Source organism: Isoptericola sp. NPDC056618 (genome assembly GCF_042792715.1).
In the GTDB taxonomy this organism is placed as follows: domain Bacteria; phylum Actinomycetota; class Actinomycetes; order Actinomycetales; family Cellulomonadaceae; genus Isoptericola; species Isoptericola nanjingensis.
The window spans coordinates 402797-458650 of the sequence record NZ_JBHTVZ010000001.1 but is presented as its reverse complement, the minus strand read 5'-3'; the positions used below and the strand labels follow the sequence as shown (position 1 = coordinate 458650).

51 protein-coding genes, 1 tRNA gene and 1 riboswitch (1 of these 53 running past the window's edge) are annotated in these 55854 nt (G+C 74.0%); of the genes, 22 read left to right on the top strand and 30 right to left on the bottom strand.

From position 1 onward, the window contains the following. The first annotated feature begins 158 nt into the window (after positions 1-158). Positions 159-881 (top strand): PAS and ANTAR domain-containing protein, encoded by a 723-nt coding sequence (locus ACFQ8T_RS02140; RefSeq protein WP_430544910.1) that lies wholly within the window; start codon positions 159-161, stop codon positions 879-881. A gap of 10 nt (positions 882-891) precedes the next feature. On the opposite strand, the gene ACFQ8T_RS02135 is transcribed toward ACFQ8T_RS02140, so the two are convergent. After that, a complete protein-coding gene (locus ACFQ8T_RS02135; RefSeq protein WP_430544909.1) occupies positions 892-1833 on the bottom strand; it encodes a helix-turn-helix transcriptional regulator in 942 nt (313 codons plus the stop codon). A 152-nt stretch (positions 1834-1985) separates the two neighbouring features. Between ACFQ8T_RS02135 and ggt the strand changes: the two genes are divergently transcribed. Continuing rightward, positions 1986-3857: a gamma-glutamyltransferase gene (gene ggt / locus ACFQ8T_RS02130; protein WP_430544908.1), complete on the top strand. Its 1872-nt coding sequence runs from the start codon at positions 1986-1988 to the stop codon at positions 3855-3857. 25 nt (positions 3858-3882) lie between these two features. Here ggt and ACFQ8T_RS02125 read toward each other — a convergent pair whose 3' ends face one another. Then, positions 3883-4362: a hypothetical protein gene (locus ACFQ8T_RS02125; RefSeq protein ID WP_430544907.1), complete on the bottom strand. Its 480-nt coding sequence runs from the start codon at positions 4360-4362 to the stop codon at positions 3883-3885. Positions 4363-4404: 42 nt separating this feature from the next. Beyond that, positions 4405-4890, bottom strand: a complete 486-nt coding sequence (locus tag ACFQ8T_RS02120) for a MarR family winged helix-turn-helix transcriptional regulator (RefSeq protein ID WP_430544906.1) — start codon at positions 4888-4890, stop codon at positions 4405-4407. A 39-nt stretch (positions 4891-4929) separates the two neighbouring features. Between ACFQ8T_RS02120 and ACFQ8T_RS02115 the strand changes: the two genes are divergently transcribed. Beyond that, on the top strand, positions 4930-5895 hold the full coding sequence (locus tag ACFQ8T_RS02115) for a DMT family transporter (protein ID WP_430544905.1): 966 nt from the start codon (positions 4930-4932) through the stop codon (positions 5893-5895). Here ACFQ8T_RS02115 and ACFQ8T_RS02110 read toward each other — a convergent pair. Next, positions 5838-8726 carry an FAD-binding and (Fe-S)-binding domain-containing protein gene (locus ACFQ8T_RS02110; RefSeq protein WP_430544904.1) on the bottom strand — a complete coding sequence of 963 codons (2889 nt, stop codon included), beginning with the start codon at positions 8724-8726 and terminating at the stop codon, positions 5838-5840. The genes ACFQ8T_RS02115 and ACFQ8T_RS02110 overlap by 58 nt on opposite strands. Positions 8727-8808: 82 nt before the next feature. Between ACFQ8T_RS02110 and ACFQ8T_RS02105 the strand changes: the two genes are divergently transcribed. After that, positions 8809-9366 (top strand): AAA family ATPase, encoded by a 558-nt coding sequence (locus ACFQ8T_RS02105; RefSeq protein WP_430544903.1) that lies wholly within the window; start codon positions 8809-8811, stop codon positions 9364-9366. Here ACFQ8T_RS02105 and ACFQ8T_RS02100 read toward each other — a convergent pair. The 9 genes from ACFQ8T_RS02100 to ACFQ8T_RS02060 all read right to left on the bottom strand — a co-directional run bounded on the left by ACFQ8T_RS02100 (position 9363) and on the right by ACFQ8T_RS02060 (position 18370). Further along, the gene (locus ACFQ8T_RS02100; protein ID WP_430544902.1) at positions 9363-9848 is read right to left on the bottom strand and encodes a DUF1269 domain-containing protein; all 486 of its coding nucleotides are present in this window, start codon (positions 9846-9848) and stop codon (positions 9363-9365) included. The genes ACFQ8T_RS02105 and ACFQ8T_RS02100 overlap by 4 nt on opposite strands. A gap of 39 nt (positions 9849-9887) precedes the next feature. Further along, positions 9888-10559: a GAP family protein gene (locus ACFQ8T_RS02095; protein WP_430544901.1), complete on the bottom strand. Its 672-nt coding sequence runs from the start codon at positions 10557-10559 to the stop codon at positions 9888-9890. Positions 10560-10661: 102 nt separating this feature from the next. Beyond that, complete coding sequence (locus ACFQ8T_RS02090; protein ID WP_430544900.1) at positions 10662-11099, bottom strand: (deoxy)nucleoside triphosphate pyrophosphohydrolase; 438 nt, start codon at positions 11097-11099, stop codon at positions 10662-10664. Positions 11100-11217: 118 nt separating this feature from the next. Beyond that, the gene (locus ACFQ8T_RS02085; protein WP_429731230.1) at positions 11218-11448 is read right to left on the bottom strand and encodes a helix-turn-helix domain-containing protein; all 231 of its coding nucleotides are present in this window, start codon (positions 11446-11448) and stop codon (positions 11218-11220) included. Positions 11449-11698: 250 nt separating this feature from the next. Further along, positions 11699-12067, bottom strand: a complete 369-nt coding sequence (gene gcvH / locus ACFQ8T_RS02080; RefSeq protein WP_430544899.1) for a glycine cleavage system protein GcvH — start codon at positions 12065-12067, stop codon at positions 11699-11701. A gap of 69 nt (positions 12068-12136) precedes the next feature. Then, entirely contained in the window at positions 12137-13300 is a 1164-nt protein-coding gene (gene gcvT, locus ACFQ8T_RS02075) for a glycine cleavage system aminomethyltransferase GcvT (protein ID WP_430544898.1), read from the bottom strand. Between the two features lie 94 nt (positions 13301-13394). Further along, a complete protein-coding gene (gene gcvP / locus ACFQ8T_RS02070) occupies positions 13395-16400 on the bottom strand; it encodes an aminomethyl-transferring glycine dehydrogenase (RefSeq protein ID WP_430544897.1) in 3006 nt (1001 codons plus the stop codon). A gap of 149 nt (positions 16401-16549) precedes the next feature. Continuing rightward, a riboswitch (glycine riboswitch) is annotated at positions 16550-16657 on the bottom strand. Between the two features lie 77 nt (positions 16658-16734). Further along, the gene (locus ACFQ8T_RS02065) at positions 16735-17388 is read right to left on the bottom strand and encodes an HdeD family acid-resistance protein (RefSeq protein ID WP_430544896.1); all 654 of its coding nucleotides are present in this window, start codon (positions 17386-17388) and stop codon (positions 16735-16737) included. A gap of 73 nt (positions 17389-17461) precedes the next feature. Further along, entirely contained in the window at positions 17462-18370 is a 909-nt protein-coding gene (locus ACFQ8T_RS02060; RefSeq protein WP_430544895.1) for a LysR family transcriptional regulator, read from the bottom strand. Between the two features lie 185 nt (positions 18371-18555). Between ACFQ8T_RS02060 and ACFQ8T_RS02055 the strand changes: the two genes are divergently transcribed. Continuing rightward, a complete protein-coding gene (locus ACFQ8T_RS02055) occupies positions 18556-18999 on the top strand; it encodes a hypothetical protein (protein ID WP_430544894.1) in 444 nt (147 codons plus the stop codon). Between the two features lie 7 nt (positions 19000-19006). Here the strand turns inward: ACFQ8T_RS02055 and ACFQ8T_RS02050 are convergent, their stop codons facing one another. The 3 genes from ACFQ8T_RS02050 to ACFQ8T_RS02040 form a co-directional block, all read right to left on the bottom strand. Next, complete coding sequence (locus tag ACFQ8T_RS02050) at positions 19007-19504, bottom strand: DUF6328 family protein (protein ID WP_430544893.1); 498 nt, start codon at positions 19502-19504, stop codon at positions 19007-19009. After that, positions 19501-20280 (bottom strand): endonuclease/exonuclease/phosphatase family protein, encoded by a 780-nt coding sequence (locus tag ACFQ8T_RS02045; RefSeq protein WP_430544892.1) that lies wholly within the window; start codon positions 20278-20280, stop codon positions 19501-19503. Before ACFQ8T_RS02045 ends, ACFQ8T_RS02050 begins: the two co-directional genes overlap by 4 nt. Before the next feature lie 217 nt (positions 20281-20497). Further along, positions 20498-21679, bottom strand: a complete 1182-nt coding sequence (locus tag ACFQ8T_RS02040; RefSeq protein WP_430544891.1) for an aminotransferase class I/II-fold pyridoxal phosphate-dependent enzyme — start codon at positions 21677-21679, stop codon at positions 20498-20500. Between the two features lie 84 nt (positions 21680-21763). On the opposite strand from ACFQ8T_RS02040, the gene ACFQ8T_RS02035 reads away from it, so the two are divergent. From ACFQ8T_RS02035 to ACFQ8T_RS02020, 4 genes are read left to right on the top strand one after another with little or no spacing between them, the layout of a single operon-like run. Continuing rightward, entirely contained in the window at positions 21764-22312 is a 549-nt protein-coding gene (locus tag ACFQ8T_RS02035; protein ID WP_430544890.1) for a DUF1992 domain-containing protein, read from the top strand. Positions 22313-22318: 6 nt separating this feature from the next. Further along, positions 22319-22918 carry an AAA family ATPase gene (locus tag ACFQ8T_RS02030; RefSeq protein WP_430544889.1) on the top strand — a complete coding sequence of 200 codons (600 nt, stop codon included), beginning with the start codon at positions 22319-22321 and terminating at the stop codon, positions 22916-22918. Then, positions 22915-23697, top strand: a complete 783-nt coding sequence (locus ACFQ8T_RS02025; protein WP_430544888.1) for an HAD-IIA family hydrolase — start codon at positions 22915-22917, stop codon at positions 23695-23697. The genes ACFQ8T_RS02030 and ACFQ8T_RS02025 overlap by 4 nt, the downstream gene beginning before the upstream one ends. A 46-nt stretch (positions 23698-23743) precedes the next feature. Further along, entirely contained in the window at positions 23744-24592 is an 849-nt protein-coding gene (locus ACFQ8T_RS02020) for a Nif3-like dinuclear metal center hexameric protein (RefSeq protein ID WP_430544887.1), read from the top strand. On the opposite strand, the gene ACFQ8T_RS02015 is transcribed toward ACFQ8T_RS02020, so the two are convergent. Then, on the bottom strand, positions 24580-24996 hold the full coding sequence (locus ACFQ8T_RS02015) for a RidA family protein (RefSeq protein ID WP_430544886.1): 417 nt from the start codon (positions 24994-24996) through the stop codon (positions 24580-24582). The genes ACFQ8T_RS02020 and ACFQ8T_RS02015 overlap by 13 nt on opposite strands. A 107-nt stretch (positions 24997-25103) precedes the next feature. On the opposite strand from ACFQ8T_RS02015, the gene ACFQ8T_RS02010 reads away from it, so the two are divergent. From ACFQ8T_RS02010 to ACFQ8T_RS01995, 4 genes are read left to right on the top strand one after another with little or no spacing between them, the layout of a single operon-like run. After that, positions 25104-26447 carry an amino acid deaminase gene (locus ACFQ8T_RS02010; RefSeq protein WP_430544885.1) on the top strand — a complete coding sequence of 448 codons (1344 nt, stop codon included), beginning with the start codon at positions 25104-25106 and terminating at the stop codon, positions 26445-26447. 11 nt (positions 26448-26458) lie between these two features. After that, the gene (locus ACFQ8T_RS02005) at positions 26459-28075 is read left to right on the top strand and encodes an amidohydrolase family protein (protein ID WP_430544884.1); all 1617 of its coding nucleotides are present in this window, start codon (positions 26459-26461) and stop codon (positions 28073-28075) included. 15 nt (positions 28076-28090) lie between these two features. Next, a complete protein-coding gene (locus ACFQ8T_RS02000) occupies positions 28091-29521 on the top strand; it encodes a gluconate:H+ symporter (RefSeq protein ID WP_430544883.1) in 1431 nt (476 codons plus the stop codon). 57 nt (positions 29522-29578) lie between these two features. Further along, positions 29579-30727 carry an alpha/beta hydrolase gene (locus tag ACFQ8T_RS01995; RefSeq protein WP_430544882.1) on the top strand — a complete coding sequence of 383 codons (1149 nt, stop codon included), beginning with the start codon at positions 29579-29581 and terminating at the stop codon, positions 30725-30727. On the opposite strand, the gene ACFQ8T_RS01990 is transcribed toward ACFQ8T_RS01995, so the two are convergent. From ACFQ8T_RS01990 to ACFQ8T_RS01980, 3 genes are all read right to left on the bottom strand, one after another. Then, the gene (locus tag ACFQ8T_RS01990) at positions 30660-31205 is read right to left on the bottom strand and encodes a GNAT family N-acetyltransferase (protein ID WP_430544881.1); all 546 of its coding nucleotides are present in this window, start codon (positions 31203-31205) and stop codon (positions 30660-30662) included. The genes ACFQ8T_RS01995 and ACFQ8T_RS01990 overlap by 68 nt on opposite strands. A gap of 80 nt (positions 31206-31285) precedes the next feature. Then, on the bottom strand, positions 31286-31798 hold the full coding sequence (locus ACFQ8T_RS01985; RefSeq protein ID WP_430544880.1) for a nucleoside deaminase: 513 nt from the start codon (positions 31796-31798) through the stop codon (positions 31286-31288). After that, positions 31798-33237, bottom strand: coding sequence for a nucleobase:cation symporter-2 family protein (locus tag ACFQ8T_RS01980; RefSeq protein ID WP_430544879.1), 1440 nt, complete (start codon positions 33235-33237; stop codon positions 31798-31800). The genes ACFQ8T_RS01985 and ACFQ8T_RS01980 overlap by 1 nt, the downstream gene beginning before the upstream one ends. 136 nt (positions 33238-33373) lie before the next feature. Here ACFQ8T_RS01980 and ACFQ8T_RS01975 point away from each other — a divergent pair, with 136 nt between their 5' ends. Beyond that, positions 33374-34288: a LysR family transcriptional regulator gene (locus tag ACFQ8T_RS01975; protein WP_430544878.1), complete on the top strand. Its 915-nt coding sequence runs from the start codon at positions 33374-33376 to the stop codon at positions 34286-34288. Here ACFQ8T_RS01975 and ACFQ8T_RS01970 read toward each other — a convergent pair. Beyond that, positions 34248-34784 (bottom strand): low molecular weight protein-tyrosine-phosphatase, encoded by a 537-nt coding sequence (locus ACFQ8T_RS01970; RefSeq protein WP_430545088.1) that lies wholly within the window; start codon positions 34782-34784, stop codon positions 34248-34250. The genes ACFQ8T_RS01975 and ACFQ8T_RS01970 overlap by 41 nt on opposite strands. A gap of 80 nt (positions 34785-34864) precedes the next feature. On the opposite strand from ACFQ8T_RS01970, the gene ACFQ8T_RS01965 reads away from it, so the two are divergent. Next, a complete protein-coding gene (locus ACFQ8T_RS01965; protein WP_430544877.1) occupies positions 34865-35788 on the top strand; it encodes an SDR family oxidoreductase in 924 nt (307 codons plus the stop codon). A gap of 371 nt (positions 35789-36159) precedes the next feature. Here ACFQ8T_RS01965 and ACFQ8T_RS01960 read toward each other — a convergent pair whose 3' ends face one another. After that, positions 36160-37131, bottom strand: coding sequence for a diguanylate cyclase domain-containing protein (locus ACFQ8T_RS01960; protein ID WP_430544876.1), 972 nt, complete (start codon positions 37129-37131; stop codon positions 36160-36162). A 179-nt stretch (positions 37132-37310) separates the two neighbouring features. Here ACFQ8T_RS01960 and ACFQ8T_RS01955 point away from each other — a divergent pair, with 179 nt between their 5' ends. Together ACFQ8T_RS01955 and ACFQ8T_RS01950 are read left to right on the top strand one after the other, a co-directional pair. Next, positions 37311-40697, top strand: a complete 3387-nt coding sequence (locus tag ACFQ8T_RS01955) for a DUF5979 domain-containing protein (protein WP_430544875.1) — start codon at positions 37311-37313, stop codon at positions 40695-40697. A 35-nt stretch (positions 40698-40732) separates the two neighbouring features. Beyond that, the gene (locus ACFQ8T_RS01950) at positions 40733-41536 is read left to right on the top strand and encodes an alpha/beta hydrolase fold domain-containing protein (RefSeq protein WP_430544874.1); all 804 of its coding nucleotides are present in this window, start codon (positions 40733-40735) and stop codon (positions 41534-41536) included. Positions 41537-41551: 15 nt separating this feature from the next. On the opposite strand, the gene ACFQ8T_RS01945 is transcribed toward ACFQ8T_RS01950, so the two are convergent. From ACFQ8T_RS01945 to ACFQ8T_RS01925, 5 genes are all read right to left on the bottom strand, one after another. Then, complete coding sequence (locus ACFQ8T_RS01945) at positions 41552-42475, bottom strand: ornithine cyclodeaminase family protein (protein WP_430544873.1); 924 nt, start codon at positions 42473-42475, stop codon at positions 41552-41554. Next, positions 42472-43809, bottom strand: coding sequence for an MFS transporter (locus ACFQ8T_RS01940; RefSeq protein ID WP_430544872.1), 1338 nt, complete (start codon positions 43807-43809; stop codon positions 42472-42474). The genes ACFQ8T_RS01945 and ACFQ8T_RS01940 overlap by 4 nt, the downstream gene beginning before the upstream one ends. Before the next feature lie 113 nt (positions 43810-43922). Continuing rightward, positions 43923-44666, bottom strand: a complete 744-nt coding sequence (locus ACFQ8T_RS01935; protein WP_430544871.1) for a GntR family transcriptional regulator — start codon at positions 44664-44666, stop codon at positions 43923-43925. A 179-nt stretch (positions 44667-44845) separates the two neighbouring features. Beyond that, positions 44846-47536 (bottom strand): hypothetical protein, encoded by a 2691-nt coding sequence (locus ACFQ8T_RS01930; RefSeq protein ID WP_430544870.1) that lies wholly within the window; start codon positions 47534-47536, stop codon positions 44846-44848. A gap of 212 nt (positions 47537-47748) precedes the next feature. Beyond that, positions 47749-48603 carry a DUF3800 domain-containing protein gene (locus tag ACFQ8T_RS01925; protein WP_430544869.1) on the bottom strand — a complete coding sequence of 285 codons (855 nt, stop codon included), beginning with the start codon at positions 48601-48603 and terminating at the stop codon, positions 47749-47751. Positions 48604-48790: 187 nt separating this feature from the next. Between ACFQ8T_RS01925 and ACFQ8T_RS01920 the strand changes: the two genes are divergently transcribed. The 3 genes from ACFQ8T_RS01920 (at position 48791) to ACFQ8T_RS01910 (ending at position 51408) form a co-directional block, all read left to right on the top strand. Beyond that, complete coding sequence (locus ACFQ8T_RS01920; protein ID WP_430544868.1) at positions 48791-49348, top strand: small multidrug efflux protein; 558 nt, start codon at positions 48791-48793, stop codon at positions 49346-49348. 128 nt (positions 49349-49476) lie between these two features. Then, positions 49477-50604, top strand: coding sequence for a serine hydrolase domain-containing protein (locus ACFQ8T_RS01915; RefSeq protein ID WP_430544867.1), 1128 nt, complete (start codon positions 49477-49479; stop codon positions 50602-50604). Between the two features lie 27 nt (positions 50605-50631). Next, on the top strand, positions 50632-51408 hold the full coding sequence (locus tag ACFQ8T_RS01910; protein ID WP_430544866.1) for a MerR family transcriptional regulator: 777 nt from the start codon (positions 50632-50634) through the stop codon (positions 51406-51408). Positions 51409-51636: 228 nt separating this feature from the next. Here the strand turns inward: ACFQ8T_RS01910 and ACFQ8T_RS01905 are convergent, their stop codons facing one another. Together ACFQ8T_RS01905 and ACFQ8T_RS01900 are read right to left on the bottom strand one after the other, a co-directional pair. Beyond that, positions 51637-52413: a hypothetical protein gene (locus ACFQ8T_RS01905; RefSeq protein WP_430544865.1), complete on the bottom strand. Its 777-nt coding sequence runs from the start codon at positions 52411-52413 to the stop codon at positions 51637-51639. A 425-nt stretch (positions 52414-52838) separates the two neighbouring features. Then, positions 52839-53810, bottom strand: coding sequence for a helix-turn-helix transcriptional regulator (locus ACFQ8T_RS01900; protein WP_430544864.1), 972 nt, complete (start codon positions 53808-53810; stop codon positions 52839-52841). Between the two features lie 62 nt (positions 53811-53872). Between ACFQ8T_RS01900 and ACFQ8T_RS01895 the strand changes: the two genes are divergently transcribed. After that, a complete protein-coding gene (locus tag ACFQ8T_RS01895) occupies positions 53873-54985 on the top strand; it encodes an epoxide hydrolase family protein (RefSeq protein ID WP_430544863.1) in 1113 nt (370 codons plus the stop codon). A gap of 115 nt (positions 54986-55100) precedes the next feature. On the opposite strand, the gene ACFQ8T_RS01890 is transcribed toward ACFQ8T_RS01895, so the two are convergent. Beyond that, positions 55101-55184, bottom strand: a tRNA-Leu gene (locus ACFQ8T_RS01890). A gap of 254 nt (positions 55185-55438) precedes the next feature. Here ACFQ8T_RS01890 and ACFQ8T_RS01885 point away from each other — a divergent pair. After that, positions 55439-55854, top strand: partial view of an FhaA domain-containing protein gene (locus ACFQ8T_RS01885; RefSeq protein WP_429762788.1) — the 5' portion only. Its footprint extends 304 nt past the window's final position; 416 of the gene's 720 nt are visible here — the first part of the coding sequence; its start codon is at positions 55439-55441; the stop codon falls past the right edge of the window.

The following is a 55854-nucleotide window of genomic DNA, read 5'->3' as shown; positions in this document are numbered from 1 at the left end:
GCCCGGGCGGTCCTTCAGGCGCACACCGCCGTCCCGGACACGCAGATCGCCCGTGGACGGCCGGGCACCCGTGGTGTCCTGGTCAGCCGGCATCGAGAAGACGGTCCCGGAGCAGACCGCGTCCCGATCCGCGGAGCGCGCATGCCCAGGAGGTGCCTGTGGACCCCCGCCGCACGCCGGCCGACCCGCCCGACACCCCGTCGCCCCTCGCACCAGCGCAGGAGCGGTCCGCCCTGGAGCACGCCCTCGACATCCCGTCCGCGCCGCTCACCGGCTCGTATCGTTGCCTGCTCCCGGAGGAGACCTGGTGGTGGTCGGAGGGCACGTTCCTCGTCCACGGCCTCGAGCCGGGCGAGGTGGTGCCGTCCACCGCTCTCGTCCTGGCTCACAAGCATCCCGACGACCGCGAGCGCGTGCAGCGGCTGCTCGCCGCGGCCCGGCGCACCGGGGGCCCCTTCGCCAGCGTGCACCGCATCGTGGACGTGCGCGGGTACGAGCGCACCGTGGTGCTCACCGGCGAGGTCCAGCCCACCGAGGACGATCCCTCGACGACCGTGCTGCAGGGCTTCGTGACGGACGTGACGGCCACGATCCGCGAGGCTGCGTCCCGCATGGCCTCCCAGCAGGTGGCCGCGTCGGCGCAGAGCCGGTCAGCGATCGACCAGGCCAAGGGGGCGCTGATGGTGCTCTACGGCCTCACGGCAGACGACGCCTTCGCCGTGTTGCGCGGCGCCTCCAACACGCACAACGTCAAGGTGCGGGACCTCGCGACGGCGGTACTGGCCGCCGCGAGCACGCACGGGACGGCCGCCCGTCCCTTCGTCGAGCGTCTGCTGCGCCCCGCCGCTCTCGAGACCGGACGGCCCACCACCGCGGTCTGACGTCCGGAGCTCACCGGTGCAGGGTCTGCGACGGCAGCTCGTCGTGCGCTCGCCGGTAGGCCGCGGCGAAGTGGCCGAGGTGCAGGAACCCCCACCGCCGAGCCACGGCCGCGACGGTGGCGACCCCCGGGTCACCGTCCAGGAGCTCGCGGCGCGCGCCGTCCAGCCGGGCCCGCCGCAGCGCCTCCCCCGGGGTCGCGTCCAGCGAGCGGCGGAACGCCGCCTGCAGGCCGCGGGTGGAGACGTGCACCGCGGCGGCGACGTCGTCGACCGTGATCGCCTCGTGGGCGTGCTCGTCGATGAACTCCGACGCCCGCCGGACCACCGGTGGCAGGACGCGCTCGGCGGCCCGCCCCTCGTCGTCGAGGGCCACGTTGGGGAACGCGTGCAGCAGCGAGAGGGCGACGTGGTGCGCCAGCGAGCTCTGCAGCACCGGCGACGACAGCGCGTCGGCGTCGCGGGTCAACGACTGCGCGGCGTACCGCGCGGTCGCCTTCCAGGCACGCGCCTCCGCCGGCCCTCGCGGGGAGCCGGACCGGAACAGGTGGCTCGGCAGGTTGCGCCCGGTCAGCCGCGCGGCCGTCGCGCGCACGTACCCCCGGTCCAGGGTGAGGCCGCTGGTCCTGGCCGTGTCCCACGTGGCCGTGGCCTGATCCGGGGCGTCGAGCAGCACCGGTCCCGGACCGAAGGACTGTCCCGCGTGCTGCAGATCGATGTCGCCCCGCAGCTGCAGCACGACGATCGGCTCGGGCTCGTCCAGCGCCGAGCGGCCCGGCATGGGCAGCGTGTGGTCGGTCCAGGCCAGGCGCCCGATCGCGGCGGAGCGGATGGAGAACTCGAACGCCTGCTTCGGGGCGCGCAGGTGCACCCGAGGAAAGATGGTCGCGAGCGCCTGCTCGGCTTCCTGGGCATCGGTGGTACGCAGCTCGAAGCCCGCGACCGGTGTCGTCATCTGCCTACGGTCGCGATTCCGTCGCTCCCGCGCAACAGGCGAGGTGACGGGGCCGGGCCGGGCCGCCGCCGCGTTCGGCGGGCGTCCCCCGTCGTTCTCCGCCACTGTGGGAGGAGCCGCCCCGGGACCCGCACCCGCCACAGGAGACAGCCATGGACCACCGCATGGACCACCGTCGTTCCAGCGCCCTCCCCGCCCGTCGCACCCGCGCGCTCGCCGCGCTGGGCGCCGTCGCGCTCACCGCGACGACCGCCGTCGTCGGCGCCACCGCCGCGACGTCCGCGAGCGCCGCCCCGCGCGACGACGTCAAGGTGCCGACCGCCGTCGGGTACGGCGGCGCGATCAGCACGGTGGACCCGGAGGCGAGCCGCGTCGGCCTGGAGGTGCTGCGCAAGGGCGGCAACGCGGTCGACGCGGCGGTGGCGGCGGCCGCGGCGCTGGGGGTGACCGAGCCGTACAGCGCCGGCGTCGGGGGCGGCGGGTACTTCGTGTACTACGACGCCGACAGCGGCGACGTGCAGACGATCGACGGTCGGGAGACGGCGCCGTCGGAGATGCCGAACGACGCGTTCGTCGACCCGGCGACCGGCAAGCCGTACCCGTTCACCCCGGACCTGGTGACCAGCGGCGTCTCGGTCGGCACGCCGGGCACGCCCGCGACCTGGCAGACGGCGCTCGACGAGTGGGGCACCTACTCCCTGAAGAAGGCGCTGAAGCCGGCGACGCAGCTGGCGCGGCGCGGGTTCGTCGTCGACCAGACGTTCCACGACCAGACGAAGAGCAACGCCGAGCGCTTCGCGGCGTTCCCCGCGACGGCGGAGCTGTACCTGCCCGGCGGCCGGCCGCCCGCCGTCGGCAGCGTGTTCCGCAACCGCGACCTGGCGGACACCTACGACCTGCTGGCGAAGCGCGGCACGGACGCGTTCTACGGCGGCGAGCTCGCGGCCGAGATGGTGGACGTCGTGCAGCACCCGCAGACCTCGCCGGACACCGACCTGCCCGTGCCGCCCGGCTACCTCGGCCTCGACGACCTGGCCGGGTACGAGGCGCTGCTGCAGGACCCGACCGTGTCCGACTACCGCGACTACGACGTCTACGGCATGGCGCCGTCCTCCAGCGGCGGGTCCACGGTGGGCGAGGCGCTGAACATCCTCGAGACGTTCGACCTGGCCGGCATGGACGACGCCGCCTACCTGCACCACTACCTCGAGGCGAGCGCCCTGGCCTTCGCCGACCGCGGCGCCTACGTGGGCGACCCGGCGTTCGTCGACGTCCCGCTCGACACCCTGTTGTCGGACGACTTCGCCGCCGAGCGCGCGTGCCTGCTCGACCCGGAGGCCGCGGCGACCAAGCCCGTCGCGCCCGGCGACGTGGACGCCGACGACGCGGCGTGCGGGGAGACGATCGCCCCCGCGGACTCCGACACCGAGAACGTCTCGACGACCAACCTCACCGTGGTCGACGGGGACGGCAACGTCGTCGAGTACACCCTGACGATCGAGCAGACCGGCGGCTCCGGGATGCTCGTGCCGGGCCGCGGCTTCCTGCTGAACAACGAGCTCACCGACTTCTCCACCGTGTGGGCGGCGGACGACCCGAACCGCATCGAGCCCGGTAAGCGGCCGCGGTCGTCGATGGCACCGACGATCGTGCTGCGCGACGGCGAGCCGGTCCTGGCCCTCGGCTCGCCCGGCGGCTCCACGATCATCACGACCGTGCTGCAGACGCTCACCAACCACCTCGACCGTGGCATGCCGATCGGCGAGGCGCTCGCCGCCCCGCGCGCGGCGCAGCGCAACACGGCGTCCGTCACCGCCGAGCCGGAGTTCATCGAGGCCTACGGCCCGGCGCTCGAGGAGTACGGGCACACGCTCGTGCCGTCGGGCGACGCGTTCACCTCCGCCGCCGAGATCGGGGCCGCCACCGCCGTGCAGCTCGGCGACGACGGCCTGCTCACGGCCGTCTCCGAGCCGCGCCGCCGCGGCGGCGGCGCGGCCATGGTGGTGCAGCCTGCCGACGGCTGACCCGGCGCCGGAGGCGGCGCGGGCCTCAGTCCTCGGGAAGGACCACGTTCGTCATGTTGATCCCGGTGCCGCGCACGAGTTTCCCGTCGGCGTCGCGCACCTCCGCCACGATGAGCAGGGGAATCAGCGGCACCTCGGACGTCCGCAGGTTGACGGCGACGTAGCCGGACCGCCCCGGCTCGACGAGCAGGGTCCGCTCGCCGTAGGCGCTGGAGATCTGGACGTGCGCGGGGTCGACGTCGTCGTTGTGCACCCGCACGGTGAGGTAGTTGCTGCCGCCCATGAGCCGGATCTGCGCCTCCGGCCGCACCCAGACACCGCCGTTGATCGCGTCGCCGCCGACCCCGACGAAGTCGCGCACCGGGGTGACATCGGCGGCCGACGCGACAGCGACAACGTCCTCGGCGGAGGCGGAGGCCGGGACGGTGGTCACCCCCGCCAGGGCGGCCGCGACCCCCACGATCGCGAACGCGCGGGACCTGCGGGACAGGGCTCTCGTGGGCATGCAGGATCTCCTTCGACCAGACGGGCCGGACACTCCCCGGCGTCAGCCGCCGACGAGCTTGCGCAGCAGCGCCTCCAGCTGCTCGCGCTCCCCGCGCGAGAGGGGACCCAGCAGGCCGTCCTCGAGCTCGAGGTGGGCGGGGTACGCCTCGTCGATGAGCCGGCGCCCCTCGGGCGTCAGCGTGACCACCCGCCCGCGCCCGTCGCCGGCCCGCGACTGCCGGGCCACGAGGCCGGCCGCCTCCAGCCGGTCGACCCGCTTGGACGTCGCACCGGCCGTCACCATGGTGTGCTCCGCGAGCTCCCCCGGGTTGAGCGCGAACGGGTCGCCCGCGCGCCGCAGCGCGCACAGGACGTCGAACTCGCCCTCCCCGATCCCGAACCGGCGGTAGTTCGCGACGAGCGCGGCGGTGAAGTCGTCGGAGATCCGGCGCATCCGCCCGATCACCGCCATCGGGCTCGGGTCGAGGTCGGGGCGTTCTCTCCGCCACTGCTCGACGAACGTCGCGACGCGATCGACCTCAGCCATGGGCCCAGTCTACTTTCCACGGAAAGTAGACTGGTTTCCATGGAAAGTATGTCGTGGACGCGCCGGACCTGGCTCCGCGTCCGCTGGCCCTTGGTCGCGGCGGTCGGGCCGGTCGCGTTCGGGTCGAACTACGTCGTGACCCACCACCTCCTCCCGGGGGGCACGCCCCTGTGGGGATCGGCGATCCGCGCGCTGCCGGCAGGCGTCGTCCTGCTGCTGGTCGCGCGCCGGCTGCCCCGCGGTTCCTGGTGGTGGCGCTCGGTCGTGCTCGGCACCCTCAACATGGGGATCTTCTTCTGCCTCGTGTACGTCGCGGCCCAGCTGTTGCCGTCCAGCGTCGCCGCCTCGCTCATGTCGCTCAGCCCGCTGGCGATCGCCGGCGCGGCGTGGCTCCTGCTCCACGAGCGCCCCACGCCGCGCGTCGTCGTCGCGGCCGCCGTGGGCGGTGCGGGCGTCCTGCTGATCGTGGGCACCGCGACCGGCGCGCTCGACGGCTGGGGCATCGCGGCGTCCGTCGCCTCGATGGTGCTCTCGTCCGTCGGGGCCGTCCTCACCCAGCGATGGCAGGACGGGACGCCGGTGCTCACGGTCACGGCGTGGCAGCTCGTCGTCGGCGGGCTCGAGCTGCTCGTCGCCGCGGCGCTCGTCGAGGGCGCGCCTCCCTCCCTGACCCTCACCGAGACCCTCGCGTTCGCGTACGTGAGCCTCGTCGCCACGGCGCTCGGCTTCGTCTGCTGGTTCAGCGGGTTCCGCCACCTCCCCGCCGGGGCCGTGGGCGTGATCGGCCTGCTGAACCCCGTCACCGGCGTCGCCCTCGGCGTCCTCGCGGGGGGCGAGGTGCTCACCGGGCTCCAGGCCCTCGGCATCGGGCTCGTGCTGGCCAGCGTCGCGCTCGTGAACGCGGGACGCCGGGCCCCGCGCGGCGCACCGCCACGGGACGAGGGAGCTCAGGTCAGGGCGGCGCCGCGCGTCGCCGCCTCCAGCAGGTCCAGCACGTGCACGTAGTCGCGGCCGGTGGCGCGCGCCATCCCCATCTCGCAGGTGCGGTTGTTCGAGACGTAGGCGTCGAACCGGCCGCCCGGCCGGGCCCGCTCCCCCGCCGCGACGTCGGCGGCCTCGGCATGCGTGGCCGCGGCCGTGAGCTCCGGGTGCAGCATGCCGCGGTCGCCGGCGAAGCCGCAGCAGCCCCACGCGGCGGGCACCACGGCGTCGTCCGCGACGGCGGCCGCCACGGCGCGCAGGTCGTCCACGGCGCCCAGGTGCACCGTCGCGCAGGTGGGGTGCACGACGACGCTCCCCTGCCGCGCGACGGCCACGCCGCGGTCCGCGAGCGCCGGCAGCACGTCGGTGCGCACGAACGTCACGGCGTCGACGATCCGCAGCCGCGCGAACCGCCCGGCGTCCTCCCCGGAGAGGTGGTGCGGCGTCTCGACCAGCCCGTGCGTGCAGCTCGACGCGTCGCACACGACGGGCAGCTGCCCTCCGCGCGTCGCCGTCCACAGGGCGTCGAGCACCTGCCGCGCCATCCGCGCCGCGCCGCCCGGCAGGCCCTTGCTCGCCCACGGGGTGCCGCAGCACAGCCCGCCGATGCCCTCCGGCACCGCGAGGCCGATCCCGGCGCGCTCGCACAGCGTGCGCAGCGCCGCCTCCGCGCCCACCGGGCGCCCGCCGTCCGGCACGCCACCGTCCGCCGGCGCGAACAGCTCGCCCATGCACGACGCGAACAGCACGGCCCTCGGCTCTCCCGGCACATCCTCGGCTTCGCGTCGCGGGCCGGGGCCGGGCAGGTCGTCGTCCACCCGCGGCACGACGTCGGTCCCGACGATCCCGCGCGCCACCTCCGAGGCCACGCGCACCACGGGCGTCGGCACCTTCTCCACCACGCCGAGCGCGCCGCGCAGCACGTCGACGACCGGCCTCCACGACCCCGCGAGCACCTCCCCGCCCTTCCGCACGAGCGCCGGGTTCGACCGTGCCCGGTGGCCCTTCATCACCACGCCGGTGTCGATGCCGACGGGGCACGCCTCGACGCACATCGAGTCCGCGGCGCACGTCTGCACGCCCCAGTACCGGTACGCCTTCTGCAGCTCCTCGCGCTCGTCCTCGGGCGCGACGGCGAGCTCCTTGAGCAGCGCGATCCGCTGGCGCGGCGTCGTCGTGACGGTCCGCGAGGGGCAGCCGGGCTCGCAGTAGCCGCACTCCACGCACCGGTCCACGAGCGGGGCGTCCTCGCCGCCCGCGGACGCCTCGACCTTGAGGTCGCGCAGGTGCTCGCGTGGGTCGTCGGTGATGATCACGCCCGGGTTGAGCAGCCCGCGCGGGTCGAACAGGCTCTTGATCTCGCGCATGACGGCGTACAGGTCGTCGCCGTACTGGCGCCGCACGAACGGCGCCATGATGCGGCCGGTGCCGTGCTCGGCCTTGAGCGAGCCGCCGCGGCCGAGCACCAGGTCCACGAGGTCGTCGCTGAACGCCGCGTACCGGTCGAGCTCCGCCGCGTCGCCGAGCCGCGGCGTGATCATGAAGTGCAGGTTGCCGTCCTTCGCGTGCCCGAACGTCACGGCCTCGTCGTTCAGGCTCCCGTCGTAGCCGTGCCGCGCGAACAGCCCGCCCAGGTCGCGCACGGTGCCGGTCAGGTCCGGCACGGGCACGACGACGTCCTCGAGCAGCGCGGTCGCGCCCGCCTTCCGGGCCCCCGCGACCGCCGTGTACAGGCCCTTGCGCACGCGCCACAGCCGCTCGCGCGTGGCGGGGTCGGTCGTGAGCGTGGCGGGCAGCTCCAGCGCGAGTCCGTCGACGACGGCGCGCGCGGCGTCCTGCAGCGGGGCGAGCTCGTCGCCGGTCGCGGCGCGGTACTCCACCAGCAGCGCCGTCTGGCCCGTGATGCCGGCGCCCGCGGCCAGCGAGCGCATCGAGGGGTCCGCCTTCGGGTCCGCCGCCGCGACCCGCAGGGAGGCGGCGTCCATGAGCTCGATCGCCTCCGGCCCGGAGGCGCCCAGCGGTACCAGCGCGTCGGTGGCCCGCTCGAGGGAGTCGAAGACGAGCAGCGTCGTCGCGACCTGCGTCAGCAGCGGCACCGTGCGGAACGTGACGTCCGCGACCCAGCCCAGCGTGCCCTCCGAGCCGATCATCAGGTGCTCGAGGATCTTCACCGGGCTGTCGTGGTCGAGCAGCGCGTTCACGGAGTAGCCCATGGTGTTCTTCATCGCGAACTGCCGCTCCACCTCGGCGCGCATCGTCGCGCTGCCGCGCACCCGGTCGCGCAGCTCCGCGAGGCCGCGGTGCAGGTCCGGCTCCAGGGCGGCCAGGCGCGCGTCGGCGCCGGGCGCGCCCGTGTCGACCACGGTGCCGCCGGGCAGCACCACCGTCATCGCCTCGACCGTCCGGTACGCGGTGCGCGTGGTGCCCGACGACATCCCGGAGGAGTTGTTGGCCACCACTCCCCCGACGGTGCACGCGATCTCGCTCGCCGGGTCGGGCCCCAGCCGCCGCCCCCGCCGCGCCAGGTGCCCGTTCACCAGGCGGAGCGTGGCACCGGGCTGGCAGCGCACTCGCTCCCCGCCGTCGAGCACCTCCACCCGCGTGAACCGCGTGCGCGTGTCGACCAGCATCCCCGCGCCCGACGCCTGCCCCGACAGGCTCGTGCCGCCGGAGCGGAACGTCACCGGCAGGCCGCGGCGGCTCGCCTCCCGCATCGCGGCGACCACCCCGTCGACGTCGTGCGCCCGCACCACCACCTCCGGGCGCAGCAGGTAGTGCGACGCGTCGTGCGCGTGCGCCACCCGCGTCAGCAGGTCCGTCCGCAGCTCGAAGCCGGAGAGTTCGTCGTGCGGCACGGATGCTCCGTCCTCCGGGTCGACGTCGACCGCGGGCGTGGCTGAGGGCTGTGAGGCGCTGGCGCCACCGTACCCTCGGCGGGTGCCTCCGGACGCCCCTCCCCCACCCGTCACCGCCCGCCGGATCCTCGTGGCAGGCACGTCCGGGGCGGGCAAGACGACGCTCGCCGGGCGGGTGTCGACCGCCCTCGGCCTGCCGTACACCGAGCTGGACAGCCTGTTCCACGGCCCGGGCTGGACCCCCAGGGCGGAGTTCGAGGACGACGTCCGCGCCGTCGTCGCGCAGGACGCCTGGGTCAGCGAGTGGCAGTACACGGCCGTGCGGCCGCTGCTGCTGGAGCGTGCCGAGCTCCTGGTCTGGCTCGACCTGCCGACACCGCTGGTGCTGTGGCAGGTCGGACGGCGCACCGTGGCGCGCAGGCTGCGGCGCACCGCGCTGTGGAACGGGAACGTCGAGCCACCCTTGCGGACCGTCCTCTCCGACCGCGACCACATCCTGCGGTGGGCGTGGCGCACCCGGCACAAGCTCCGCGGGCTCGACCAGCGGCTGGCCCGCGAGGCGCCGCACGTGCAGGTGGTGCGGCTGCGCCGCCGCCGCGACGTCGAGCGCTGGGTGCGCGCCCTGGGTCCCCGACCCTAGGAGCCGAAGGTCTCCAGCAGCGTCGCGCGCTCCGCGTCCGTGAGGTTCGTGGCGATGAGCGTGGCGTGCCGCCCGTGGAACCGCTCGCCCACGGCGTCGACGTCGCCGTCCTCCGTCACGGCGAACAGTGCCGACGTGCCGGTGGTGACCTGCTCGCGGATCGTCTCGAGCTGCGTGCGGCCGATGCCGACGGCCTGGGTGCTCTTGGCGATCGCGCCGATCGCGGCGCCTGCGGCGGCGCCCAGGACGGGCATGAAGAACAGCACGCCCAGCAGCAGCCCCCAGAAGGCACCCCACCCGCTGCCGCGCTTCTTGTCGTCGTGACCGTGGTGCGTCGTGGGCGTGGCCTGCCCCACCGGCCACGAGACGACGGCGTGGTCGACCACCGTGACCAGCCCGTCCGACGCCGCGCGGCGGAGCACCGTCGCGGACTGGTCGGCCGCGGCGGGGTCGTCGAACTTCCAGACGGTGAACGTGGCCATCGAGGCTCCTCCGGATCGTGGGTGCAGGTGCTCGGGTGGTCAGAGGGCCGAGATGCCGTCGCCGAGCATCTTGGCGCCGATGACGACCAGCAGGACGGCCATGATCACGGCGTTGTGGTGCACCATCCAGGTCTTCAGGTCGTCGAGGACCTTCGCGGCGCGCTCCCCCATCGCGAGGTAGATGACCAGCGGGGTCACCACGCCGGCGCTGGCGGTCAGCGCGAAGACGACGGCCGCCACGACCTGCGCGTTCGTGTCGCCCGGGGCGGCCGAGGCGATGGCCGCACCGCCCGACACGACGAGCAGCAGGTTCTTCGGGTTGACCGCGGACAGGAGGACGGCGAGGCCGAGCGCCTTGCCGGGCGTGAACTGGTCGATGGCCGCCATCCACGTCGGCGTCTCCGGCTCGACACCCTCGCGCGGCCGGCCGCGCCACTGCTTCACCGCGAGCAGCAGGAGCAGGACGCCGAGCACGATCTTGACGATGGCCGCCCACAGGGGCGTGCCCGCCTCGTCGGGGACGGCCGAGCCGGCGAGCACGGCGACCAGCGCGACCACGACCAGGACCGCGACGAACCAGCCGATCAGGAACGCGGCGGCGTTGGCCTTGGCACGCCGGCTGACCAGCATCAGCACCACGGCGACGATCGGCAGCGGGCTGATGAGCACACCCACCGCCACGGGGAGGGACTGGCCGATCGCTGCGCCCACCTGTGCTCCTTCGTCCGGGTCTGGTCCGAACGTAGGCGGGGCGGAGCGCGAGCGCCCGTCGAGTCGGCTGTCGAGCCGACTGTCGAGTCGACTGTCGAGGTGTCAGCGCGTGGTGTCGACCCGGTCGTGCAGGACGGCGTCGAGCGCCTCGACGATCCGGACGTCGCCGTCCAGCCAGTCGACGTCGAGCAGCGTGGACCGGTCCAGCCAGCGCAGGTCGTCGTGCTCGACGAGGGGACGCGGGTCGCCGTCGGTGACGACCGCCAGCCAGAGGCGCAGCACGTGGCGGTCGGTGATGATCCAGCCGCCGTCGTCGGGGCCGGGCAGCTCGTGACCGAGCTCGGCCCGCACCCCGAGCTCCTCCATGAGCTCGCGGTGCAGCGCCTCGACCGGCGTCTCCCCGGGGTCCACCTTGCCGCCGGGGAACTCCCACCGGCCCACGAGGTGCTCGGGCCGGCTCCGCCGGGCGGCGAGCAGGCGCGCCGGGTGGTCGAGGTCGTCGACGATCGCGGCGGCGACCACGAGGCGGCGGGCTGTCATGACGGAAAGTCTGCCATCCGGGTACCGGCGGACCGGGTCGTGGCCGGATCCCGGACGTGCGAGAGCCCCGCGCCGACGACCTCCCCTGTCGTCGGGCGGGGCTCGCACCTACCCGCTGTCAGCCGACTCCCAGGCCGGCCTGTCGCGCCCATGCGACGGCCTCGGCCCGGTTGGAGACACCGATCTTGCGATACACGCTGCGCACCTGCGACTTCACCGTGTTCCGGGTGACGAACAGCTTGGTCGCGATCTGCTCGAGGGTGACGTCCTCGGACAGGTTGGACAGGACCACGCGCTCGCGGCGCGTCAGCAGACGGTTCGTCACCGGGGCCATTTCGATCGTGCTCATCGCTCTTCCTCCGTCGACGGCCGCCGACCGAAGGTCGACCAGGGGAAGCCGTCATGGAAGAAGATGCGTACGGGCCCCTGTCATGACGCGGAATCTCGGGGATTGCTTCCGCGCCGGGACGACGACGGCCGGCCGCGCCCCCTCGAAGGACGCGTCCGGCCGTGTCGTCGCAGGTCAGCGCGGTTATCCCAGGCAATCAACGCAATTCGGGCCCGATGGTCACGATTCGGTCACGAGATCTGGGAAAGCGTCAGCCCGCCTGGGCGGCGTACTCCTCGGCCGTCAGCAGGGACCCGCGGGAGGTCACGTCGACCTTGAAGAGCCAGCCCGCGCCGAAGGGGTCGGAGTTCACGACGGCCGGGTCGTCCACGGCCGACTGGTTGACCTCCGTCACGGTGCCGCTCACCGGCGAGTACAGCTCCGAGACGGACTTGGTGGACTCGATCTCGCCGACGACGGCGCCCGCCTCGATCGTCGCGCCCACCTCGGGCAGCTCGAGGTAGACGACGTCGCCCAGCGCGTCGGCGGCGACGGACGTCACGCCGATCGTGGCGGGCGACGCGTCGTCCACCCACTCGTGCTCGGCGGAGTAGCGGAGGTTCTCGGGGAAGTCGGCCATGGGGACTGCTCCTTCGTGTTCTGCGTGCTTGACGACGGTCGGGCTCAGGACGAGGTCAGGACGATCGTCCTACGACCGCTGGTAAAAGGGCAGCGGGACGACGACGAACGGCTCGGCGCGGCCGCGCACGTCGACGGCGAGGGCGGTGCCCTCGGCCGACACCTCGGGCGTCACGTACGCCATCGCCACCGGGTAGCCGAGCGTCGGCGACGGCGCGCCGGACGTCACGTGGCCGACGACGGCACCCACCGCGCCGTCGAGGCCGCGCTGCACGACGTCGTAGCCCGCGCGGGCGGGACGGCGCCCCTCCCCGCGCAGGCCGACCAGGACGCGCGCCGGGGCGCTCTGGGCGCGCGCCGCGAGGGCGTCGCGGCCCACGAACGGCAGCGGCTCGCCGTCGGCTCCGGTCTTGTCGAGCTTCACGACGCGGCCGAGGCCCGCCTCGTACGGCGTCGTGGTCTCGTCCAGCTCGTGCCCGTACAGGGGCATGCCGGCCTCGAGGCGCAGCGAGTCGCGCGCGGACAGGCCGGCCGGGACGAGGCCGCGCCCCGCCCCCGCCGCCAGCAGCGCCCGCCAGAGCTCCACCGCCCGGTCCGCGGGCACGAACAGCTCGAAACCGTCCTCGCCCGTGTACCCCGTGCGCGCCAGCAGCACGCCGATCCCGGCGACCGTGACCTCCGCGGCCGCGTAGTACTTCATGCCGCGGACCGTGTCGACGTCGTCGTCGGCCGTGAGTGCGGCGACGATCTCCTCGGCCTGCGGGCCCTGCACCGCGACCAGCGCGGTCTCGGCGGACCGGTCGGTGACGACCGTGTCGAAGCCGGTCGACCGCGCGACCAGCTCGGCCGCGACGCGCGGCGCGTTGCCCGCGTTGGCGACGACGAGGAAGTGCTCGTCGGCCAGGCGGTAGACGATGAGGTCGTCGAGCACCGAGCCGTCCTCGGCGCAGATCATCGAGTACCGCGCCCGGCCGACGCCGATCGCGCTCGCGTTGCCCACGAGCGCCTGGTCCAGCGCCGCGCCGGACTGCGCGCCCTCGAGGTGGATCTCCCCCATGTGCGACAGGTCGAACAGCCCCGCGGCCTCGCGCACCGCGCGGTGCTCCGCCAGGTCGGAGGTGTACCGCAGCGGCATCAGCCAGCCGCCGAAGCCGGTGAGGCTGGCGCCCAGCGCGACGTGCTCGTCGTGCAGCGGCGTGGTCTTGTCCTGCGTCTCCTGCTGGTCCTCGGCCATCGAGGCTCCCTTCGTGGTGCACGGTCGTCCGTTGTGGGTGCGATCGTGGCCCCTTTTCGGGCGAGAACGGGGCCACGAGCCCACCCACAACGGGTCAGTGGGTGGGGGCGGGCTCCGCGTAGGACTCCAGGGGCGGGCAGGCGCACACGAGGTTGCGGTCGCCCTTGGCCCCGTCGATGCGGCGCACGGGCGACCAGTACTTCGCGCCCCGCAGGCTGGGCAGCGGGAAGGCGGCCAGCTCGCGGGAGTACGGGTGCGCCCACTCGTCGGCGACGACGCTCGCCGCGGTGTGCGGGGCGTGCCGCAGCGGGTTGTCGTCCACGGTCCACTCCCCCGCCGCCACGCGGTCGATCTCGCCGCGGATGGCGATCATCGCGTCGACGAAGCGGTCCAGCTCGGCGAGGTCCTCGCTCTCGGTGGGCTCCACCATCAGCGTCCCCGCCACCGGGAACGACATCGTCGGCGCGTGGAAGCCGTAGTCGATGAGGCGCTTCGCCACGTCCTCCGCGGTCACGCCCGTCTCGGCGGTCATCGGCCGCAGGTCGAGGATGCACTCGTGCGCCACCAGGCCGTTCTCACCGGTGTAGAGCACCGGGAAGTACGGGTCCAGGCGCTTCGCCACGTAGTTCGCGGTGAGGACGGCGGCCTTCGACGCCTCGGTCAGCCCGTCCGGCCCCATCAGGGCGAGGTACGCGTACGAGATCGGCAGGATGCCCGCCGATCCGTGCGGCGCCGCGCTCACGGGCGCGATGCCGTCCTGGCCGGCGATCCCCGGCGTCGGGTCCGCCGGCAGGAACGGCACCAGGTGTGCGGCCACCGCGACCGGGCCCACCCCCGGACCACCGCCGCCGTGCGGGATGCAGAACGTCTTGTGCAGGTTGAGGTGCGAGACGTCGCCGCCGAACTCCCCCGGACGCGCCAGCCCGACCAGCGCGTTGAGGTTCGCGCCGTCGATGTACACCTGCCCGCCAGCGTTGTGTACAAGGTCGCAGACCTCGCGCACGTGCTCCTCGTAGACGCCGTGGGTCGACGGGTACGTGATCATGATCCCCGCCACCTGCGGGCCGTGCTGCTCGAGCTTCGACCGGAGGTCGTCCAGCTCGATCTCGCCGTCGTCCGCCGTCGCCACGACCACCACGCGCAGGCCCGCCAGGGCCGCCGAGGCCGCGTTCGTGCCGTGCGCCGACGCCGGGATCAGCACGATGTCGCGGTGCTCCTCGCCCCGCGACCGGTGGTAGCCCTTGATCGCCAGCAGTCCCGCGAACTCGCCCTGCGAGCCCGCGTTCGGCTGCACGGACACGCCCGCGTACCCCGTGATCTCCGCGAGCTGCGACTCCAGCGTCGACACCAGCTCCGCGTAGCCCAGCGCCTGGTCAGCGGGCACGTACGGGTGGATGTCCGCGAAGCCCGGCCAGCTGATGGCCTCCATCTCCGCCGTCGCGTTGAGCTTCATCGTGCACGAGCCCAGCGGGATCATCGTGCGGTCCAGCGCCAGGTCCTTGTCGCTCAGCGACCGCAGGTACCGGAGCATCGAGGTCTCGCTGCGGTGCACGTGGAAGATGGGGTGCTGGAGGTAGACGCTCGTCCGGGTCACGGCCGCGGGGAGGTCGGCAACCCCTCGCGCGGACGCGTTCACGGGCGCCGGGGCGCCCTCGGCGGAGAAGGCGGCGAGGACGGCGGTCACGTCGTCGGCGGTCGTCGTCTCGTCGCAGGCGATCTGTACATGGTCGGCGTCGGCCTTGTACAGGTTGTAGCCGGCGTCTGCGGCTGCTGCCACGACGCGCCCTGCCTGGCCGGGGACGACCGCGCGGACGGTGTCGAAGAAGACGCCGTGCTCGACCGTGATGCCCGCGGCGCGGAGGCCCGCCGCGACGGCGGCGGCGCGGGCGTGGGTGCGCTCGGCGATCGCGCGGAGGCCGTCGGGGCCGTGGTAGACGGCGTACATCGAGGCGACGATGGCGAGCAGCGCCTGCGCGGTGCAGATGTTGCTCGTCGCCTTCTCGCGGCGGATGTGCTGCTCGCGGGTGGCGAGGGCGAGGCGCAGGCCCGTGGCGCCGTCGGCGTCGGTCGAGACGCCGACGAGGCGCCCGGGGAGCTGGCGCTCCAGGCCCTTGCGGACCGCCATGAAGGCGGCGTGCGGGCCGCCGTAGAAGAGCGGGACGCCGAAGCGCTGGGCCGAACCGACCGAGACGTCGGCGCCGAGCTCGCCCGGGGACGTCAGCAGGGTGAGGGCCAGGAGGTCCGCGGCCACCGTGACCAGCGCGCCGCGCTCCCTGGCCTCCGCGACCACGCCGCGAGCGTCCAGCACGCGGCCCGACGCGCCCGCCTGCTGCACCACGACGCCCACCAGGTCGCCGTCGGGCAGCGTGCCGCCCGCCGCGACGAACGCGTCGAGGCCCGCCGCCAGGCCGCCGTCGAGCCCGACCACGACCACCGGCAGGCCGATGGCCTCGGCGCGGCCGCGCGTGACCGACAGGCTCTGCGGGAACAGGTCGGCGTCGAGCACGACGTACCCGCTCTTCGCGCGCGAGGCGCGCCACATCAGCGCGACGGCCTCGGCGACGGCCGTGGCCTCGTCCAGCAGGGACGCGCCCGCGATCCCCAGGCCGGTGAGGTCCTCCACGGCCTGCTGGAAGTTCAGCAGCGCCTCGAGACGGCCCTGGGAGATCTCCGGCTGGTACGGCGTGTACGCCGTGTACCAGGCGGGGGACTCGAGCACGTTGCGGCGGATCACCGGGGGAGTGGCGGTGCCGTAGTAGCCCAGACCGATCATCTGGCGCTTGACCTGGTTCTTCCCCGCGAGGTCGCGCAGGTGGGCGAGCACCTCGGCCTCCGAGCGGGCGGCCGGCAGGTCCAGCGGGCGGTCCGTGCGGATCGACGCGGGGACGGCGGCGTCCACCAGGGCGTCGAGGCTCGCGTGGCCGAGGGTGTCGAGCATCGCGGCGACCTCGCGGCCGCGCGGGCCCACGTGCCGGTCCGCGAAGACGTCGGGGTCGACGCCGGTGAGGGTGTGCGAGTCGTCCGGGAGGGTGGTCACGTCGGAGCTCCGTGGGTCGGGCCGGGCAGGCGGGGGACTGGCAGGTCCTCCCCGCTCTGTCATCGGACGCGCGCGCGTCGACCTGAGAGTTTTGCCGGTCCGCCATGGCGTCGTCGCAGACGTGACCTACGACGTCGACGGGGCGCGCCGACTTGCACCGTCGGTGGGCCCGCCCGTCGCGAGGACGGGGCAGGGCCGCTTTCCAGAGTTGCCTCGCCACGACGGTACGGATGCCTGAGAGATTCCCGGGGAGGGTTGCTCCTTCGGCGCCGGCCGGCCACCTTGCGGGGGCGCGGCGCGAGCTCTCCCGTCGCGGTTCGAGCGGCTATGCGGCAACCGCACCCGGAGGTGCGGCCGCGTTGTGGGCAGCCGGGGCTGCGGTGTGACGCGCCCGATCCTACCCGGCCGCGGCACCGTCCCGGGCCTTGCGGGCGTCCCGGTCCCGGGTGCCCGTGGCGAACGCGCCCACGACCAGCACCGCGCCGGCGAGCACCAGGTAGAGCGCGAGCAGCTGCGCGCCCGTGGCGACGTCCGAGCTGGGCCGCAGCAGCATCACCAGACCGAGCACGATCCACAGCACCGCGTTGACGAGCTGCCAGTCCCACGACGTCGTGCGGAGCGCGCGACCCCGCAGCGCGCCGATGACGCCGACCACGCCGGCCGCGCACGCCCACACCGCCACGACCAGGTACATCACCGGGCCGGTCATGGACGGCCAGACGATGATGAGGACGCCGGCGACGAGGCTGACGACGCCCGCGATCAGCCGCCAGCTGATCTCGTCGCCCGTGCCCTGCGGCCGGCCCGACCGCCTGGTGGGGGCGCCCTCCAGCGTGAGAAGCACGCCCTGGACGACGATCACCAGGCCGACGAGCCACCGCACCCACACGAGCCCGCGGTCGGGGTTCGCGAACAGCACGATCCCCGCCGCCAGGTACATCAGCGCGCGCAGGTACACCAGACCCCAGAGGCGGCGGGCGGCGCCGAAGGTGCGGTCGGACAGGGGCGCGGCCCCCGGCGACCCGGCCGGCCCCGACGTCGTGTCGCTCATGCTCGCGATGCTAGGAGCGGTCCCGCCAGATCGCGCGGCGGAGACCTGCGGCGTCGCGGGCGGGAGCGGCCCCTCAGGCGAGCTCGAGGTCGCGGGTCACCTCGACCATCGCGTCGACGACGGCGCGCACGGCCGGGCCGGGCTCGTGCCGCGTGGCGCGGTGCCGCGCCACGATCCGCCGGGTGCCGAGGCCCGCGAGGCGCGCGACCTCGACGCCCTCGGGCACGTCCCCGCCCTGGAGCGCGAGCGCGGGCAGCATGGCCACGCCCTGGTTCGCCGCGACGAGCGCGAGCGCCGTGTCGAAGTCGAAGAAGCGGTGCCGCTGGCTGACGGTCGTGCCGAGCGTGCGGGCGAGGCGGCGCAGCGCGCGGTCGGACGCCGTGTCGGCCTCGGCGCCCACCCACTGCAGGTTCGCCAGGTCGTCGAGGCGCTCGGGCATGGGCAGCCCCGCCGGCACGACGACGCACCACGGCTCGTCGAGCAGCGGGACGTCGTGCACGCCGCGGGGGGCGGGGGAGTCCATGTCGGCGTCGCGCTCGAGGAGGATCACGTCGAGGTCGCCGGCGCGCAGCATGCGGATCGCCTCGGCCGGCTCGTGCTCGCGCACGTCCACCTCGACGGCCGGGTACTGCTCGGCCAGGTCGAGCAGCATGGGCGCCACGACGGCGCGGATCCCCGTCTGGAAGGCGCCCAGCACGACCTTGCCGCTCACGCCCTCGCCGAGCCCGGCGATCTCCTGTCGGGCCTCGAGCAGCTCGGCCTCGATCCGCTCGCCTGCCTCGGCCAGCACGCGTCCCGCCGGGGTGAGGGTGACGCCGCGCGGCCCTCGGTCGAGGACGGCGATGCCCTCCTCGGCCTCGAGCCGGGCGATCTGCTGGGACACCGCGGACGGGGTGACATGCAGAAGATCTGCTGCCGCGAGCACGCCCCCGGCGCGGTGCACGGCAAGGAGGAAGGCAAGTCTCCGTGGGTCTGTGGCCATGTAGAGATACTAACTGCCGGTCGGAGAAGGATTTGATTGTGCTGAACGCAGATCGTGCTGCAGAATCGTTTCGACGCCAGCCGGACCTCTCCGGTTCCCGGGTCTCGGGAGCGGCGTCCCCACATCCTCAGTTCTTCCTTCCCATGGCACACCTGTGCCATGCCGACCCCCCGGAGGTGCCCGTCATGACGATCTCCCTGCTGACCGTGATTACTGCCCTCGGGTGGGTCGGCGCCATCGCCGTCGTCCTCGCCTACGGCATGGTGAGCAAGGGCCGCTGGACCGCCGACGGCCTCCAGTTCCAGCTGGCCAACGTCGCCGGCGCGGCCGTGATGCTCCTCATCGCGATCATGAACGGCATCTGGCCGTCCGCCCTGTCGAACGTCGCCGCCGTCATCATCGGCGCTTTCGCGATGCGCACCATCGCCCGCACCCGCCGCGCCGAGCGGGCCGCCGCCGCGCAGCTCGCCGCCGTCCAGTCGACCGGCGACCCGCACGCCGTGGCCGTCGTCGACGGCTCCGCGGAGCCGGCCCCCGGCGCCCTCGTCGCCGAGGTCCTGAGCGACGCCGCGCCCGTGGCCGACGTCGCCGAGCTGCCGCGCCAGGAGCGCGTCGACCTCGCCGCCTGACCGCGCGTCACTCCCGGCGGTGCCGCACGAACGCGGGCACCACCGCCCACAGCCCGAGCAGCACGACCGCCGACGCGGCGCCCACGACGATCCCCGCCGTGCGGCCCAGCACGACGTCGAACACGAGCTCCGCGGTGCCCGCCAGCGCGACGGCGAGGAGCACGAGCCCCGCGCGCGCCATCATGTCGCCCCCGGTGACCACCGAGCGCTTGAGGTGCTTGCGGAACAGCGCCCGGTGCAGCGCGACGGGCGCGACGAGGAGCCCCGTCGTGGCCACGCACACCAGCACGAGCACCAGGTACACCGTCCGCTGGTAGTCGTCCAGGTCCCCGAAGCGGCTCTGGAACGGCAGGATCAGGAGGAACCCGGTGAGGATCTGCACGCCGGTCTGCATGACGCGCAGCTCCTGCAGCAGCTCGTTCCAGTTGCGGTCCGAGCGCTGCTCCGGCGTCTCCGGGCGGCCGTGGGACCGGTCGGGCACACCGCCGGTGGGCTCGTCCGTCATCCCGCGTCCTCACCGGGTGCGGCGTCGAGCGCCAGGTCGACCACGACGGCGCGGTGGTCGCTGACACCCAGGTCCACGGCCCGCGCGGCGGCGGCCGCGGCGACCGGGCCGTCGGCGAGCACGTGGTCGATGCGGAGCCAGGGCCGTGTGCGCGGATAGGTCGGCACGTGCACGAGCTCGCGCCAGCCCGTGCGCCGGGCGGGCAGGTCACCCCGGGTGTTGAGGTCGCCCAGCAGCACCAGCGGGCGCGGCGCGTGCCGGAGCCGGCGCCGCAGCCGCCGCAGCTGAGCGCCCTTCCACGGCTCGCTCTTCGACAGGTGCGTGGCGACGACGGTCAGCGGACCGTCGGGGGTCGCCACGGCGGCCGCGACGGCGACGCGCGGCTCGTCCACGCCGAGCGGCGGCACCCCCGGCAGGTTGAGGCCGGGCAGCCGCATGGCGTGCCAGGCGCGCACCGGGTGCCGGCTCAGCAGCGCGATCCCGTAGCCGGGCGGGGCGGGCAGTCGGCCGTCGTCGCCCGCGGCCGTGCGGGGGGCCCGGCGACGGCGCCACGCCGGGTCGAGCGACCCGCGGACCGCGGGGACGAAGCGGTGCTCGGGCATCCCGAGCGCCGTGGCGACCCGGTACGCCTGCGCCTCCCCGTCGGACCGCGCCTGGCCGTGGTCCACCTCCTGCAGCGCCACGACGTCGGCGTCCAGCGCGGCCAGCGCCTCCCCGAGCCGGTCGAGGTCCACCTGCCGCCCGTCCACCAGCGCGTGCTGGACGTTCGCCGTCACCAGCCGGATCATCCGCCCTCCGTCCACGAGGTAGTGCCAGCCCTGCCGAGGTAGTACCGGGCCTGCCGAGGTGGTACGCACCCCCGCGAGGTAGTGCGAGCCTCCCGCACGAGGCGCCGTCTCGCACCCACGAACGGTGCGCCACCCCGCCCTCGCCTTCCTTCTCACGACCTCGCAAGGACCGCACGACCTCGCGGAGGCGCGTACCACCTCGGCGTCAGAGAGTGCGGTGCCAGGCGACGATGCGGTCGACGGCGCGGGAGACGACGTCGGGCGCGGCGGCGAAGGAGAGGCGCACCCAGTCGCCCCCGCCCACGACGTCGAAGTCCGCACCGGGGGTGATCGCGACGTCGGCCTCGGCCAGCAGGCGGCGGCAGTAGGTCACCGAGTCGCCGCCCACGGCGTCGCGGAAGCCCGCGACGTTCCCGTAGAGGTAGAACGCGCCGTCGGCGGGCGCGACGGGGCGCCAGCCGAGCTCGTCCACGCGGTCGAGCAGGGCGGCGCGCGACGCCGCGTACCGGGCCACGTTCTCCGCGGCGGCGGCGTATCCGGCGGGGGAGAACGCCGCGACGCCCGCGTGCTGCGCCAGCGCCGGAGGCGAGAGGGCCACGTTGCCTGCGAGCGCGTCGACGGGGCCGACAAGCTCGTCGGGCAGGACGAGCCAGCCCAGCCGCCAGCCCGTCATCGCCCAGTACTTCGAGAACGAGTTCACCACCACGGCCCCGGCGTCCGTGTACATCGCCGCCGTGGCCTGCTGTACGTCGGCCGAGTAGGCGATGCCGTGGTAGATCTCGTCGCTGATCAGGCGCACGTCGTGCTCCTCGCACCACCGTGCCAGCGCGGCCAGCTCGGCGGGCGGGAGCATCGTGCCGGTCGGGTTGGCGGGGGAGGCCACGACCAGGCCGTCCAGCCCGCCCGCGTAGTACGCCTCCATGAGCTGGGAGACGGTCGGCTGGTACCGGGTGTCGGGGCCGCAGTCGAGCTCCACCACCTCGCACCCCAGCGCGGCGAGGATGTTCTTGTACGCCGGGTACCCCGGGCGGGCCAGCGCGACCCGGTCCCCGACGTCGAAGGCCGCGAGGAACGCGAGCAGGAACCCCCCGCTCGACCCGGTCGTCACGGCGATCCGCGCCGGGTCGACGTCGACGTCGTACCAGCGCCGGTAGTGCCCGGCGATCTCGCGGCGCAGCGCGGGCACGCCCATCGACTCCGTGTAGCCGAGGTCCGCGGTGCGCAGCAGCTCCGCCGCCTTCTCCCGGACGACGTCCGAGGCGCCGGTCGACGGCTCGCCCGCGCACAGGTTGAGCACGTCGTGGCCGGCGGCACGCCGCTCGTTGGCGGTGGCCAGCACCTGCATGACGGCGAACGGCGGCACGTGGCTGCGGCGCGAGACCTTCATACGGTCATCATGCCGGGTCCGGTCCCCGCGGCGGCGGCCCGGTCCGCCCCTAGGCTGGGAGCAGCCGACCCGAGGGGGATGCCGATGTTCCGACGACGCCAGGACAAGGAGACGGACCCGGCGCGCCGGGCCGCGCAGTACCAGGTGGACCGGGAGGCGGCCGCCGACACCGCGGCCGCGGAGGAGGCCGGCGACGCCGCACCCGACGAGGGGGCCGCACCGGGCCGGGCCAGGCGCCGCATGGACGACCGCGCTCTGTGGGTGGACACCGTCGTCGACCAGGCGATCCGGCGCGGCGAGTTCGACGACCTGCCGCTGGAGGGCAAGCCGATCCCCGGGCTGCGCGGCACGCACGACCCGGACTGGTGGCTCAAGAACCTCGTGGAGCGCGAGCAGATCACCGGCGTCCTCCCGGCCGCGCAGCTGCGCCGCGACGACGCGGAGCTGGACGAGACGCTCGACCGCGAGCCCGAGGAGAAGCGGGTCAGGGAGACCGTCGAGGAGTTCAACGCGCGGGTCGTCGACGCCCGCCGGCAGCTCATGGGCGGCCCGCCGGTCGTGACGCCGACGCGCGACGTCGAGCGCGAGGTGCAGCGGTGGCGCGAGCGCCGGCGCGCCCGCGGGATCTTCTGAGGCCCCGTGGCTGACGTCGTCGTGGTGACGGGGCCGCCGGGCTCGGGGAAGTCGGCCGTCGCGGCGGCCCTGGCCGACCTGCTCGACCCGTCCGCGCTGCTCGAGGCGGACTGGTTCTTCGGCCGGTGGCGGCGCGGCGCCGTCGACCCCTGGCTCCCGGAGGCCGCGCCCCAGACCGTGCCCGCGGGTCGGGCCGCTCTCGCCGCGACCGTGGAGCTCGCCCGCTCGGACGCCTGGGTCGTCTACGACGGCGTGCTGCACCGGGACGCCACCCGGGACCTCGCCGCCCGCGCCGCCGGTGCCGGCGTCGCCGTGCACCGCGCCGTCCTGCTGCCGCCCGTTGACGTGTGCCTCGCGCGAGTGGCCGCGCGGACGGGGCACGGCTTCGACGACCCCGGCGCCACGCGGGACATGCACGCGGCCTTCGCGGCCGAGGCGGACGGCGCGGATGACGATGGCGCGGCGGACGGCGGTTCGGCGGACGGCACCGTCCTGCGTGACGCCGGCGCGTCGCCCGACGACCTCGCGGCGCGGGTCCGCGACCTGCTGCACGCCAGGGCGCTGCGGGTGCCCGGGCCGGTCCCGACCGGGGGAGCGCGGCCGTGACCGCGCACGCCGTCCTGCTCGACCTGCAGGGCACGGTCCACGAGGGCGACCGCCTGGTCCCCGGCGCCGACGCCGCGGTCGCCGCGCTGCGCGACGCGGGGCACGCCGTCTGCTTCGTCACCAACACGGACTCCCAGGACTCGGCGTCGATCGTCGCGCGGCTGCGGGGGATGGGTCTCGGCCTGGACGCGGACGAGCTGTTCACCCCGGTGGACGCGGCCGTCGCCGACCTCGAGGGCACCGGCGCACGGGTGCACGTGCTCGCCACCGCCGCCGTCCGCGACCAGCTCGCCGCGCGTCTCGACGTCGTCGGGCCGGAGGACGACCCGACGCACGTCATCGTGGGCGACGTCCACGACGTGCTCGGCTACCCCGCCCTGGATGCCGCCTTCCGCGCCGTCCTGGGCGGAGCGGAGCTGCTGGCGCTGCAGCACGGGCGCTGGTTCCTGCGCGACGGCCGGCCCGCGCTCGACACCGGGTCGGTGGTCGCCGCGATCGAGCACGGCGCCGAGGTGACGGCGCGCACCCTGGGCAAGCCGAGCACGGAGTTCCTGCGGCTCGCGCTGAGCACCGTCAGCCCGGCGCCGGAGCCCGGGCGCACGTGGGTGGTGGGCGACGACCGCTCGTCGGACGTCGCGATGGGTCGCGCGGCGGGCGTCCGCACGGTGCTGGTGCGCACGGGGAAGTTCGCCCGGCAGGCCGACGACGACGCGCTGCCGCGGCCGGAGCACGTGCTGGACGACGTCACCGGGCTGCCGGAGCTGCTCCGCGGGGCGTGAGGGCGCCGGGCACGAGCGCGTCGGCGCCGGCGGTTACCGTGGCGCCGTGACGACGCCCCACGACCCGACCCTCACCGCCGCGTGCCTGCTCTCCCGCGCGGCCGCGGCCCTGGCCGTGACGCGGCGGCCGACGACGGTCGACGGCCTGGTGGCCGGCGACCCCGGCACGGTGGTGCGCGGCGTCGCCGTGACGACGCTGGCCACGCTCGAGGTGCTGGAGCGCGCCGTCGCGGCGGGCGCGAACGTGGTCGTCACGCACGAGCCGCCCGACTACGACCACACGGGGGCCTCGGTGCCCGACCTGGAGGTGGAGGGCGATCCCGTGCTCGCCGCCAAGCGCGCGTTCGTGGCCGAGCACGGCCTGGTCCTGTGGCGCGCGCACGACGCCTGGCACGACCGGCGCCCGGACGGCGTCGACGAGGGCGCGGCCCGCGCGCTGGGCTGGTCGCTCGACCCCGCCGCCGAGGGCGCGTCGGTGTGCGACGTCGCCCCGGCGACGCTGGGGGAGCTGGCCGCGCACGTCGCGACGGCGCTCGGCTCGCGGACGGCCCGCTTCGTGGGCGACCCCGACCAGCGGGTGCGCCGCGTGGGCCTGGACCTGGGGTTCCGCGGTTTCGCGCGCAACCGCGCGCTGCTGCGCCGCGCCGACGTGGACGCCGTCGTCGTGGGGGAGGCCCACGAGTGGGAGACCCAGTCGTACGCGCTGGACGCCGCGCACCTCGGCACGACCGGCCGGGGCGCGCCGAAGGGGCTGGTCGTGGCCGGGCACGTGCCGGCCGAGCAGGCGGGGATGGCGTTCTTCGCCGACTGGCTGCGCGACGTCGTGCCGGAGGTGCCGGTGACGTACCTGCCCGCGCCGGACCTCGCCCGCCCGGCCGAGGCTCACTCCACGTAGGCGAGCGCGTCGATCTCGACGAGCATCTCCTCGCGGGGCAGGCCGACCATGACGGTGGTGCGCGACGGCAGCACGGCGTCCGGGCCGAGCCGCTCGGTGAGGAACGCGCCGTACGCGTCGTTCATGGCGCCGAAGTCGTCGCGGGTCGTGAGGTAGACGCGCAGCATGACGACGTCAGCCATCGTGCCGCCGCCGGCCTTGACGATCGCCTCGACGTTCTGCAGCGTGCGCGTCGTCTGCGCGGCGACGTCGCCCGGGTAGAGGTACTCGTTGGTCGCCGGGTCCACGGGGCCCTGCCCGGAGACCTGCAGCAGGTTGCCGACCCGCACGCCCTGGTGGAACGTGTGGGCCGGGGCGGGGGCCTGGTCGGTGGAGATCGCGGTCTTCGAGGTCTGCTCAGCCATGTGCTCGTCCTTTCGGGGGTGGTACGGCCACTCTGGACCCGGCGTGCATTTCAGCGGCGGGTGCGGCATCGTCGCACCGTCGACGGGGGAACGAGGAGGGCCTGACGATGGACGGTACCGGAGCCGAGGAGACCTGTCGGATCGACCGCGAGAAGGTGGCCGCCCGGGAGGTCGAGCGCGTCGGCTGGCGGCACAAGGCGATCCCGCCCGAGCTGTGGGGGCTGACCGTCGCGGAGGTCCGCGAGCGCCGTCCCCGCCTGTCGCAGCTGCCGACCCCGCTGCTCACGCTGTCCCGGTCCGCGCTCGACACCAACCTGCGCGTGATGGCCGACTGGTGCGCGGAGCGCGGCCTCGACCTCGCCCCGCACGGCAAGACGACGATGGCGCCGCAGCTGTGGGCCGAGCAGGTCGACGCCGGGGCGTGGGCGATCACGGTCGCGAACCCGTTCCAGCTGGGCGTGGCCCTCGAGTTCGGCGTGAGCCGCGTGATGGTCGCGAACACCGTGATCTCGCCGCTCGCGCTGCGCTGGATCACGGACGAGCTGGCCGCCGACCGGGACCTGCGGGTGCTGGTCTGGGCGGACTCGCCGGTCACGGTGGACCTCATGCACGACGCGCTGGCGGCGCACGTCGAGGCCTCGGGCTCGCGCCCGCCGATCGACGTGCTCGTCGAGCGCGGCGGCGCCGGCGGCCGCACGGGCGCCCGCGACCTGGACACGGCGCTGGCGGCGGCGGAGCGCGTGGTCGCGTCCCCGCACCTGCGCCTGGCCGGCGTCGGCGGGTACGAGGGCGCGCTGGCGCACGACTCCGACGCCCACAGCCGGGACGTGGTGCGCGGCTACCTGCGCGACATGGTCGAGGTGCACGAGCGCCTCGCGGCCGACGGCCGCTACGAGGTGGAGGTGCCCGTCGTGACGGCGGGCGGCAGCGCGTACTTCGACGTCGTCGACGAGGTCATGGCGCCGCTGGTCGCGGCGGGCACGCGCGTGGTCCTGCGCAGCGGTGCCTACGTCGTGCACGACGACGGCTTCTACCGGCACATCTCCCCGCTGGGCGAGGAGCCGCGCAGCGGAGGGCCGGGGTTCCGCAGCGCGATGCACGGGTGGGTGCGCGTGAGCTCGCAGCCCGAGCCGGGCCTCGCGCTGTTCGACGCCGGCAAGCGCGACCTGCCGTTCGACGAGGGACTGCCCGAGGTACAGCTGCGCCGCCCGCGCACGGACGGCGATGCGCCGGACCCGGTGACCGGCGTCCAGGTCACCGCCCTCAACGACCAGCACGGCTTCCTGCGCTGGGACGCCACGGCCGACGTCGACCTGCGCATCGGCGACGAGCTGCGGCTGGGCCTGTCGCACCCCTGCACGGCGATGGACAAGTGGACGCTCGTGCCGGTGGTGGACGACGCCGACGCGGCCGACCCGGTCGTCGTCGACCTCGTCCGGACCTGGTTCTGAGGGGCAGGGGCATGGCCGCCGACCTGCTGATCCGCGACGCGCTGGTGCTCGACGGCACGGGCGCACCGGGCGTCGTCGCCGACGTCGCCGTGGCCGACGGGCGCATCACGGCCGTCGACGACCGCCGCTCCGACGCCCGTGCGGCGGGCGCGCACCGCACGGTGGACGCCGGGGGCCGCGCGCTGACGCCCGGCTTCATCGACATGCACGCGCACTCCGACGTGCAGATCCTCGCGAACCCGGACCACACGGCGAAGGTGAGCCAGGGCGTCACGCTGGAGGTGCTGGGCCAGGACGGCCTGTCCTTCGCGCCCGTGGACGAGCGCACGCGCACCGCCGTCCGCGCCCAGATCGCGGGCTGGAACGACGACCCGCCGGGCTTCGCCTGGGACTGGGAGTCCGTGGCCGGCTACCTCGACCGACTGGACCGCGGGATCGCGTGCCACGCCGCCTACCTGGTGCCGCAGGGCACGCTGCGGCACCTCGTCGTCGGGCCGGACGAGCGCCCGGCGACGCCCGCGGAGGTCGCCCGGATGGGCGAGCTGCTCGCCCAGGGGATGCGGGAGGGCGCGCTGGGCATGAGCAGCGGCCTCACGTACACGCCGGGCATGTACGCCGACGACGACGAGCTCGCCGCGCTGCTGCGCGTCGTCGCCGCGCACGACGGCTACTACAGCCCCCACCACCGGTCGTACGGCAAGGGCGCGCTCGAGGCGTACGCCGAGATGATCGACCTGGCCCGCGACACGGGCTGCGCGCTGCACCTCACGCACGCGACGATGAACTTCGCCCCCAACAAGGGCCGCGCGGGCGAGCTGCTCGCCCTGATCGACGCGGCGCTGGGTGACGGCGTCGACATCACGCTCGACACGTACCCCTACCTGCCGGGCTCGACGACGCTCAGCGCGATCCTGCCGAGCTGGTCGTTCTCGGGCGGCACGGACGCGCTGCTCGCGCGGCTGGCCGACCCCGCGGACCGCGGTCGCATCCTGTACGAGCTGGAGCACGTCGGCACCGACGGCTGCCACGGCTGCGTCGCGGAGTGGGACACCATCGAGATCAGCGGCGTGCAGAACCCCGCGCTGGCCGACCGCGTGGGCCGCACCGTGGAGGCGATCGCCCGCGACGAGGGCCGCGCGCCGGGCGACGTGTTCGTGGAGCAGCTGATCGCCGACCGGCTCGGCACGACGATCCTGCAGCACGTGGGCCACGAGGAGAACGTGCGCGCGATCATGCGGCACCGCACCCACACCGGCGGCTCGGACGCGATCCTCGTGGGCGGCCGCCCGCACCCGCGCGCGTGGGGCACGTTCCCGCGCTACCTTGCGCGGTACGTGCGCGAGCTCGGCGTCCTCACGCTCGAGGACTGCGTGCACCACCTCACGGGCCGCCCCGCGGCGCGGCTGAGGCTGGTCGACCGCGGCCTCGTCCGCCCCGGCCACGCCGCCGACCTCGTGCTGCTCGACCCCGACACCGTCCAGGACACCGCCACCTTCGAGGACCCGCGCCAGCAGGCGAGGGGCATCGACCTGGTCCTGGTCGACGGCGTCGCCGTCATCGACGACGGCGCACGCACCGACGCCCTCCCCGGCCGCGCGCTGCGACGCACCGGGAGCGGCACCCGCTGAGACAGGAGGAACCCGATGCACGCACTGCTGCAGGCCGCGGGGGACGACGACGACACGCTCGAGCTGATCAACCAGCCGTGGTCGGAGCACGACACGCAGGTGCTGGTGGTCACCGCCATCGGCATCGCCGTGGTGGTGCTCCTCATCACGATGCTCAAGATGCACGGCTTCCTGGCCCTGACCATCGGGTCCCTGTTCGTGGCGATCGGGTCCGGCATCCCGCTCGGCGACGTCGCCGGGGTGTTCGAGACCGGCGTCGGGGACGTGCTGGGCACCGTCGGCGTGCTGGTGGTGCTGGGCGCCATGCTCGGCAAGCTGCTCGCCGACTCCGGGGGAGCGGACGAGATCGTCGACAAGATCTTCCGCGGCAGCACCGGGAGCCTGCCGTGGCGGATGGCGCTCATCGCGTTCCTCATCGGCATCCCGATGTTCTTCGAGGTCGGGCTCGTCCTCCTGATCCCGGTGATCATGCTGGCCGTCCGGCGCTCGGGCCTGCCGGCGATGCTGCTGGCCATGCCGGCGCTGGCCGGGCTGTCGGTGCTGCACGGTTTCGTGCCGCCGCACCCCGGGCCGCTGGCCGCCATCGGCAACCTCGGCGCCGACGTCGGCATCACCATGGCGCTCGGTCTGCTCATCGCCGTGCCCACCGTGATCATCGCCGGCCCGGTGTGGGGCCGGTTCGCCGCGAAGCTGGTGCCGATCGGCGCGCAGGGCGGTGGCGGGGGCATCGTCGCCGAGGAGGCGGGCGGCTCCGGAGAGCCGGGCACGGTCAAGACCCGCAACCCCACCTTCGTGCTCACCCTGGTGACCATCCTCAGCCCGGTGATCCTCATGCTGGTGCGCGCGGGCGTCGAGGTCTGGGCCAGCCCGGACTCGTGGTTCTTCCCGTTCGTGTCGTTCATCGGCGAGCCGCTGGTGGCGCTGCTCATCGCCGTCCTGCTCGCGATGATCACGTTCGGCACCAGCGTCGGGTTCGCGCTCGGCACCCTCGGCTCGAAGATGACGGAGAGCCTCAAGCCCATCGCGAGCGCCACGATGATCGTCGGTGCCGGCGGCGGCTTCAAGGCCGTGCTGGTCGAGGGCGGCACGGGTATCGCCATCGGCAAGGCCGCCGTCGCGATGAGCCTGTCCATCCTGCTGCTCGGCTGGCTGATCGCCGTGCTGGTGCGGATCGCGACCGGGTCCGCGACGGTCGCGATCGTCACCGCGTCGGGCATCGTCGCGCCGCTCGCCACAGGCCTGACGCCGACGCACCTCGCGCTCCTCGTGCTGGCCATCGGCGCCGGCTCGCTCATCCTGTCGCACGTCAACGACGCCGGGTTCTGGCTGGTCAAGGAGTACTTCGGCATGACCGTCGGCCAGACGCTGAAGACCTGGACGGTGATGGAGACGATCATCGCCGTCCTCGGACTGGTCTTCACCTGGCTGCTCTGGCTCGTGGTGTAGCCGGTCGTCCGGCACGGCCCGGTCGCGCGGGCGTGCCGAGTTCCATACCTTCGGGTCGTGGAGCAGGCCGGCACGAGCAGCGCGTGGGAGCCCGACGCGCTGCCCGGCTTCGAGCGGCTGACCCTGCCGCTGGAGCCGGACTTCGAGGGCGACGTCGTCGCGACGCTGGTACGGAGGGCCGTCGACCCGGGCGTCGCGACGCCCGGGCGGGACGCCGGCATCGACGTCCTGTACGTGCACGGCTGGGTGGACTACTTCTTCCAGACCCACCTCGCGGCGTTCTGGGAGCGGCAGGGCGCGCGGTTCTACGCCCTCGACCTGCGCAAGTACGGCCGCAGCCTGCGCGAGCACCAGACGCCGGGCTTCGTCACCGCGCTGGCGACGTACGACGAGGACATCGAGGCCGCGCTGGCCGTGCTCGGCCACGGCCCGAAGTCGTCGTCGGGCCGTCGACTGGTGCTCATGGGCCACTCGACGGGCGGGCTGGTGCTCAGCCTGTGGGTGTCGCACCGTCCGGGCCGCGCGGACGCGCTGGTGCTCAACAGCCCGTGGCTCGAGTTCCAGACCCGCAGCGTGGGCCGCTGGATGCTGGAGCCGGGCCTGCGCGCCCAGGCCGCGCTCGCGCCGCGCAGCCACCTGGTGAACGTGGACCTCGGGTTCTACACCCGCAGCGTCTCGCGGCGGTTCGACGGCGCATGGGACATCGACCCGGCCTGGCGGCCCGACATGGGCTGGCGCACGACCCCGGCGTGGCTGTCCGCGATCTTCCAGGGGCAGGAGCGCGTGTCCCGGGGGCTCGGTATCGACATCCCGGTGCTGGTGCTGCTGTCCGCCCGCTCGACGGCGCCCGTGCGGTGGAGCCCCGAGATGATGACCACCGACTCGGTGCTCGAGGTGGGCGGCGTCGCGCGCCGGGTGCCCGCGCTGGGCAGCCTCGTCACGCTGGTGCGCATCGACGGCGCCATGCACGACGTCACGCTCTCCGCCCCCGCCGTCCGGGACGTCGTCTGGCGCGAGATCTCCCGCTGGGTCGGCGCCTACGTGCCCGCCGTGTCGCCGACGGCCGAGCCGGAACCGCACGGCGTGGCCGCCTGGTGGCGCCGCACGTTCGGCCGCGGCCGCCCGACGCGGCGGGCGGTCACAGCGCCCGCACCAGCTCGACCTCCTCGCCCTGATCGAGGACGAAGCGTTCGCCCGACGGCGTGAACCCGAGCTTGCGGTAGGCGGCCTGGGCGCGCGGGTTGTCGACGTGCACGCACAGTCGCGCCCGCTCGACGCCGCGGCTCCGCGCCCAGTCCTGGGCACCGTCGAACAGCCGCGCCAGCAGGCCGGCGCCGCGGTGCTCAGGCCGCACGAACACTCCCACCAGGTGCACCTGCCGCTGCGTGACCGGCCCGCCCAGGACGTCGGTCGCGCCCGGCTCCTCGACCAGGCCGGTCGTCGTGCCGACCCAGCGCCCGGCGGCGTCGACGGCGACGAACGCCGCCACCGCGTCGCTCGTCGCGTTGCCGCGCGCCCGCTCCTGCCAGAACGCGTCCGGCCGCGCGGCCGCGACCTCGTGCGTCTCGAGGAACGCCACCGGGGCCGCCGGGTCCTGGAGCGCCGCCAGGCGCAGGTCGCGGGTCTCGCGCCACTCGTCCTCCCGGGCACGGCGGACGGTGAGGGGGGCAGGCGGTGTCGTCATGGGGCGATCCTTCCACCGCGAGGCCGTGGCCCGCCCCGGGATTCCCGGACGGGCCACGGCGGTGCGACGACGGCGGCCGGTCAGGCTGCCCCGGCGTCCGACCGGCGCGTCCAGAACCCGACGTGCGGGGCCGCGGCCTCGTCCTCGAGGAGCGGGCCGACGATCTCGATCTCCCGCTGCCCGTGCGCGACGACGTCGCGGCACGGCAGGGCGAAGGTCGGGTTCTCCGGGTCGTCGCCGGTGAGGTCGAGCAGCCGCGTCTCGGAGAGCGCGTAGACGACGCGGCCGATGCCGCACCAGTACACGGCGCCGGTGCACATGACGCACGGTTCCGCGCTGGTGTAGAGGGTGGCGCCCGCCAGCTCCTCGGGCGAGAGCGCCCGGGCCGCCTCCGCCGCGGCCGTGAGCTCGGCGTGCTGGGTGGGGTCGCCCTCCGGCGGCATCGAGTTGTTCCCCCGGCGGGACACGACCCGCCCGTCGGCGGTGGCGACCAGCGCCGCGAACGGGTGGCGTCCTCGCGCCTTCGCGTCGGCGGAGAGCGCGATCGCCTCGCGCAGCAGGGAGAGGTCGGTGTCGGTCGGCAGGTCGGTCATCAGGCGCTCCTCAGGGTGGGGACGGGGCGGGCGGCAGAGTCGGTGGCCGCGTCGGTGGCAGGGTCCGTGGACGGCGCCGCCTCGGCGGGCGGGTCGTCCGCGCCACGGCGGTTGAGCAGGGCGTTCATGAGCACGGCGACGATCGCGCAGAGGAAGATGCCGCTCTCGAGCACCATCCGCAGCGGGCCCTGGACGTCGGCCAGCAGCTCCGGCATCGCCATCGGGAGGACGCCGACGCTGATGGAGATCGCGACGATGAGCGCGTTCGGCGTGTCCTGGTACCGCACCTGCGCGAGCTCCTGGATGCCTGCGGCCGTGGTCATCCCGAACATCACGATCGCCCCGCCGCCCAGCACCGCCGGCGGCACGGCCGCGATCACCGCGCCGAGCTTGGGGACGAGGCCCAGGGCGACGAGGATGACGCCCGCGACGGCCACGACGTAGCGGCTGCGGACCCTGGTCATCGCGATCAGCCCCGTGTTCTGGCTGAAGGCGTTGAGCGGGAACCCGTTGGCCAGGCTCGAGGCCATGGTGGACAGCCCCTCGGCGCGGAAGGCGTCGCCGAGCCGGCGGGGGGTGATCTCCCGGCCCACCATGCGCCCGATGGCGAGTGTGTTGCCGGTGGTCTCGGCCATGATGACGACCATCGCGAGGGTCATGACGAGGATCGGCACGGGCTCGAAGGTCGGGACGCCGAACGCGAGCGGCGCGGAGACGCCGAACCACGCCGCGTCGCCGACGCCGGAGAAGTCGCTCATGCCGGCGGCGACGGCCACGACCGTCCCGACGAGGAGACCGACGAGCACCGCGAGGGCGGACAGCAGGCCCTTGAACCGCACGTACACGACGAGCGTGACGACGATCGTCAGCAGCCCGACCAGCAGGTGGCGGGGCGCGCCGAAGTCGTCGGCCCCCTCGCCCCCGCCGAGCCACCCGGCCGCGGCGGGCATCAGCGAGATCCCCACCACCGTGATCAGGCAGCCGATCACGACGCGGGGGAAGTACCGCAGCAGGCGCGAGAAGACCGGCGCCAGGCAGATCGCCAGCGCGCCCGCGACGAGGCACGAGCCGACGACGGCCGTCATCCCGTACTCGGTGCCGATGAGCAGCATGGGCGACAGGGCGATGAACGACGCGCCCTGGATCAGCGGCAGCCGCGCGCCGAAGCGCCAGAACCCGAGGGTCTGGACCAGGGTCGCGAGGCCCCCGAGCAGCAGGTTCGCGTTGATGAGGGTGACGGTCTGGGACGACGTCAGCCCGAGGGCGCCGGACAGCACGAGCGGCACGGCCACCACGCCGGCGTAGATGACGAGCACGTGCTGCAGGCCGAGCGTGATCATCGACCGTGCCGGGAGGATCTCGTCGACGGGGTCGGTCGGGCGGTCGTTCCCGGTGGCGGTCGAGCGGTTCGACCGCCCCGGACGGAGCTGCACAGTCATGGGGCTCTCCTCTCCTCGTGACCCGGGCGTCGTTGCTCGGGCGGGATGGGCCTCGTTGCCAGTGACCGGGAGACTACGGGCGCAGCTTTCGATGGCAGAACTGAGTTTCTATCGACAGATCCGATAGTTTGCGCGCGTGAGATTCTCGATCGACCAGGTGGAGGCGTTCGTCCTCGTCGCCCGGCACGGCTCGTTCTCCGCGGCCGCTCGCGCGATGCAGCGTTCCCAGTCGACGGTGAGCGTCGCGATCGCGAACCTCGAGATCGCGCTCGACACGGAGCTGTTCGACCGCTCGACCCGCCGCCCGTCCCTCACCGCGGCGGGCGAGGCGATGCTGCTGGAGGCCCAGGCGCTGTACGACCGCAGCGTGTCGTTCGAGCGGCACGGGGACGCCCTGGCCGAGGGGGTCCCGACCAGCGTCACCCTCGCCGTCGCCGCCCCGCACGCCCTGATCCAGCCGGTCCTGACCGCGTTCGCCGCCCGCTTCCCGCACACCGACGTGCGCCTGCGCAACCCCGCGCAGGGCGACGCCGCCGCGGCCGTGCTGCGCGGCGAGGCGAGCGTGGGCGTCGCGTTCGCCGTCCCGGACTACGACGAGACCCTGGCGTTCCACCAGCTCGGCAAGGTGATCATGGCGCACATCGCGCACCGCGATCACCCGTTGGCGCAGATCGCGCGGCCCTCGTTCGACGACCTCCGCGCCCACCGCCGTATCGCGTACGACGCCCACGCGCGCGCCCTGCCCACCAGCGAGTACCTGCAGTCCGTGCAGACCTGGACCGCCGACTCCTACGAGGCGCTCATCTCGCTGGCCCGGTCGGGCGTGGGCTGGGCGACGCTCCCGCGCCTCCTGGTGCGCGAGGAGCTGCGCAGCGGGCGGCTCGTCGAGCTCGCCCTGGAGGCGTACCCGCACACGGACTGGATCGTGTCCGTCGACCTGCTGTGGCAGCGCCGACGACGGCTCGACGCCGCGGAGTCGTGGCTCGTCGACGCGTTCCGACGCCTGAAGATCAGCGAGACGTCGCCGTTCGGTCAGTCGACCACGCGCTGAGACGCGCCCGCACGTGGTCGACGATCCCGTCGGCGGCGGCCTCGACCTCCGCCAGCGTGGTCTCGAAGCCGGACTCGTCGCCGTACCAGGGGTCGTCGACGTCCAGGAGGTGCTCGTCGCCGCCCGGCTCGACGACGGGGGCGTCGGGATCGAACGACCGGTACAACCGGATCTCGGCGAGGCCTGCGGAGCCCGCTGCACCGTCGGCGAGGCGGCGCAGGCGGCGGGCGTGCTGGGCGGTCATGGGCAGGACCAGGTCGTGGTCGGCGAGGTCCGCGGAGCTGACCTGGCGGGCGCGGTGGCCGTCGCCCGTCGGGTAGCCGTGCGCGGCCAGCGTGCGGCGCGCGCGGCCGTCCACCGGGTTGCCGTGCTCCTCGTCGCTCACGCCCGAGGAGTCCACGACCACGCGGTCGCCGAGCCCGGCGGCCTCGAGCCGGTCGCGCAGCACGATCTCGGCCATGGGGGAGCGGCAGATGTTGCCGGTGCAGACGGTCATCACGCGGTACGGGGTGGCGGTCACGGGCCCATTCTCGCCTCTCGCCGAGCCCGGCCTCCGATCCGTGCCTACCGTGAGGCATGGCGAGATGGGCGGCGGACGGGCTGATCGCCGTGACCGGCGCGAGCGGGCGGCTCGGGTCACGACTGGCGTTCCGGCTCGCGGCGGAGGGGGCGCGGCAGCGGCTGGTCGTGCGCGACCCGGCGCGCGCCCCGCGGCTGTCGGACGGGCGGGCGCTGCCGGAGTGCGAGGTCGCCGTCGCCGACGGCTACCGCGACACCACCGCGATGCGGGCCGCCTTCGAGGGCGTGCGCACCGTGTTCCTGGTGAGCGTGCGCGAGGCGCCCGACCGCGTCGCGCAGCACACCGCGATGATCGACACCGCGGCGGCGGCCGGCGTCGAGCGGCTCGTCTACACGTCGTTCGCGGGCGCCGGGCCCGACGCCGTCTTCACGTTCGCCCGCGACCACTGGCACACCGAGCAGCACCTGGCCGGGGTCGCCGCGCGCACCGGGCTGCGCTGGACGGTGCTGCGCGACAACCTCTACTTCCATGCGTTGAGCACGTTCGTCGGGCACGACGGTGTGATCCGCGGTCCGGCGGCGGACGGGCGCGTGGCGGCCGTGTCGCACGACGACGTGGCGGACGTCGCCACCGCCGTCATCCTCGACGAGCGGCCCGCCCGGCACGACGGCGCCGTCTACGAGGTCACCGGGCCGCAGGCGCTCACCCTCGACGAGGTCGCGGCCACGCTCGGCCGCGCCGCCGGCCGCGACCTCTCCTACCACCCCGAGACCGAGGAGGAGGCGTACGTCTCCCGGGCCGGGTACGGGGCGGAGCCGTTCGAGCTCGACGGGTGGGTCACGTCGTACACCGCCATCGCCGCGGGCGAGCTGGCGCACGTCTCCGACGACGTCGGCCGGCTCGTCGGCCGGCCCGCGCGCTCGCTCGCCCAGTGGCTCGACGACTACCCGGGCGAGTGGGCGCACCTGCGGCGAGCCTGATCCCGGTCGGATCGCGCTGCGGAGTTCACCCTGAGGAAAACCCTTGGCCTCCCTCGCCGGGCGGGCGTAGCGTCGTCGGCACATGAGAAAGGAGGTGATCGGAGAAGTGAAGACTCTTCGGACCCATGAGGTGGTCGCGCGCTAGTCGCGTGCGCCCTTGAGCGTTTCGCGCTGTCGGCCTGACGACCTGATCATTCGTCGGACCGTTCGGCGCACGGGACGGGTAGCGAGTTCCTCGCGACCACCGGATCCCGCGGGTGCCGTGCCCTCGTCCAGCACGGCTGGAGGTTCGACCTCCGGCCCGCGGGCTCTTTGCTGTCCGGGGGCCGCAGCCGAGGCGTCGTCCTGGGAGGAGTCGTCCTGGGCGATCGTCAGACCAGCGTCGCCGCGCGGCGCTCCCGCCGCAGGCGCCGCTCCGCCTGGGCCACGAGCTGGTCCGTGTCGGCGGCACCTGCCAGCGACCACGCGGCGGCCGAGTGCAGCGCCGGCCACGCCACGCCGTCGAGCCCGCCCTCCGGCCCGCCTGACGGCACGGCGAGCTGCGCGAGCAGGTGCTGCCGCAGGGCGTCCGCGGACGCCGCCGCCTGGATGTCGTCCATCGCCGGCAACGTCGCCAGGACGGCGAAGCCGTCGCCCTCCACGCGACCCACCTCGCAGCCGGCGGGCAGCGCCGCCCCGATCCGCGCCGCGAGCGCCGCGAGCACCGCGTCGCCGGCGTCCTGCCCGTGGTCGGCGTTGAGCCGCGCCATGTCCCGCACGTCGAGCAGCACCAGCACCACACGGGTCGCACCGCCGCGCACGAGCGCGCAGCGGTGCCGCAGTGCGTACCAGGTGGCGGCGCGCCCCGGCAGGCGGGTCAACGGGTCGTGGGTGGAGCGCTCGGCCAGCTCGGCGACGACGGCGCGCATCACGTCGGCGGTGCTCGCCGCGCCCCAGCCCGACGGCCCGCCCACCAGGACGTCGTCGTACCGTCGGTCCGCGGTGCGGGCCATCGCGAGCGTCGCGACGTCCGCCAGTGCCGTGCCGGGCTCGACGACGAGGGGCGACCAGTCCGCGACGGCCCCGGTGGGGCGGCGCTCCAGGACCGCGCGCCCGTAGCCGAGGCGTCCGGTGAGCGCCGCCGTGAGGCCGGCCCGCGTGACGATGCCCGTGCGGGCGGGTGCGGCGTCGTCCTGCACCGCGACCGAGCCCACCTCCGGACGCCGGAAGATCACCTCGAGCTGCCCGACGGGCAGCGTGGAACCCACCACCAGCACCGGCTGCGCCAGCGCCGCGACCGACGCGACGCGCGCCGTCCGGCGGGGGGCGACGTGGCGGGCCAGGCGGGTGATCTCGTCGTGCACAAGCGGAAGTATGGCCAGGCCGGAGGCCGTCCGAGGCGGTCGCGGAAGATGTTCGCCGAGCGTTCGTCGGCCGTTCAACGAGCCCCGAAAGGTGGGAGCGCGACCATCCTGCGCCCCGGGTCGCCGGTCCCTAGAGTGTCGCGAGGTACGCGATGTCTGTGATGTCTCGGGGGCGACACATGCGAAGGACGAGCACGGCGGTCGGGCGCAGGACGACGAGCGGCCTGCTGGCCGCCGCGCTCGCGCTGGGCGGGCTGGTGGGCCTCGGGGCCCAGACGGCGACGGCACCGCCCGCGTCCGCCGCGGCGGACGGGGACGTCAACCCGTTCTCCTCGTCCGGCGGGTTCACCGTGTACGCGCAGCGCGACGCGATCGTCGGCAACCAGGAGCTCGAGGGCTCGCTGGCCGCCGGGCGGAACCTCACCGACACGACGGTGGCACAGTGGGCCGTGATCCACGTGGCCGCGGGCACCGCCGACTACACGATCCCCACCGTCGACGGCGACCCGACGCGCCTCCTCATCGGCCGGTTCGACCCGGACACCACGCGGAACGTCGGCGAGGTCAACATCACCAGCCGCGGTGCGACCACGCCCGAGAACGTCGGCACCCTCAAGACGGTGGACCGCGACCTCGGGCCGTACGACACGTCGGCCCGGGGCGAGGGTTGGGTGCGCGTGTCGGAGCAGGGTTCCAACCCCCCGCTCATCGACGCGACGGCGCAGACCTACCCCGGCGACGCGGAGCCCCCGACGGGCAGCAACACGTCGATCTTCACCGAGCAGACCGGCGACACGCAGGACGTCGTCGCGGGGTACGTGCAGGCGAACCAGGACGCCAGCCTCGACGACACCACCGAGTGCCTGGCGACGATCACCGATCCCGACGGCCAGCACGCCCACCACGTGACGGTCGCGGAGGACGACGGCGACCGCAAGGTGCTCTCGCCGCTCGCGGCCGACCGGCCCAACGTGGTCGCGTACGAGGACGTCGCGGGCGCGAGCCTGCTCCAGTTCTCGGCGGGGAGCCCCACGCCCGGGCGGGCGAACCCGCTGATCATCCGGGTGCCCGCGGGCACCACCGACGTGCACGGCCTCCGCGTCGACCCGCAGGGCCAGTACTCCCCGTACATCCTGTGGGACCTGTCCGCGGTCACGGGTGACGTGACCGTCGCGCACACCGGGGAGCGCATCGACGGGTCGATCTTCGCGCCGAACGCGAACGTCACCGTGGACGCGGCGCCCCTCGACGGCCAGGTCGTCGGGCAGGACGTGACCCTGCTGGGCGGCGAGGTGCACTCGTTCCTGTTCGCCGGCACCGTCCCGTGCGGGGAGCCGCTCGGGACGTTCGAGCTGTCCAAGGAGCTCGACGGCATCGCCGCGGAGGACCTGCCGGAGGGCACGACGTTCCCGGTCGACTGGACCGCCACGTCGCCCGACGGCGAGGTGCTCGGGTCCGGGACGCTCGCGCTGTCCGCGGACGGCTCGCCCGTGCGCCCGACGGCAGTGGACGGCACCACGCAGACGTTCCCCGTCGGCACCGTGATCACGTTCGAGGAGCAGACGCCGGCCGACGTGCCCGGCTGGGAGTGGGAGGCGCCGACCGTCGCCCCGAACCCCGTGACCATCACCGCCGACGGCGACGGCGTCGTCGCCGCGACGGTGACGAACACGGCCGAGCGCACCGAGGGCACGTTCGAGGTCGCCAAGACCGCATCGGACGGCACCGAGGACTCGCCGACGGTGCCCGAGGGGACCACCGTCACGGTCCGGTGGGAGGCGGAGTACCCCGGGGGTGGCGTGGGCACGGCCTCCGGCACCATCGAGCTGGTGGCAGGCCCGGACGGCACGTTCGAGCCGCGGGGCCCGGTGGACGACGAGGGAGAGCCGACGACATTCCCGGTGGGCACCGTGATCCGCCTCGTGGAGATCGACGCCGGCGCGGCGCCGGACGGCTACGACTGGGGCGACCCCACGTGGAGCCCCGGTCAGGAGTTCACCATCGAGCGCGGCGGCGAGGCCGTCACCGTCGATCTCGCGAACCTGCTGGTGCCGGAGTCGGGAACGGCGTCGTTCAGCGTCGTCAAGGTGCTCGACCTGGACGCCCCGGTCGACCCGCAACCGCAGTTCTCGATCGAGTACACGTTCGACCCGCCCGGCGGGCCGCGCGAGGGCCGGCAGCGGGAGATCGCCGTCGGCGACCCGGTCACGGTCGACACGCTGCTCGACGGCGAGCCCATCCCCGCCGGCAGCACCGTGTGGGTGCGCGAGCCCGCGCCGACGGCCGACGACGGCATCACGTGGGAGGACCCGGTGCTCACGGCGAACGGGGAGCCGCTCACCGACCCGGACGAGGACGGCTTCTACCCGATCGAGCTGACGGGTGACGAGACCGTCGCGCTCGAGGTGTCCAACGTCGGGCAGGTGGCGACCGGCACGTTCGAGCTGGCGAAGACGCTCGACGGCCCGCACGCCGAGGACGTGCCCGAGGGCACGGAGTTCACGGTGGGGTGGACGGCGACCTACGTCGACGGCACCACCACCAGCGGCTCCACCACCCTCGCCCCGGACGGCGAGCCCGTCGCCCCGACGGACGCCGACGACGAGCCGCTCGACTTCCCCGCCGGCACCACCGTCACGTTCGACGAGGCGGACCTGCCCGACCTGCCCGGCTGGGACTGGGGCGAGCCCACGATCACACCGAGCGAGATCACGGTGGGCGACGGCGAGACCGCCGAGGTCGCCGTCACCAACTCCGCCACGGTGGAGCACGGCACGTTCGAGGTCTCGAAGGCCCTCGAGGGCGCCGAACCGGGCGACGTGAGCGGCGACGGGTTCGCCGTCCCGTGGACGGCCACGCTGCCCGACGGCAGCACCGACGAGGGCGTGCTCACCGTGCCGGCCGACGGGTCCGCCTTCGGCCCGGACCGCGAGTTCCCGGTGGGGACGACGCTGCACGTCACCGAGGACCCGCCCTCCGACGCGATGCTGCCCGACGGCTGGACCTGGGCCGTCCCGACCTGGTCCCCGGGCAGCAGCCTCACGATCGACGAGGGTGCGGGCACCACGGCGTTCACCGTGACGAACACCGCCGTCCCCACCACCACGCTGCGGGTGGAGAAGCTGGTCGAGGGCGCCGACCTGCCCGACGGCACGGCCTTCCCGGTCGAGTACCGCGTGGACGACGGCCCGGTCCAGGAGGGCGACCTCGTGCTCGGCGACCCGTTCGTGGCGGACGACGTCCCGCTGGGCACCACCGTCGAGATCCGCGAGGCCGACCCGCCCGCCGTCGACGGCAGCAGTTGGGCCCCGCCGCGCTGGGCGATCGACGGCCAGGAGCTCGAGCCCGACGCGGACGGCTGGGTGGTGATCCACACGGACGACGAGGAGCTCAACGCCGTCACGCTCACGAACACGGCCCGCCCGACCACGCCGGAGCAGCCGGAGACTCCCGGCGGCCAGCTCCCGGAGACAGGGTTCGGCGGCGGCACCCTGCCGCTGCTGGCCCTCGGGCTGCTGCTCCTCGGCATCGCCGCCCGGCTCGTGGCGCGGACCCTCCGCGCCTGACGGCCCGACGGGCCCGGCGGGGTGAGGATCGTCCCGTGACTCATGCAGAGGAGGGCACGCCCGACGTCGCGGCGCTCCGACGCGGCGCCCACGAGCGCGCCGTCGCCCGCCCGCGGCGGCGGTTCGCGGGTGTGGTGACGAACTCGGCGACGGTGCACGACTGCCCCGCGCTGCGCCGCTACACGCCCGATCGCCGCCACCCCGGCGCCGCGGCCGTGTTCCTGCACGGCGGGTACGGGCTGTTCGGCGACCTCGAGCTGCAGGACGGCTGGTGCCGGCAGGCCGCCGAGGCGCTCGGCGTCGTCGTGCTCGCCGTCGACTACCGGCTCGCGCCGGAGGCGAGGCTCGACGACGCCGTCGTGGACGCGCTGGCCGCGCTCGCCCTGCTCGCCGGCGAGGGCTTCGACCGTCTGTACCTCGACGGCGACTCCGCGGGCGGCGCCGTCGCCGTCCTCGCCGCCGCGCGCACCGCGGACCCCCTGGCCGGCCTGCTGCTCACCAACCCCAACCTCGACCTGTCGCTCGAGACCTACGACGACGACCTGCCGGGCGGCCCGGGCCGCGAGCTGTCCACGTACGCGATGCGCGCGTGGACCGGCGTCGAGCCCACCGACGCGCCGCGCCTGCAGCGCTCCGCGCGCGGGCTGCCGCCCACGCTGGTGGCCGTGGGAGAGCTGGACTCGCTGCGCCCCGAGGCGCGGGAGCTCGCCGACGCCTGCCGCCGAGACGGCGTGCCCTGCCGGCTGGTCGAGCTGCCCGGCGCCGAGCACGGGTTCGTCGGCACCGAGCGCGCCGGCACGGTGCTCACCGAGGCCGCGGCGTTCTTCGGCCTCGGCTGAGCACCGCCCGCCGGCTCAGGCCTCGTCCGTCTCCGCGACGCCGACCGCGACGGCGAGGTCCTGCCACGACATGCCGGAGCCCTTGAAGACGTTCGGCCGGTCCGTGGCCCGGGCGTGGCCGCGCACGATGTCGGCGAGCGGCACGAGGTCGTCGACACGCAGGGCGCCCTCGTGGACGGCGAGGACGACGTCGCCGCACTCGCGCATCGCGGTCGCACGGTCCTCGACGACCACGAGCGCCCGCCCCATGAGCCCGGCGTCGAGCTCGCGACGGTCGGGCTCGTGCGAGCCGATGGCCACGACGCACGCGCCGTCGCGCACCAGGGCGCCGTCGAAGAGCGGCTCGCCCGCCGACGTCGCGCACACCACGAGGTCGGCGTCGGCGACGTCGGCCGTGCTCCCCGCGCGGGCCGGCAGGCCGCGCGCGACCACCGCCTCGACGGCCGCCGCCAGCCGCCCCGGGTCGCGGCCGACGAGCGCGACGTCGTCGAGGTCGCGGACCGCCGCCATCGCCACCGCGTGCTCCACGGCCTGCGGCCCGGTGCCGACGACGACCAGGCGTCGCGCGTCCGCCGCGGCGAGGTGGTCCGCCGCGACCGCCGAGGTCGCGGGCGTCCGCAGCTCGGTGAGCGCCGACCCGTCGATCTGCAGCCGCGGGGTGAGCGTGGCGGCGTCGAGCAGCAGGTAGGTCGCCTGGATGCGGGGCAGGCCGCGCGCCGGGTTGTCCGGCGCCACGGACGCGATCTTCACCCCGGCCCAGTCGCCGAGCACCGACGGCATGAGCAGCAGGTGACCCCCGCCGGCGGACACCGACGACCGTGCCGGGTCGTCGGCCGGGTCGAACCCGTCGGCCAGCGCGCGCTCGACCAGCCGGCGGGCGTCGTCGGGCGCGACCCGGCGGCGCAACTCTGCGGCGTCGACGAACGGCAGGCCGGTCACGCGGCCACCGCCTCGCGCGCCTCGCGCTCCGCGATCCGCGCCCGCTCGAGGCGCACCACCCGGCCCGAGAGGGAGACCGCGACGAGCGCGACGACCGCGAGGCCCACCATGTAGACGGCGATCGGCCACCAGGCACCGTCGAACCGCGAGAGCAGCCAGGTCGCCAGGAGGGGAGCGGTGCCGCCGGCCAGTGCGGCGCCGATCTGGTAGCCGAGCGTGACGCCGGTGTACCGGACGCGGGTGGTGAAGGTCTCGGACATGAGCGTGCCGAGGGTCGCCGTGACGGGCGGCCACACGATGCCCAGGCCGAGGACGACGGCGGCGTAGACGGCCCAGTCGACGCGCAGGTCGAGCAGCAGGAAGAACGGCGCCGCGAAGAGGGCGATGAGCACGGTGCCGCCGAGGAAGACCGCGGGGCGGCCCAGCCGGTCGGAGAGTCGGCCCATCGCGAGGATCGCGAGGGTGCTGACGAGCGCCGCGGCGCTCACGGCGTTGAGCACCACGGACTGCTGCATGCCGAGGGTCCCGGTCGCGTAGCTCACGACGAACGTGGCGAAGATGTAGAACGGGCCGGTCTCGACGACCTTGGCCCCGACGGCGACGAGCACCGAGCGCCAGTGGTCGCGCAGCGTGTCCTTGATCGGGAGCTTGGCCACGTCGCCGCTCTCCTTGGCCTCACGGAAGGCGGGGGTCTCGGCGAGGCCCTTGCGGATCCACAGGCCCACGAACACCAGCACCACCGAGGCGATGAACGGCAGGCGCCAGCCCCAGGACTCGAACGCCCCGGTGGGCAGCGAGCTGACGAGTGCGAACGCGATCGTCGACAGCAGCATGCCGATCGTGACGCCGGTCTGCGGCACGGAGCCGAAGAAGCCGCGGCGGTTCGTCGGCGCGTACTCGTAGGCGAGCAGCAGCGCGCCGCCCCACTCGCCGCCGATGGCGAGGCCCTGGACGATGCGGCAGAGGATGAGCAGCACCGGGGCGAGGACGCCGACCTGCGCGTACGTGGGCAGCAGCCCGATCGCGATCGTCGCGCCGCCCATGAGGGAGAGCGTGATGACCAGCGTCTTCTTGCGCCCGATCTTGTCGCCGATGTGGGAGAAGACGATCCCGCCGAACGGGCGGATGAAGAACGTCAGCGACAGCGACAGGTACGACAGCATCAGCGAGATCGCCGGGTCGTCCGTCGGGAAGAACTGCTTGTCGAAGATGAGCGCCGCCGCGGTGGCGTAGAGGAAGAAGTCGAACCACTCGATCGCGCTGCCGGAGAGGCTGCCGACCAGCACCCGGAGGTTGGTGGCCGGCTTCCCGACCGTGGACTGCTGCGAAGTCACGCGCCTGCTCCCGTCCGGCCCGCCACGTCGGAGGCCTCGATTGGCGTGCAACGTACAATTGCACCCGACGCCAGCGCAAGGGACATCCGCGTCGTGAGCAGGGCGGACCCGCGTCAGCCGGCGTCGGCGGCGCCGTCGGCAGAGCCCGCCGTCGACCGTGACGCGGCGCCGGTGCCCTGCCCCGACCAGACGTCGCGCACATGCTGCAGGTGACGCCGCATCCACGCTTCCGCGCCCGCCGCGTCGCCGGCCTCGAGCAGGTCGAGCAGCTCGTGGTGCTCCCGGATCGTGGCCACGAGCCGGCCCTCCTCGTGCAGGCCCTGCAGCCCGAGCAGCCGCGACATGCCGCGCAGCCGGCGCACCTCCTCGACCAGCCGCTCGTTCCCCGCGAGCGCGAGCACCTCGGTGTGGAACGCCGTGTCCGCCGCGACGAACTCCTGCAGCTCGCCGGCGGCCGCCGTCGCGTCGATGCGGTCCGCGAGGGGGCGCAGGGCCCGCACCTGGGCGGCGGTCGCCAGGGTCGCGACGCGCGCCACCGTCGGCGCCTCGATGAGCTCGCGGATCTGCAGGATCTCCTCGAGCGCGACGTCGCCCAGCTCGACGACGCGGTAGCCGCGGTGCCGCAGCGTCTCGACCAGCCCTTCGCGGGTGAGCTCCATCATCGCCTCGCGCACCGGGGTGGCCGAGACACCGAGCCGCTGGGCGAGGGCCGGGGCCGAGTAGATGGCCCCGGGCTCGAGCTCGCCGGCCACCATCGCCTCGCGGAGCGTCACCAGGACGCGGGCGCGGATGCTCTCGGGGACGTCCATCGACCCCAGGATCGACGGCCTGCTGCGGCCGCCCGCACCGGCGCTCATCTGCTGTCTCCTGGCCTCGACGTCACGGACGTGGCCAGGATGCCACGGGTCCGCCGCGGGTGTGCGCAGAGCGGACGCCCGCGGCACGGGCCGGCCGGCCCGTCGGAGGGGTCGACGGGCCGGCCGGGGTCGGGGTGACGGCGCGCCCGCGCAGGGCGCGCCGTCAGGGGCGGATCGGCTCAGCCGAAGGTCACCTCCAGCGAGCCGTCCGCGGCGAAGGACCAGTCGAGGTCGCCGGCGTAGGCGCCGCACGCGGAGCCGTTGGAGCCGGACCAGAACTGGTTGGTGCCGTCGTCGCTGCCGACGATCCGGTCGTTCGAGCCGCTGTCGCACGACACGTTGCCGCTGAACCGGTGGCTGCCCTCGTCGAAGTTGAAGTTGCGCTCCTCGTTGCCGATGCTCACGTTGTCCGAGACCGTGATCGAGCCCGGGTTGCTGTTGTACGTGAGACCGTGCTTGCCGTTCTCATAGGCGATGCTGCCCGTGATCACGTGGTCGACGGGGATGTCCTCGCCGCCCAGCTTGTAGCCGTTGCGGTCACCGCTGCCGGCCTGCGAGCCGTCCGACAGGGTGCCGTTCTCGTAGGAGAGCGAGTCCTCGATGGTCACCACGCCGATGGGGCCCGTGTCGGTCTTGGCGTACAGGTCCCATCCGTCGTCGATGTTGTTGTGCGCCACGCAGTCGCGGAACACGTTGCCCTCGCCCACCGTCAGCTTGGCCGCGAAGCCGTCCGCGTCCTCGCCGTCGGAGTCGACGTTGTCGTAGGACTCCGAGCTGAGCACGAGGTTGTCCGACGGCCACTCCTCCTTCGGCGCACCGGCGACCAGGCGGGCGATCTGCAGGCCCGTGTCCGCGTTCCCGCGGGTGACGACGCGCTCGATCACGTTGTCGTCGCCGCCGAGCAGGATGCCGTTGTCGCCCGAGTTCTGCACGGTGATCCCGTACACGTGCCAGAAGTTGCCGCCGATGGCGAGGCCGCGGTTGGCGGAGTCCTCGGCCTGGGCGGAGAAGTCGAGCACCGGCTTCTCGCCCGGGTACGCCGACAGCAGCGTGCGCTCCGACGACGTCCCGTCGTTGCCCGGCTCGATCGTGAGCGTGTCGGCCAGGTCGTACTGGCCGCCGCGCAGGTAGATCGCCCCGCCCGGCTCGACGGCGGCGATCGCCGCGGCGACCGTCGTCGGGTCCGCCTCGGTGCCGGCCGCGCCGGCCGAGCCGTCGGGCGCGGCGTAGATGACCTCACCGCTCGGGGTCGGCGGGTCCGTGGGGTCCGTCGGGTCCGTGGGGTCCGTCGGGTCCGTGGAGCCCTGGCCGGCGTACGTCTCGAGCTCGACCACCTTCGGCGTGCCGGAGGCACCGGTGATCTCGAGGTCGAGCTTGCTCAGCGTGGTCGTGGGCAGGTTGACGACGCCCGCGCGGCTGCCGGTCGCGAGGACGGCGCCGTTGTCGTGGTTGACGATGCGGAACGCGGTGATCGTGCCCTCGGAGCCGGCCGCCTCGACGACCTTGGCCTGTGCCACCGTCTGCGGGGTGGCCCACTTGACGGACACGCGGCCCGTGGTGCTCGTCGGCGACCAGAAGGTGCTCAGGTTGCCGTCGGTCACGTTGCCGAAGCTGCTGCCCGACGCCTTGGTCGACCCGTCCGCGCCGGCGCCCAGGCTGAGGTTGGTCCCGCTCGGCTCCTCCGTCGGCGGGTCGGTCGGCTCGCCGGTCGGCGGGTCCGTGGGCTCGCCGGTCGGCGGGTCGGTCGGGTCCGGCGTCGTCGCCTCGCACGAGCCGTCGGACACCTTCAGGCCCTTGTTCGCCCCCGCGGTCGCGGCGACGACGTCCGGCACGCAGCCGGCGTCGTCGAGCGAGTAGTCGTAGGGGATGCTGACCGTCGTCGTGGACGTCGGGTTCGGGCCGGCGGGGTTGTTGTCCTCACCCGGCGCCGACCACGTGACGTTGTCGAAGGTGTTCCCCGCGACCTGCCAGTAGCCCGGCAGGTCGGTGTAGAACGTGCCGAGCACGTCCTTCGAGTCCTGGAAGTAGTTGCTGTCGACCTTCGCCTTGCCGCCGGCGCGCGCGTTGATGCCCGACTCGTGGATGTCGACGTAGTGGTTGTTGTAGATGTGGGCCGTCGCCCCGCGCAGCAGGGGGAGGCGCGAGTCGATGTTCTCGTAGAGGTTGTGGTGGTAGGTGACCGGCCCGTTGCCCAGGTCGCTGTCGCCCGAGCCGACGAGGCCGCCGCGGCCGGAGCCGCGGAGGATGCTGTAGGAGAGCGTCACGTACTTCGTGTCGCCCTTCATGTCGAAGAGGCCGTCGTAGCCCTCGGACTCACCGCCCGAGGCCTCGAGCGTCACGTGGTCGGCCCACACGTTCGAGACGCCGGACTCCATGCCGATCGCGTCGCCGCCGTTGGACGTCGGGGAGCCCGACTTCTTGACGTTCTTGACCGTGACGTTCTGGATGATGATGTTGCTGGCCTCGCGGATGTGGATGCCCACCTGGTCGAACGTGGCGCCGCTGCCCACCCCGACGAGCGTGACGTTGCTGATCTGCTTCAGCTCGATCACGCCGTCCGCGGTGTTGCAGCTGTCTCCCGAGACCTTGCTCGTGTTGCCGTGGTTGATCGTGCCCTCGACCTGGATGGTGATCGGGGTGTCCTCCGAGGCGCGGCCGCACAACGCCTCGTGGATCTGGGTGCCGGTCGTCGCCTTCACGACAGCGCCGCCGGAGCCGCCCGTCGTGCCACCGTTCTGGGTGGCGAACCCGGTCGGGCCGGTCTCTGCCGCCTGAGCGCCGGGGAGCGTCAGGGCGGTCACTCCGATCGCGGCGGCCAGGGACGTCGTCACCCCCGCCGCCAGGAGTCGTCGCGCTGCTTGCCGTCTCATCGTTGCTGCCTCACCTTCGTCGTCGAACGCGGGACGTGCAGCCGGTGCCGAGGCCGCTCCGCTGGGCGGTACGACCGCTGTCCGCAACCCTCATTGGTTACGAACAGATCACAGCAACCGGTTTCTTGACCGTAGGGGACCGGTTTCCCGGAGCGCAACCCCCAATTTCACCCGGTGGTCGATTCGGCGACCGTCGCCGGCGCTGCCGGGCGTCAGGCCACGGGCTCCGCAGAGCTCCGAGCCCACCCGGCCAGGAGGTCGGCGACCTGCACGCGCGGATCGTGGCGGGAGTCCACCTGCCGCACCGCGAGGAGGGGCGGAGGATCGGGCGACACCGCGGCGGCGAGGCTCGCGGCCAGGACGGCGGTCCGCTGCCGCGTGAGCGCGCTCTGCTCGTCGTGCACGACGACGACCGACCGGTGGCCGTCGCTCCATCGCAGCACCGTCTCCGCCAGGGCCGGCACCAGCGGCTCGAGCGGCGGCGGGACGGCGGGGTCGCCGTCGAGCAGCCGGTCCAGGACAGCCACGACGTCCCGCCGGGTCAGGCCGGCCAGCTCCGGCACGCCGTCGGCCACGACGCCCGGGACGAGGGCGACGAACCGGCCGACGGCAGCAGGGTCCGGCCGGCGCCGGTGCTTGAGGTGCGTCATCGCGACGAACGCGGCGAGGACGTCGCCCCGGCCTCGCAGGACCGCGACCGCGCGGCCGTGGTCGCGGCCGAGGCGCGACCCGTCGAGGTACGACGGCTCGCCCGTGAGCAGATCGAGCACCCGCCCCGCGACGTGGTCGCGCTTGTCGACGACGTGCACCGTCGAGCGGCCCGCCAGCTCCGCCAGGAACCACGCCACCGCCTCCGGCTGCCCCGGCCGCAGGAGCAGGCTGGCCTTGTGCTCCTGCGTCCGACGGTGGTTGAACCGCGACCGCAGCGTGCTGAGCACGGCCGCCGCCTCCTCGCGGGTGAGGTCCACCCCCGCGTGCGCGATCACCGGCGACGCCGGGTCCAGCAGGTTCGTCCCGGAGAACCCCGACTCGTCGCACGCGATCTCCACGACGGCGGGCGCGGGCATGACGTCATCGTGGCGCGGTCGCTCACCCGCCACCACCTCGTCCCGCCGACGCCCGCACCGCATGACACATGTCATGGCCGAGACGTGCGGTCGACACAGGAGCCGGTGACGAGGGGCACTACCGGGTGCTCCCGGCCCCGGGTGGACTGGGGACGACCCGACGACGCCCGACACCCAGGAGCACACCGTGAACCTCGTCGACACGTTCCAGGACCTGGTCGCCCAGGTCCCCGACCTCGCCCAGCCGCTGATCGTCGCGGTCGCGGCCATGATCCCCTTCATCGAGGGGGAGGGCGGCGCGACCATCGGCATCCTCGGCGGGATCCACCCCGCCGTCGCGGCCGCCGCCGCGATGGTCGGCAACTTCCTCGCCGTGACCGCCGTCGTCCTGGCCAGCGCCGGCGCCCGCGACGCGGTGGTGAGCCGCCGTCGCGCGAAGACCCGGCAGCGCAGCGCCGTCCTGGTGGGCCCCGGCGCCGCGGAGGACGCCACGATCCCGGCCGAGCCGGCGGACGACCGACGCAGCGCCCGCCGGGCGAAGTTCCAGCGCGCGTACGAGCGCTACGGCGTCCCCGGCGTCAGCCTCCTCGGCCCGCTGCTGCTGCCCACCCACTTCACGGCCTCGATGCTGGTGGCGTCCGGCGTCGGCAAGGCCCGCGTGCTCGTCTGGCAGGCGGTGGCGATCGTCGGCTGGACCACGGTCACCGCCGTCGTCGCCAGCCGGTTGCTGAACCTCGTCTCCTGACCCCCGTCAGTGCGCCCCAGGTCCGGACCGCAGTGTGACGGGCATCACAGTTGAGGTTGCCCCTGGGGCGGGGTGGACGCTCGTCGCAGACGGCACGGAGCCGCCACCGAGACACTGAGGAGCACGCCATGACCGCCACCCACCCCACCCGGACCGCCACCCGTCCGCACCTCCGCACGGTGCTCGACGACCTGGTGGATGACCGCATTCTCGGCGTCTCCCTGCACGTCCACGACACCAGCGGCGAGTGGGCCGCCAGCGCCGGCCGGGCCGCGCTCGACGGGACCGCCGCACCGTCGGTCGACACCCGGACGCGCATCGGGAGCAACACCAAGACCTTCACCGCGGCGCTCGTCCTGCTGCTCGTGCACGAAGGTCGGCTCGGCCTCGACGACCCGGCGGCCCCGCACCTGCCCGGCCTCGACCTCGACCCGCGCGTCACGGTCCGGATGCTGCTCCAGCACACCAGCGGCGTCTTCAACTTCACCGGCGACGCGGACGCCGACGGTGCCTTCGAGCAGGGGATGCCGAGCAACTACGGGCCGGCGGCGCGCGAGTGGCTCGCGGCACGCTTCGAGACGCACCGGCCGGAGGACCTCGCGCGGTTCGCGCTGGCCAGGACGGCACGCTTCGAGCCCGGCACGAGGTGGAGCTACTCCAACACGAACTACGTGCTCCTCCGGTTGATCGTCGAGAACGTCACCGGCCGCGCGCTGGGGGAGGAGATGCGGCGCCTCGTCATCGACCCGCTGGGGCTGTCCGGCACGTCCGTGCCGGACGCGTCGCCCGACCTGCCCGAGCCCTACGCGCGCGCGTACTTCCGGTACGAGGAGGACGGACAGGAGCAGACGGTCGACATCTCGCGGCACAACCCGTCGTGGATCTCGACGGGTGGGGACATGATCTCCACCCCTCACGACGCCGCGACGTTCTTCTCGGCGCTGCTGGGCGGCCGGCTCCTGCCCGCCGACCTCGTGGCGCAGATGTGCGACCCTTTCCCCACCCCGATCCCCGACATGGGATACGGCCTGGGCGTGTTCGTCCAGGAGCTGGCTGACGGCCGCACGCTCGTCACCCACAACGGCGGGATGGCCGGGTACGCGACGCTGATGTACGGCACGCCGGACGGCAGCACCACCATGTCCGCCGCGCTGAACTGCGTGGACGACGCCGAGATGTCCGTGCAGGGCGCGTTCCAGAAGGTGCAGCAGGTCCTTGTCGACGCGGTGTTCCAGGGCGCAGCCATCGCGCCGTGACCTGCAGCGACGGGGCACACTGTGTGCATGGTGGACGGAGTCACGATCGGGCAGGCGGCCTCCTTCGCCGGGGTCACGGTGAAGACGGTCCGGCACTATCACAAGGTGGGTCTCGTCGAGGAGCCCGAGCGTGACCGCTCCGGCTACCGCCGGTACGACTCGACCCACCTCCTGCGGCTCGTCAGGGTCCGGGCGCTGGCCGCGGCGGGCGTGCCGCTGGCCGAGATCACCGCCCTGCTCGACGCCGACCCGGACGCGCTCGCGGCAGGTCTCGCCGACGTCGAGCGGACTCTCGCTGCACGCATCGAGGAGCTGACCGCGCAGGCGGCGGCGCTGCGCCGGCTCGGCGACGGCGACCGTGCTCTGCTCCCCGACGCCGCGGTCGCCCTGCTCGACCGCATGCCCGGTCTCGGGTTCCCCGCCACGGAGGTGGCCGCCGCGCGCGAGGGCATGGTGCTCGCCCGCGCTCTCGTCCCGGAGAGGTTCGACGACTACGTCGCCGACGTGACCGAGGCTGTGGACGACCCGGCGTTCGTCGCCCTGATCCATCGTGGCGTCGACACGACGGCGCTGGAACCGGACGACCCGCGGGTCGCCGAGTACGCCGACGCGATGGCCGACCACCTCCTCGCCCACCCGGAGCGGCTGCGGATCGTGACCGGCCTGCGGGCCCGCAGCGACGCCGCAGCCCGGTACGAGCTGATCGCCCACCACGGCGAGGTCGAGGGCACGGCCGTGGCGCAGGGCGTCGCCCTGGTCGAGAACCGGCTCCGGTCGGCAGGGGTCCGCATCCCGGCGCGGTAGGCACGCAGGGGGCGGGGTCCGTCAGAGGAGCGGGCGGCGGGACGCGGCGTGGAGCGCCGGCCGCAGCGAGGCTCCTCGGCGCGGAGGATCCCGCCAGGAGAACCTGACCGGGAGTTGACGGACGCGTCGCGCGGAGGCGCTGATCTCGGGTGCGAGAAGGGCCTCCGGCCCGGGGGCGTGGGAGGGACGTCCCCGGGCCGGAGGCCCTTGCTGCAGTGGTGCGACGCGTCAGACCTTCGGGGTCGCGGTGGTCGTGCCGCCCCCGTTGGTCGTGGTCGGGGCGATCGTGACACGGTAGTTGTACTTGTGAGAGGCCGTGAACTTGTAGGTCTTCAGGCCGTACTTGTCCAGGGTGATCGTCTTGCGCGTGTGCCAGCCGGTGGAGTTCTTGTACTGCACCTTCACCTTGGCGTACGAGTACGAGTGCCAGCCGGACGGGGTGTACCTCTTCAGGCCGATCTTGACGGTCTTGTGGCTGCCGCTCGAGGTCACCTGGATGACGTTGCCGTACTTGAGCTTGCCGTCGATCGCGGACTTCATCATGAAGGTGCCGCGGGAGTACGAGGTGTCCTTGAGCGTGACGTCCGGCGTGGTCGAGTTGTAGTCGGTGTCGACCACCACGCGCACGTTCTTCACCGTGAAGGTGCCGCGGCCCCAGGACGACTTCGCGGCGATGTAGGTGTCCAGGCTCTTGTAGTTCTGCGAGGCGACCGAGCCCAGGTCGAGGTTCTTGGCGACGCGGGTGCTGCCGCGGTAGACGTCGGCGGAGATGTCGGCCCACCAGTACGTGCCGTAGCCGCTGAGGTTGCCGAGCTTCACGCTCGTGTGGACGTCGTAGTACTTCGTCGCGGAGTTGGTCCCGGTGCTGCCGTTGGAGGGCGTGACCTTGATCGAGGTCACGTCGATCGCCGGGGCGGTGGCTGCGGTCGCCGGAGCGACGGCGGTGCCGAGCAGGAGCGAGGCCGCCGCCACCGTCGTGACCGCGAGCTTGGACAGGATGCGCATGGGGACCCTTTCGAGGGGAGAGGTGAGCCGCGCGGATCTTATTCAGGTGCCCGTGATATGTGCCCGCCGAAACCACCGCCCGGACCGCCCAGGACCTGCGGTAGCGGATACCGGCGAGCGGCCTCGCCGGCCGGGCGACAGGTCCCGCAGGCCCGGGATCCCGGGCCTCGCGAGGGCTGACCGGTCGGCCGTCGCCTCCCGCCCCGCCCTCCCGCGCGGCACGCGGCGGTCGTCCGAGGCCCGAAGATTTCACCCGCTCAGCCCACGCTCAGCCGCCTCCGCGGGTGCGTAGAGGGCCCCGTCCAGACAGCCCTGCCCAAGGTCGCCGAGGTGGTCGGCGACCCGATGACCACAGCCTCGGTCGACGAGCCGGAGCGGGCGCACGAGAACGGGGTACGCGAAGCGTGGGGGCACGTGTCCGGCACTCACCGGTCGGGGGTGGGCGGGGTCGACCGCGCGTAGCGCGCGGTCAGACGGCGGAGGTGTGCGACGAGCTCCGGCGGTCCGGTGACGTCGAAGTCCGCGTCGAGCAGTCCCAGGTACGCGCCGAGCGTCTCCACGGTGTCGGCCCCGGTGTCCAGCACGCACGTGTGCTCGTCGACGCGTTCGACGACGCCCACCGCCGGGCTGATCCGCTCGCCCACCACGTCGGCAGGGGCGTGCACGGTGACCCGCGCCCGGTATCGCCAGGCGGCGGCGGAGACCCGGCTCGACACGTACGCCGCGACGTCGTCGGGCAGCTCCCGCGGGGCGAACCGCGGGCCGGTGGGGATGCGCGGCCGCATCCGGTCGACGCGGAAGGTCCGCCAGTCGTCCCGGTCCAGGTCCCACGCGAAGAGGTACCAGCGGCGGCCCCAGCTCACCAGCCGGTACGGCTCGACGGCGCGCACGGTGGCCGCGCCGGAGTGGTCCGCGTAGTCGAACCGGAGCCGCTCGCGGTCGCGGCAGACGGCGGCGAGCGTCGTCAGGACCTCCGTGTCGACGGTCGGTCCCGTGTCGTCGCGGGGCACGGGCACCGTGTAGGCCTGCAGGGCGCCGACCCGGCGGCGCAGCCGGGAGGGCAGCACCTGCTCCAGCTTGGCCAGCGCCCGGAGCGACGCCTCCTCGATCCCCGCGATGGCGCCGCCCGTCGCGGTGCGGAGCCCGACGGTGACCGCGACCGCCTCGTCGTCGTCGAGCAGCAGCGGCGGCAGGTCCGCACCGGCGCCGAGGCGGTAGCCGCCCACGTTCCCGCGCGTGGCCACGACCGGGTAGCCGAGGTCCCGCAGACGCTGGACGTCGGCGCGCACGGTCCGCCCGCTCACCCCGAGCCGCCGGGCCAGCTCGGGACCGGCCCAGTCGCGCGGGAGCTGGAGGAGCGAGAGCAGGCGCAGCAGCCGGGCCGAGGTCTCCAACATGGCCCCAGATTCCCACGCCATGAGGAAGCAGGTCTTCCTGATAGGCCGCCAGAGTGGGATCCATGGACATCACCGAGTACCGCATCGACATCCCCCAGGCCGACCTCGATGACCTCGACCAGCGCCTCTCGCGCGTGCGCTGGACCCACGAGCTTCCCGACGGCGGAAGCGACTACGGCGTGTCGCTCGAGTACCTGCAGGGTCTGGTCCGGCGCTGGCGCGAGGAGTACGACTGGCGCGCCTGGGAGGCGCGGCTCAACCGGTACCCGCAGTTCACGACGACCATCGACGGGCAGAACGTGCACTTCATGCACGTCCGCTCTCCCGAGGCGGATGCGACCCCCCTGCTGCTGACGCACGGCTGGCCGACGACGGTCGTCGAGTACCTTGACGTGATCGAGCGCCTGAGCGACCCGCGAGCCCACGGCGGGGACCCGGCCGACGCTTTCCACCTGGTGATCCCGTCGGTGCCCGGCTTCGGCTTCTCGGGCCACACCACCGACCGCGGCTGGAGCCGGTACCGGATCGCGAAGGCGTGGGCCGAGCTGATGCGCCGCCTCGGGTACGAGCAGTACGGCGCGCACGGCAACGACGGCGGCTCCCTCATCTCGCCCGAGGTCGGGCGCTGCGACCCCGAACACGTCCTCGGGGTGCACGTGACCCAGGTCTTCTCGTTCCCCTCCGGCGATCCCGCCGAGCTGGAGAACCTGTCACCGGAGGACCGGAAGAACGTCGAGTTCCTGGCGTGGTGGCTGGAGAACGGCGGTGCGTACGACAAGCTGCAGTCGACCGCCCCGCAGACGCTCTCGCACGCGCTCGCGGACTCGCCGGTGGGACAGCTCGGCTGGAACGCGCAGCTGCTCGGCCCGAACCTCGACCCCGACTACGTGCTCACGAACACGATGATCTACTGGCTCACCAACACGGCGGCGTCGTCCGCGCGTCTCTACTACGAGGACTTCCACGCCACGGACAAGCCGACCGAGCCGACCACCGTGCCGCTGGGGCTGGCCAACTTCGCCTGGGACTTCCACTCCATCCGCGCGTTCGCCGAGCGGGACCACAAGAGCATCGTGTCGTGGAACGTCTACGACACCGGTTCCCACTTCGCGGCGCACGACGCGCCCGACCTGCTGGTCGACGACATTCGCGGGTTCTTCCGCAGGCTCCGCTGAAAGCGTCGGGTCGGCCGCCGACCTCAGAAACGACGGAAGTCCCGGCCGAGTTGAACTCGACCGGGACTTCCCGTCATCTGGGCCCCCGACTTCCCGGGAAACCCCTCACGTCACGTGCGCGAGGGGGGAGTTGAACCCCCACGCCCTCTCGGGCACACGGACCTGAACCGTGCGCGTCTGCCTATTCCGCCACTCGCGCGTGCCGCAGAAGATTAGCACGGCGCGGGGGGTGGTCCCCAATCGCCTGGCGAGGGCCTCGCGCACCCCGGAAAGGGCATGGTCCCGCCGCTGGTGGCGAGCGTGGCGGCCGTCACCGCACCGTGACCTGCCGGTCCCGCTTCTGCGCCGAGCGTTCGCAGGAAATCCACACCGCGCGGAGGAGTGGTGCTGCGGCGCTGCCTACGATCTAGATAGTCTGCCCGCGGACGTGTCGGGCCAATGGGAGGAGGTGGCATGGGCGCCCTGGATCGCTTCGAGAAAGGCGTGGAGCGCGTGATGAACAACGCGTTCGCGAAGGTGGGTCGCAACAGCGAGATCAAGCCGGTCGAGCTGGCGAGCCGCCTGCGGCGCGAGATCGACGACCGCGCTGCCGTCGTCGGGCGCGACCGCACGGTCGTGCCGAACGAGTTCACGATCGAGCTGTCGTCCGCGGACTTCTCGCAGATCGACGCCTGGGGCGCGGAGACGATGGCCGACGAGCTGGCCACGAACCTCACCGAGTACGCCGCCTCGCAGCACTACGCCTTCGTGGGCCCGGTCAGCGTGTCCTTCGAGGAGCACGAGGACCTGCCGGGCGGTCGCTTCCAGCTGCGCTCCGCGACCGTGCGCGGCAACGTCGCCCCCGCCACGTCCGCGGCGCCCTCCACCCG

What these genes read in the sequence shown, in the direction of transcription:
- ACFQ8T_RS02100 (WP_430544902.1), bottom strand. Translation starts at nt 9,848, where the DNA reads ATGGCCACGTTCACCGTCTGGAAGTTCGACGACCCCGCCGCGGCCGAC.
- ACFQ8T_RS02005 (WP_430544884.1), top strand. Translation starts at nt 26,459, where the DNA reads ATGGCCGCCGACCTGCTGATCCGCGACGCGCTGGTGCTCGACGGCACG.
- ACFQ8T_RS01915 (WP_430544867.1), top strand. Translation starts at nt 49,477, where the DNA reads ATGACCGCCACCCACCCCACCCGGACCGCCACCCGTCCGCACCTCCGC.
- ggt (WP_430544908.1), top strand. Translation starts at nt 1,986, where the DNA reads ATGGACCACCGCATGGACCACCGTCGTTCCAGCGCCCTCCCCGCCCGT.
- ACFQ8T_RS02135 (WP_430544909.1), bottom strand. Translation starts at nt 1,833, where the DNA reads ATGACGACACCGGTCGCGGGCTTCGAGCTGCGTACCACCGATGCCCAG.
- ACFQ8T_RS02060 (WP_430544895.1), bottom strand. Translation starts at nt 18,370, where the DNA reads ATGGCCACAGACCCACGGAGACTTGCCTTCCTCCTTGCCGTGCACCGC.
- ACFQ8T_RS02120 (WP_430544906.1), bottom strand. Translation starts at nt 4,890, where the DNA reads ATGGCTGAGGTCGATCGCGTCGCGACGTTCGTCGAGCAGTGGCGGAGA.
- ACFQ8T_RS02085 (WP_429731230.1), bottom strand. Translation starts at nt 11,448, where the DNA reads ATGAGCACGATCGAAATGGCCCCGGTGACGAACCGTCTGCTGACGCGC.
- ACFQ8T_RS02055 (WP_430544894.1), top strand. Translation starts at nt 18,556, where the DNA reads ATGACGATCTCCCTGCTGACCGTGATTACTGCCCTCGGGTGGGTCGGC.
- ACFQ8T_RS01965 (WP_430544877.1), top strand. Translation starts at nt 34,865, where the DNA reads ATGGCGAGATGGGCGGCGGACGGGCTGATCGCCGTGACCGGCGCGAGC.
- ACFQ8T_RS01925 (WP_430544869.1), bottom strand. Translation starts at nt 48,603, where the DNA reads ATGCCCGCGCCCGCCGTCGTGGAGATCGCGTGCGACGAGTCGGGGTTC.
- ACFQ8T_RS02125 (WP_430544907.1), bottom strand. Translation starts at nt 4,362, where the DNA reads ATGCCCACGAGAGCCCTGTCCCGCAGGTCCCGCGCGTTCGCGATCGTG.
- ACFQ8T_RS02090 (WP_430544900.1), bottom strand. Translation starts at nt 11,099, where the DNA reads ATGACAGCCCGCCGCCTCGTGGTCGCCGCCGCGATCGTCGACGACCTC.
- ACFQ8T_RS02000 (WP_430544883.1), top strand. Translation starts at nt 28,091, where the DNA reads ATGCACGCACTGCTGCAGGCCGCGGGGGACGACGACGACACGCTCGAG.
- ACFQ8T_RS01955 (WP_430544875.1), top strand. Translation starts at nt 37,311, where the DNA reads ATGCGAAGGACGAGCACGGCGGTCGGGCGCAGGACGACGAGCGGCCTG.
- ACFQ8T_RS01980 (WP_430544879.1), bottom strand. Translation starts at nt 33,237, where the DNA reads ATGACTGTGCAGCTCCGTCCGGGGCGGTCGAACCGCTCGACCGCCACC.
- ACFQ8T_RS02050 (WP_430544893.1), bottom strand. Translation starts at nt 19,504, where the DNA reads ATGACGGACGAGCCCACCGGCGGTGTGCCCGACCGGTCCCACGGCCGC.
- ACFQ8T_RS02010 (WP_430544885.1), top strand. Translation starts at nt 25,104, where the DNA reads ATGGACGGTACCGGAGCCGAGGAGACCTGTCGGATCGACCGCGAGAAG.
- ACFQ8T_RS01900 (WP_430544864.1), bottom strand. Translation starts at nt 53,810, where the DNA reads ATGTTGGAGACCTCGGCCCGGCTGCTGCGCCTGCTCTCGCTCCTCCAG.
- ACFQ8T_RS02115 (WP_430544905.1), top strand. Translation starts at nt 4,930, where the DNA reads ATGGAAAGTATGTCGTGGACGCGCCGGACCTGGCTCCGCGTCCGCTGG.
- ACFQ8T_RS02065 (WP_430544896.1), bottom strand. Translation starts at nt 17,388, where the DNA reads ATGAGCGACACGACGTCGGGGCCGGCCGGGTCGCCGGGGGCCGCGCCC.
- ACFQ8T_RS01970 (WP_430545088.1), bottom strand. Translation starts at nt 34,784, where the DNA reads ATGACCGTCTGCACCGGCAACATCTGCCGCTCCCCCATGGCCGAGATC.
- ACFQ8T_RS01910 (WP_430544866.1), top strand. Translation starts at nt 50,632, where the DNA reads ATGGTGGACGGAGTCACGATCGGGCAGGCGGCCTCCTTCGCCGGGGTC.
- ACFQ8T_RS01985 (WP_430544880.1), bottom strand. Translation starts at nt 31,798, where the DNA reads ATGACCGACCTGCCGACCGACACCGACCTCTCCCTGCTGCGCGAGGCG.
- ACFQ8T_RS02015 (WP_430544886.1), bottom strand. Translation starts at nt 24,996, where the DNA reads ATGGCTGAGCAGACCTCGAAGACCGCGATCTCCACCGACCAGGCCCCC.
- gcvP (WP_430544897.1), bottom strand. Translation starts at nt 16,400, where the DNA reads ATGACAGAGCGGGGAGGACCTGCCAGTCCCCCGCCTGCCCGGCCCGAC.
- ACFQ8T_RS01895 (WP_430544863.1), top strand. Translation starts at nt 53,873, where the DNA reads ATGGACATCACCGAGTACCGCATCGACATCCCCCAGGCCGACCTCGAT.
- ACFQ8T_RS01935 (WP_430544871.1), bottom strand. Translation starts at nt 44,666, where the DNA reads ATGAGCGCCGGTGCGGGCGGCCGCAGCAGGCCGTCGATCCTGGGGTCG.
- ACFQ8T_RS02040 (WP_430544891.1), bottom strand. Translation starts at nt 21,679, where the DNA reads ATGAAGGTCTCGCGCCGCAGCCACGTGCCGCCGTTCGCCGTCATGCAG.
- gcvH (WP_430544899.1), bottom strand. Translation starts at nt 12,067, where the DNA reads ATGGCCGACTTCCCCGAGAACCTCCGCTACTCCGCCGAGCACGAGTGG.
- ACFQ8T_RS02035 (WP_430544890.1), top strand. Translation starts at nt 21,764, where the DNA reads ATGTTCCGACGACGCCAGGACAAGGAGACGGACCCGGCGCGCCGGGCC.
- ACFQ8T_RS01930 (WP_430544870.1), bottom strand. Translation starts at nt 47,536, where the DNA reads ATGAGACGGCAAGCAGCGCGACGACTCCTGGCGGCGGGGGTGACGACG.
- gcvT (WP_430544898.1), bottom strand. Translation starts at nt 13,300, where the DNA reads ATGGCCGAGGACCAGCAGGAGACGCAGGACAAGACCACGCCGCTGCAC.
- ACFQ8T_RS01905 (WP_430544865.1), bottom strand. Translation starts at nt 52,413, where the DNA reads ATGCGCATCCTGTCCAAGCTCGCGGTCACGACGGTGGCGGCGGCCTCG.
- ACFQ8T_RS01990 (WP_430544881.1), bottom strand. Translation starts at nt 31,205, where the DNA reads ATGACGACACCGCCTGCCCCCCTCACCGTCCGCCGTGCCCGGGAGGAC.